Source organism: Rhizobium sp. 2YAF20, from assembly GCF_052114685.1.
Taxonomy (GTDB): domain Bacteria; phylum Pseudomonadota; class Alphaproteobacteria; order Rhizobiales; family Rhizobiaceae; genus Rhizobium.
The window spans coordinates 169,303-226,452 of record NZ_JBFRFF010000006.1 but is presented as its reverse complement, the minus strand read 5'-3'; the positions used below and the strand labels follow the sequence as shown (position 1 = coordinate 226,452).

Sequence of the window (57,150 nt, the reverse complement as noted above, 5' to 3'; positions counted from 1 at the left end):
GTCGGTACTGACCTATGTCGGCTAGACCGGATGTCGTCGCGCCGTCCAGCGTCGCTGTTTCGGAGCAGCGGCGAAAAGGCTTGCGTGTCGCGCTCGCCGTATCGATCGGCTTGCCCGTCGCCGTTTTCTCAGGCGCCATTGTGCCGTTTCTCGGGCCGCTTTTTGCCGCTCAGTTCCTGCTCGGCAGTTCCGGTCCGATGCCGCTCGGCAAGACAGTCGGGATGGCCGCGCTGATCCTTGTCAGCGGCGTGTTCATGATGGTCCTCACCAACACGTTCGGCGACAGGCATGCCACCTTCCTCATGCTTCTGGCGCTGATCTACTTTTGCTGCTTCGTCGTCCAGTCGCGTGGCAAGGGTGGCCCCGCGGTTTTCCTCGTCCTGGTCGTGGCAATCATGGTGCCGCTGCTCGGTATCCTCAACCGCGATCTGGCGAACTCGATCCTGTCGATCCTGGTCACGGGTGTCCTCAGCGGTACGCTTCTAATGTGGCTTGCCTACGCGGTCATTCCCGAGCCGCCGGCGATGGGCATCGACGCTCAACCGCCAGCGACGCAGGTTCCATCCTATTTGCGTGCCTTGGCCAACACGGCAATATTGCTTGCCGCGGTGACGATCTGCCTGACGAACGACAAGCTGGCGTCCGCCATTGTCATCCCTATCACCGTGGCATCGCTTCTAGGCCAGCTCGACGTTGCGGCAAGCGCACGAGCGGCGGCCGGGCTGGTGATCGTCAACCTGTTCGGAGGGGTTCTCGCTTCCGTCGCCTATGCGCTCCTCACCCTTCGCCCCAGCCTGTTCTCGATGTTTCTCATTCTTCTTGTCGTCAGTCTTTTGCTAGGCGGTCGTGCCGCCGCCCGCTCAAAAGACGCCGGCATGTTTGCGGGCGCACTGACGATCTTCCTGATTCTGTTCGGGCTTGGCGTTTCGCCCCTGCCCGGGAGTGCGGCTGAATCATTCTCGACCAGGATCGTCTATGTCGCCTTAGCCCTGATCTACGCGTTGCTTGCTGCAAGCCTGCTGTGGCCACACGCAAAGGCGCCGGTGCGCCTCTGAGGCTCGAACCACAAACTCCCTCTCAAAAGGGAATATCGTCGTCGAGATCGCGCGAGAAGTTTCCGCCGCCGCTGGCGCCACTGCCACCGCGGCTTGGACCCGACGAAGCGGGCTGGCCGTAGTCGTCGCCATATCCGCCACCGCCGCCGCCAAAATCATTGCCGCCGCGCGAAGCGCCGCGTCCACCCTCGCTTGCACCACCACCTTCGCCACGACCGTCGAGCATGGTGAGCGTCGAATTGAAGCCCTGCAGCACGATCTCGGTCGAATACTTTTCGACGCCGTTCTGGTCCTGCCACTTGCGGGTCTGCAATTGGCCTTCGATATAGACCTTGGCGCCCTTCTTCAGATACTGCTCGGCAACCTTGCAGAGGCCTTCGTTGAAGATCACGACGCGGTGCCACTCGGTCTTTTCCTTGCGCTCGCCGGAGGTACGATCGCGCCAGGTCTCGGATGTCGCTATATTGAGGTTGGCGATCGGACGACCGTCCTGGGTGCGGCGGATTTCCGGGTCCGCCCCGAGATTTCCGATCAGAATTACCTTGTTCACACTACCAGCCATACCAACCACCCTATGTCCGCCCCATCGAGCGGCTTTTCAATTCAATGTCTCACCTTAACGCATGAACACTTGCCGTTGGGCTTTAAGCGCGGTTCATCCACAAGGATTTTGTTCTTTCTTTGTTCTAGTTTATCCCTATGATCCTGTCAACCGAATCGAAAACCTCTCGCCTTCTGGCGTTTCAGTCTCGACTCGCCGGTGCGCATCACTAAATAAGAGCTGACACAAGGGACCCAGCTGAACAATGAGTGAACTCAAGACCATCTCCATCCGCGGTGCGCGCGAGCACAATCTCAAGGGCATCGACCTTGATCTTCCGCGCAACAAGCTGATCGTGATGACCGGCCTTTCCGGCTCCGGAAAATCCTCGCTTGCCTTCGACACGATCTATGCCGAGGGCCAGCGACGTTATGTCGAGAGCCTGTCGGCCTATGCCCGGCAGTTCCTGGAGATGATGCAGAAGCCTGATGTCGACCAGATCGACGGGCTGTCGCCGGCAATTTCGATTGAGCAGAAGACGACATCGCGCAACCCGCGTTCGACGGTCGGCACCGTAACCGAAATCCATGACTACATGCGCCTGCTCTTTGCGCGCGTCGGTGTTCCCTATTCGCCGGCGACGGGCCTGCCGATCGAGAGCCAGACAGTCAGCCAGATGGTCGATCGCGTTCTCGATTACGAGGAGGGCACCCGGCTCTATATTCTTGCGCCGCTCGTGCGCGGACGGAAGGGCGAATACAAGAAGGAACTGGCGGAGCTCATGAAAAAGGGCTTCCAGCGCGTCAAGGTCGACGGGCAGTTCTACGAGATTGCCGAGGTGCCGGCGCTCGACAAGAAATACAAGCACGACATCGATGTGGTGGTCGACCGCATCGTCGTGCGCGCCGATGTCGCGGCCCGTCTAGCCGATAGCTTTGAGACCAGCCTTCGCCTGGCTGACGGACTTGCGGTGGCGGAATTCGCAGACAAGCCGCTGCCACCCGAAGAGACCTCCGCCGGTGGTTCGGCCAACAAATCCCTGAACGAGACGCATGAGCGCGTGCTCTTCTCGGAGAAGTTCGCCTGCCCGGTTTCGGGCTTCACCATTCCCGAGATCGAGCCAAGGCTGTTCTCGTTCAACAATCCGTCGGGCGCCTGCCCTTCCTGCGACGGGCTTGGATCGCTGCAGAAGATCGACCCCGACCTCATTGTCCCGGAACACGAGCGGACCTTGCGCGACGGCGCGATTGCGCCCTGGGCAAAGTCGACGTCCCCCTACTATAACCAGACGCTGGAAGCGCTCGGCAAGCATTACGGCTTCAAGCTCGGCGCCCGCTGGAACGACCTGCCGGAGGAAGCCAAGACCGTTATCCTGCATGGCACCGAGGACAAGATCGAGTTCCACTATGCCGACGGTGCACGGTCCTATACCACTCACAAGAACTTCGAGGGCATTGTTCCCAACCTCGAGCGCCGTTGGAAGGAAACGGATTCGGCTTGGGCGCGCGAGGAGATCGAGCGCTATATGTCGGCAGCGCCTTGCCCAGCTTGCAACGGCTATCGCCTGAAGCCGGAGGCGCTTGCGGTCAAGATCGACACGCTGCACATCGGCCAGGTATCGGAAATGTCGATCCGTGTTGCCCGCGATTGGTTCGAGACCCTGCCTGCGTCCTTTACGTCGAAGCAGAACGAGATCGCGGTTCGCATCTTGAAGGAGATCCGGGACCGCTTGCGTTTCCTCAACGACGTCGGGCTCGAATATCTCAGCCTCTCGCGCAATTCCGGCACGCTTTCCGGCGGCGAAAGCCAGCGCATCCGTTTGGCATCGCAAATCGGTTCGGGCCTGACCGGCGTTCTCTATGTGCTGGACGAACCATCGATCGGCCTGCACCAACGCGACAACGCCCGGCTTCTGGAAACGCTGAAGCATCTGCGCGACATCGGTAATACGGTCATCGTTGTCGAGCATGACGAGGATGCAATCATGTCCGCCGACGATGTGGTCGATATTGGCCCGGCAGCAGGCGTCCACGGTGGCCACATCGTGGCGCATGGCACGCCGCAGGAGATCATGGCGAACCCGAAGTCGCTGACAGGAAAATATCTATCCGGCGAACTGGGCGTTCCGGTGCCTTCCGAGCGGCGCAAGCCAAAGAAGGGCAAGGAAATCAGGATCGTCGGCGCCCGCGGCAACAATCTGAAGAATGTGACCGCCTCCATCCCCCTTGGCGTTTTCACTGCGGTGACAGGGGTTTCTGGCGGCGGCAAATCGACCTTCCTTGTCGAGACGCTTTATAAATCCGCCGCACGCCGCGTCATGGGCGCGCGCGAAAATCCGGCGGATCATGATCGCATCGATGGCTTCGAGCATATCGACAAGGTGATCGACATCGATCAGTCGCCGATCGGCCGCACCCCGCGCTCCAATCCGGCAACCTATACTGGCGCGTTCACGCCGATCCGCGACTGGTTTTCGGGGCTGCCGGAGGCAAAAGCGCGGGGCTATCAGCCCGGCCGCTTCTCGTTCAACGTCAAGGGCGGCCGCTGCGAAGCCTGCCAGGGCGACGGCGTCATCAAGATCGAGATGCATTTTCTGCCCGACGTCTACGTCACCTGCGACGTCTGCCACGGCAAGCGGTACAACAGGGAAACGCTCGACGTTACGTTCAAGACAAAGTCGATCGCCGATGTGCTCGACATGACGGTTGAAGAAGGCGTCGATTTCTTCGCCGCCGTTCCGGCAGTGCGTGACAAGCTGCAATCGCTGAAGGACGTCGGTCTTGGATATATCAAGGTCGGGCAACAGGCCAATACGCTTTCGGGTGGCGAGGCGCAGCGCGTCAAGCTAGCCAAAGAACTGTCGAAACGCTCGACCGGCCGAACACTCTATATCCTCGACGAACCGACCACCGGACTGCACTTCCACGACGTGGCCAAGCTCTTGGAGATGCTGCACGAGCTGGTCAATCAAGGAAACTCTGTGGTCGTCATCGAACATAATCTCGAGGTCATCAAGACCGCCGACTGGGTTCTCGATTTCGGTCCGGAGGGCGGCGATGGCGGCGGTGAGATTGTTGCCTCCGGCACGCCCGAGGCGATCGTTAGGGAAAAGCGGTCCTATACCGGCCAGTTCCTGAAGGAGCTGTTGGAACGGCGTCCGGTAAAGAGAGAAGTTGCAGCGGCGGAGTGATGTGGCCCCACGGCTTATTTTTTGATCGCGGAGTGCCAACTGCGGGATGGCACGGTCATCACGGGAACTAATGTCGATGGAGGATGCATGACCAGAACCGGGACTATCCGAACAGGCATTGGCGGCTGGACGTTCGAGCCTTGGCGGGGGACTTTTTTTCCTGACGACCTCAAACAGAAGGACGAGCTCCATTTTGCTAGCCGTCAGCTGAAGGTGATCGAGGTCAACGGCACCTATTACAGCACACAGAAGCCAGCGACTTTTGCCAAATGGAGTTCAGACGTTCCCGATGGTTTCGTTTTTTCGCTGAAGGCGACGCGTTTCGTCACCAACCGTCGCGTTCTTGCCGAAGCCGGTGAATCGATGGAGCGCTTCCTGGCCTCAGGTATCAGCGAACTCGGGGATCATCTCGGTCCGCTCCTCTGGCAGTTCGCGCCGACCAAGAAATTCGACCCGGAGGATTTCGAGGCTTTCCTGAAATTGCTGCCGGAAAAGCAGGATGGGCTGCCGTTGCGCCACGTCGTCGAAGTCAGGCATGACAGCTTCAAGGTGCCGGAATTCGTGTCCTTGCTGGCAAAATACAAGGTAGCCCCGGTTTGCGCCGAGCATCACGACTATCCGATGATCGCCGACGTGACCGCCGACTTCGTCTATGCGCGCCTGCAGAAAGGCTCTGACGAAATCAAGACCTGCTATCCTCCTAAGGAACTGCAGGCCTGGGCAAGGCGGTTGGAGACCTGGTCAGAGGGCGGCGTTCCCGATGATCTGCCGCTGATCGACGCCGATCGGAAAGTGAGCGTTCAGCCACGCGACGTCTTCGCTTTCATGATCCATGAGGGCAAGGTCAATGCTCCCCAAGGTGCGATTGCCCTACAAGGTAAGCTGGGCAAGTAGCCGTCGTCGTCCGTCCGGAGCAGGACGACCTGCTAAAGCAGAATGACGATCTATAGCGGGACGACATCGGCGACGAGGTCCTCCGCCGTCAGACCTTTTCCGGCCCGCTTCCCCGTTTCGCCGTGCAACCAGACGCCGGCCGCGGCTGCTTCGAAAGTTGGTATGCCCTGGGCCAGCAGGCCGCCGATAATGCCGGCAAGCACGTCGCCTGATCCGGCCGTTGCAAGCCACGGCGGTGCGTTCGCGTTGATCAGCGCGCGTCCATCCGGCGCGGCAATGACGCTGTCTGCACCCTTGTAGATCACGGCGGCGTTGGCACGCATGGCAGCAGCCTGCGCCTTCTGAACTTTCGTCAGCTCGCGGTCTGCTGCAATGTCAGGAAAAAGACGGCCGAACTCTCCTTCATGTGGCGTCAGCACCAGCCGTGCAGGCCCATCCCTAAAAGCGTCGAAAAGCTCGGCGGGATCGTCGCGAAAGGAGGTTATGCCATCGGCGTCGAGCACAAGGTGGCGATCGGCCAGCGCCAGCACGAATTTGCGCGCCCTTTTGCCAGCCCCGAAGCCTGGGCCCAGAACAAAGGCCGTCAGCCGTTTGTCCTCGAGCCAGCTTCTTAAATCCTTCTCTGTCTGAACTTGCCGCAGCATGATGGCAGTCAGCACGCCGGCATTCACGGACATCGCATTTTCAGGAGAGCCGATGGTAACCAGCCCTGCGCCGGCCTTCAAGCCTGCCATTGCCGCCATGCGGGCGGCACCCGTTGCGGTCGCGCCACCTGAGAAGACAACGAGATGGCCGCGCTTGTACTTATGCGTCTCGATCCGCGAGGCGGGTATGGCCGCCTGCCATTGGGCCGGCACGTTTTCCGCGACAAGCCCGGTCGCGTGCCCAAGAACGATCCGTTCCGGTATGCCGATGTCGAACACCTCGAGCTCGCCGCAAAGCTCTCGTCCCGGCATCAGTAGATGTCCCGGCTTGCGCGTCATGAAGGTGACTGTATGCCTTGCGCGAAAGGCGGCCCCGCGTGGATTGCCGCTAAGGCCGTCGAGGCCAGACGGCAGGTCTATCGCAATCACGGGGGTGCCCGCCTCGTTCACGCGATCGATGAGCGCGACGACGGGTGCCGCAACTGCACGCGACAGGCCCGCGCCGAAGATGGCGTCTATGACGACGTCGCCGGCTCTGGGGGCATAGTTTTCAATATCGTCACCGCCGAGCGGACAGGCAACAAATGCAACCTTTGCATCTCCCTTCAGCGCCTGCGGGTCGCCGAAGTTGAAGACAACGACCTGCGCGCCGCTCCCTTGCAATGCTCTTGCCGTGACATAGCCGTCACCACCATTATTGCCCGGCCCACAGAGGACGACATAGCGCAACGCTTCGGGAAAATGCTTCAGCGCCGTAGCGGCCACCGCCTGTCCTGCCCGCTCCATCAGGCCATAAGAAGAAATGCCTGACGCCGCGGCAGCGCGATCCACGGCGGCCATTTCGGTTGGGGTAAGAAGAAGCTCGGAAACGGGGCAATTCATGATAGAAGTCATTCAATGCGAAAGGTGAATGGAAAACAACTGGTTTCCGACAATAGATTATGTCCATTATGAGTGCATATGCTCAATATTTAACCATCATGAAACTGCATTCAAGATATTGCACTAGCGAAGAAATTCGCGGTTTCTGCCTTTTTTTGATTTGATGGGGCGGATTTCAGATAAAACTGCTACCAATTTTCGGCAAAAGGCCCATGAATACGGGTGAAATTGGCGGATTCGTTGAAAAACGGGCGTCCGATTGGAATCAACTGGCACGGTACGTGCATCATGAAGGCCAAGCGGGTTATTTCCCGCTTTAACGGGAGAAGCGGAGAGACATTTTCTCATGAAAAAGATCGAAGCGATCATTAAGCCATTCAAGCTTGACGAAGTGAAGGAAGCCCTTCAAGAAGTTGGGCTGCAGGGTATCACTGTCACGGAAGCAAAGGGCTTCGGTCGTCAAAAAGGCCATACGGAACTGTACCGTGGGGCCGAATATGTCGTCGACTTCCTTCCGAAGGTGAAGGTAGAGGTTGTATTGGCGGACGAGAATGCAGAAGCCGTCATCGACGCCATCCGCAAGGCCGCGCAGACCGGACGTATCGGCGACGGAAAGATTTTCGTTTCCAACATCGAAGAGGTCATTCGCATCCGGACCGGTGAAACAGGCATAGACGCTATCTAACCCGCCTCGCCGTCCGGCGAAGCTTCATATCGTCATCTCATTCAAGGAAGCATTTTATGACGACCGCAAACGAAATTCTCAAACAGATCAAGGATAACGACGTCAAGTTCGTCGACCTGCGATTTACAGATCCGAAGGGCAAACTCCAGCACGTCACGATGGACGTCACCTGTGTCGATGAAGACATGTTTGCCGACGGCGTCATGTTCGATGGTTCCTCCATCGGCGGCTGGAAGGCAATCAACGAGTCCGACATGGTGTTGATGCCGGACACCGACACGGTTCACATGGACCCGTTCTTCGCCCAGTCGACGATGGTCATCATCTGCGACATCCTGGACCCGATATCCGGCGAATCCTATAACCGTGACCCCCGCGGCACCGCCAAGAAGGCTGAAGCCTATCTCAAGGCATCTGGTATCGGCGATCAGATCTTCGTTGGACCTGAACCGGAATTCTTCGTTTTCGACGATGTGAAGTACAAGGCCGACCCCTACAACACAGGCTTCAAGCTGGATTCCAGCGAGCTGCCGTCGAACGATGATACGGACTATGAGACCGGCAACCTCGGCCACCGTCCGCGCGTCAAGGGCGGCTACTTCCCGGTTCCTCCGGTTGACAGCTGCCAGGACATGCGCTCCGAAATGCTGACTGTCCTGGGCGAGATGGGCGTCGTCGTTGAAAAGCACCACCACGAGGTTGCCGCGGCCCAGCATGAGCTCGGCGTCAAGTTCGATACGTTGGTGCGCAACGCCGACAAGATCCAGATCTACAAATACGTCGTACATCAGGTCGCCAACGCCTACGGCAAAACGGCAACCTTCATGCCGAAGCCGATCTTCGGCGACAACGGCTCGGGCATGCACGTCCACCAGTCGATCTGGAAGGGCGGCAAGCCTACCTTCGCCGGCGACGAATATGCAGGCCTGTCTGAAAGCTGCCTTTACTACATCGGCGGCATCATCAAGCATGCCAAGGCGATTAACGCCTTCACCAACCCTTCGACCAATTCCTACAAGCGTCTTGTGCCCGGCTACGAAGCGCCGGTTCTGCTCGCTTATTCCGCGCGCAACCGTTCCGCTTCATGCCGTATTCCATTCGGCTCCAATCCGAAAGCAAAGCGCGTCGAAGTCCGGTTCCCTGACCCGACCGCTAATCCCTATCTCGGCTTTGCAGCGATGCTGATGGCCGGCCTCGACGGGATCAAGAACAAGATTCATCCCGGCAAGCCGATGGACAAGGATCTTTATGATCTGCCGCCGAAGGAACTGAAGAAAATCCCGACCGTCTGCGGCTCGCTGCGCGAAGCGCTGGAAAGCCTCGACAAGGACCGCAAGTTCCTGACGGCCGGCGGCGTGTTCGACGACGACCAGATCGATGCTTTCATCGAACTGAAGATGGTTGAGGTCATGCGCTATGACATGACCCCGCATCCTGTCGAGTACGACATGTACTATTCGGCTTGATTACTGAGATTGAAAAGCCCCGGTTCGCCGGGCCTTTTCTCTGCCGGCGTGGCGGCCGGCGAAGGCAGCAAGTGTGACAACTGTTTGAAGGAAACAAGGCAAAAACCTTGATTTTTGCAAACAATATCACCACATCATTGCTTGAAAGGAAGTCGCGCCATGAAACAAAGCAAAGCAAAATTCAATATCGGCGAAGTGGTTCGGCACCGTGTATTCCCGTTTCGCGGAGTAATCTTCGATGTAGACCCGGAATTCGCAAATACGGACGAGTGGTGGAATTCTATTCCGTCCGAGGTTCGCCCCAGCAAGGAGCAACCGTTCTATCATCTCCTCGCCGAGAACGAAGAAACCGAATATGTTGCCTACGTATCGGAGCAGAATCTCGTCAGTGACGAAAGTGGTGTTCCGCTGCGCAATCCGCAAGTTTACCAGATCTTCGATCGCGAGCCGACAGGCCAGTTCAGACCCAAGATGAGCTTCGCCCACTAACGCGTCTCGCCATGAATTCGTAATCGTCAGGGAAGTTGCGTTGCAGCTTCCCTTTTTTGTTGCCGATCTTTTGTCGCTTTCGTTCCAATGCAAAAAGCCCAGCAAGGGGCTGGGCTTTTTGTCGAAGATGTAGTCTCGCGATTATTGCTGCTTGGCTGCCTTCTGGGCGTCTTCAAGCTTCTTGCGGGCTTCCTCGGCCTTCTTCTGCATGCTGTCCTGAAGGCTCTTCTGGCTTTCGGCAAGCTTCGACTGCGAGATCGGGTCGCCGTCGTAGGAAGCGCCGAAACCATCGAGCGAAATCTTGATCGGGCTCGGCGTGCGACGGAAATTGATCGAGGTGAAGGTCACGTCGGTGCCCTTCTTAAGGGCGGTGATCATCGCGTCTGTCAGCGGAACTTCGGCCATGCAACGATCCGGCAGGCAGACGGCGTAATCAAGCTTCTGGCCCTTGCCACCGTCAATCTGCATGGTGATGCCTGGGGCGATCAGGCGGGCGGTCGGGACCGAAACCTGCATGGCCTTGCGAGCCTGCTTGCCATCGATCGAGATGAGGCCAATCGCGGTAACGATCTGGCCGTTGTTTGCCATGATCACATTCTGAACGATGCAGACATCGTTGTCTTCCTGCTTGCTGCAGGTCTTGTACCAGCCAAGACGCGGGGTGCCAGATGCGTCGGCACCAGCGGCGGGTGCTGCTGCTGCCGGATCGGCGGCCTGTTGAGCGAACGAAGCTGCTGGGGCTGCTGCGCCGATGATGAGAGCCAGAGCAGACAGACCTGCCCTCATTTTGTTGTCAGTCTTGAACATCATAGCGTATCCGCCTCCTGAATTCCGATGCGGAGCAGCTTCCTGCCGCCCCATGCCAGTCGGGTCAAACCGCCGTCCACCTGTCTAAAGATTAAGGCGATTGCATGACCCGAAACTCCGGACCACCTGTTACATTGCACTGCGTCCGATATCCAGCCTTTCTTTGGCCTTTTAATGAACGGCAACAAGAAAATCGCCGGCCTCGTGTCGAATCCGGCACTGCCATGATAATGTTTTGGCGAATCACATACCTTGCCGGAAAGGATGCCATGCAAGCGCTCCGGGTCGCCCTTTTTCTCAACCTTCTCTTGCTTTGCAGCCAAGCCTCGGCAGAGCCGCTATACGGGATCGCAATGCATGGAGATCCCGCCCTCCCCGCAGATTACAAGGCCTTTCCCTACGTCAATCCCAACGTCAAGAAGGGCGGGAATATAACCTATGGCGTGGTCGGAACGTTCGACAACCTCAATCCCTTCATCCTGAAAAGCATGCGCACGACGGCGCGCGGCATGTGGGATCCTGAATATGGCAATCTCGTCTATGAGACGCTGATGCAGCGCTCGCGGGACGAGCCTTTCACGATGTATGGGCTGCTCGCGCAGACCGTGGAGTGGGACGAAAACCGCACATTCATCCAGTTCAACCTCAATCCCGCCGCCACATGGGCGGACGGTCAGCCGGTAACGGCGGATGACGTCATTTTCAGTTTCGAATTGCTGCGCGACAAGGGCCGCGTTCCTTTTGCAAACCGCCTGAATTCGATCGCGAAGCTGGAAAAGGTTGGCGAGCGCAGCGTGCGGTTCACCTTCAACGACAAGGCGGACCGCGAGACGCCGATGATCCTCGCGAGTTCGACGCCCATCCTGCCGAAACACGCGATTGATCCGAGTACATTCGACCAGACATCGTTGTCGCCTCCGCTTGGCTCCGGCCCCTACAAGGTGAAATCAGTCAATCCGGGTGAGAGCATCGTCTTCGAGCGCGATCCGAACTACTGGGGCAAGAATATCCCCTCCAAGGTCGGCACCGACAATTATGATCTGATCACTGTCGACTATTTCCTGCAGGAAACGACGTTGTTCGAATCCTTCAAGAAGGGCGATATCGATATTTACTCGGACGGCAGTCCCGGGCATTGGGCGGATGCCTACAATTTTTCGGCGGTTGCGTCAGGTGCGGTCGTGAAGGACGTTTTCAGGCCTAAACTGCCAAGCGGAATGCTTGGCTTCGTATTTAATACGAGGCGGGCGATTTTTGCCAACGTCAAGGTGCGCGAAGGCCTGTCGCTCGCGTTCGATTTCGAGTGGGTCAACAAGAACCTGTCATCCAGCGCCTATGCCAGGACGGAAAGCTATTGGCAGAATTCCGATCTGTCCTCCTTCGGAGTGCCGGCCGACGCGCGCGAGCGCGAACTGCTGGGCCCGATCATTAAGCGTATAGATCCTGATGTCCTTGATGGAACCTACAGGCTGCCGGTAACGGACGGCTCCGGACGCGATCGGAATGTTCTGCGCAAGGCGGTCGATCTCCTGAAAGCAGGCGGCTATGCAATCAAGGACGGCAAGATGGTCGATGCGTCGGGCCGCCAGCTTTCGTTCGAGATCATGACGCAGAGCATCGACCAGGAACGTCTGGCGATCGCCTATCGACGGACGCTGGAACTGCTCGGGGTCGCTGTAGCGATCCGTACGGTCGACGATTCACAATACCAGCGCCGGACCATCAGCTTCGACTACGACATGATCATGAAGTCGTTCACCTCGTCACTTTCCCCCGGCATCGAGCAGGTCGGCCGCTGGGGTTCGATCGCGCGCGACCACGAGGGTAGCGAGAACTACGCTGGTATCGCAGATCCCGATGTCGACACGCTCATCGCCCAAATGCTGTCGGCAAAGACTGCTGAAGATTTTCGTGATGCCGTTCGCTCGTTCGATCGCATGCTCATTTCCGGCCACTATGTCGTGCCGCTCTACCATATAGACCAGCAATGGGTGGCGCGACGCAAGCGCATAGGCCACCCGGATGTTCTCCCGCTCTATGGCTATCAATTGCCCGCCTGGTGGGACGCTTCCGCGCAGTAAGGGCGATGGTTCCCTTTTGGTAACTGGTTGAAGCTTCTCACCGAAGCGCCTAGATGAATTTCCAAGACGCCTCAAAATGGAAGGATGAAGCCATGGAACACATAACGATCGACGTCGTGTCGGATGTCGTCTGCCCGTGGTGCTATCTCGGAAAGGCGCGGCTTGAGCTGGCGATCGCCGAAGTGCAAGACGAGGTCGGTGTCGATATCAACTGGCGGCCGTACCGTCTCAATCCCGACTATCCGCCAGAGGGCGTCGACCAGAAGGCGGCGCTTGCGGCAAAGCTCGGCGGCGAGGAGCGCGTTGCCAGCGCCCATAAAATGCTGACCGACCTCGGCCGCGAAGTCGGCATCGCCTTCAATTTCGATGCGATCAAGATCGGTCCGAATACGCTCGACGCCCATCGCCTGATTCACTGGGCAGTGACCGAGGATCGGGAAAAACAGAACCGGATCGTCGATGCCCTGTTCAAGGCCAATTTCGAGGAAGGCAAGAACGTCGGCGACCATTCAGTGTTGCTGGATATTGCTGAAAAGGCCGGGCTTGACCGGACCGTGATCGCAGCACTTCTGGCCTCGGACGCGGACGGCGATCTGATCGTCGCCGAGATCGAGGCGGCCCAGAAGATGGGCGTCACTGGCGTGCCGTTCTTCATCTTCGATCAGCAATACGCCGTCAGCGGCGCGCAAGCGCCTGATGTAATCGCAAGCGCGCTTCGCGACATCGCGAAGATCAAAGCAGAAGCGCGACTGGCTATGAACTGATCGCTCGCTGCGACGGCTATTTCGCGAGCTCAGCCAACTGGGTAATGATGACGGCGGCGCCGGAAAGCCTCTTTTCCGGCGTCGGCAGATCGCGTGTCAGGAAGACGCTGTGATCCGGCCTGATCTTTGCCATCGATCCCTGCTTGGCGATGAAGCCGACCAGCGCCGCTGGATTGGGGAATTCCCTGTTGCGGAACTGGACCACGACACCCTTTGGACCCGCGTCGAGCTTTTCGACGTTGCTGACGCGGCAGAGCGATTTGATGTAGACGATCTTCAACAGATGCTGGACCTCGATCGGCATCGGACCGAAGCGGTCGATCATCTCGGCACCGAAGCCATCGATGTCCTTGAGCTCCGTGATTTCGCCGAGACGGCGGTAGAGTGCCATGCGCAGGTGCAGATCCGGTACATAATCGTCGGGGATCATCACGGGCGTGCCCACCGAGATCTGCGGTGACCAGCCTGTGTCGCGGATCTCGTCGACGCCCTTGACCTCGGCAACAGCCTCCTCGAGCATCTGCTGGTAAAGCTCGAAGCCGACTTCCTTGATATGGCCCGATTGCTCGTCGCCGAGAAGATTGCCGGCGCCGCGAATGTCGAGGTCGTGGCTTGCAAGCTGGAAGCCTGCGCCGAGCGTGTCGAGCGACTGCAGCACTTTCAGCCGCCGCTCAGCGGTCGTGGTCAGAACCTTGTTGACCGGCAGCGTGAACAGCGCGAAAGCACGGACCTTCGAGCGCCCGACACGACCGCGAAGCTGATAGAGCTGGGCGAGACCGAACATATCCGCCCGGTGGACGATCAGCGTATTGGCTGTCGGCACGTCCAGGCCCGATTCAACGATGGTGGTCGACAGCAGGACATCGTAACGACCTTCATAGAAGGCATTCATGATGTCCTCGAGCTCACCGGCCGGCATCTGGCCATGAGCGATCGCGACCTTGAGTTCGGGCACGTCGGACTGCAGGAAAGCCTGGATGTCGGCAATGTCGGCCAGCCGCGGGCAGACATAGAAGCTCTGGCCGCCGCGATAGTGCTCGCGCATCAGCGTTTCACGGATCACCAGCGAATCGAACGGCGAGATGAAGGTGCGAACCGCCATGCGGTCGACCGGCGGCGTGGTGATCAGCGACAGTTCGCGGACGCCGGTCATGGCCAACTGCAATGTCCTCGGAATAGGCGTTGCCGACAGGGTCAGCACGTGGACGTCGCTCTTTAGTTCCTTCAGCCGTTCCTTGTGCTTGACGCCGAAGTGCTGCTCCTCGTCGATCACCAGTAGTCCGAGATTGGCGAACTTGATGCCAGCCCCTAGCAGCGCATGCGTCCCGACTACGATGTCGGTCTTGCCTTCCGCCACTTCCTTCTTAGTCAGTGCCAGTTCCTTCGATCCGACGAGCCGCGAGGCCTGCTGTATCCTTATCGGCAGGCCGCGGAACCGCTCAGAAAATGTCTTGAAATGCTGCCTCGCAAGCAGCGTCGTCGGCACCACGATCGCTACTTGTGCACCGTTCATCGCCGCAACGAAGGCTGCGCGCAGCGCCACTTCCGTCTTGCCGAAGCCGACGTCGCCGCAGACGAGCCGATCCATCGGCCGGCCGGCAGCCAGATCGTCGCGTACAGCATCGATCGCGTTCATCTGGTCTTCGGTCTCGTCATAGGGGAATCGAGCGGCGAACTCGTCATAGATGCCGTCCGGGGCAATCAGGGCCGGCGCCTGGCGCGTCAGGCGTTCGGCGGCAACGCGAATCAGGCCATCGGCCATATCCAGCAGCCGCTTCTTGAGCTTGGCCTTGCGCATCTGCCAGGCGCCGCCGCCGAGCCTGTCGAGCTGCACTTCGGTATTTTCCCCGCCGAAACGGGACAGAAGATCGATGTTTTCGACCGGTAGGAAGAGCTTGGCGTCGTCGGCATATTGCAGCTCGAGGCAGGCATGCGGGGCGCCAGCGGCCTCGATTGTCCTAAGGCCTACGAAACGGCCGATACCGTGTTCGGCATGGACGACGATGGAGCCTTCGTCGAGGCCGGCGACCTCGGAGATGAAGTCCGCTGCCCGCTTGCGGCGCTTCGAACGGCGCACCATCCGGTCGCCGAGGATGTCCTGCTCGCCGATAACGGCAAGGTTGCCGGTCTCGAAGCCGGCTTCGAGGCTGAGAACCGCTGCGGCCGCCTCGCCCTTCGCCAGAGCATCAAGATCCTTCAGGGCTTCGATGGTCTTGATGCGCGCGAGCCCGTGTTCGGCAAGCACCTGTAGCAGCCGGTCGAGCGAACCTTCCGTCCAGGCCGTAATGAGCACCTTGCCACCGGCGGCGCGGCGGTCGGCGATGTGCTTGACAACGGCGTCGAAGACGTTGACGCGCTCGGCTTCGGCGTTTTCCGAGGCCGAGCGCGCCCAGCGCTGGCCCTGGCGCGCCTCCACGTTGACAACCCGCCTCGCCTCGCCCTCGATCTCGTTGAACGGCGACATGCGGATCGCGTTGAACGCGTCGAGCGTCTGGGCAAAGACTTTTCCGCTCAGATAGAGCTGACCTGGTGCAACCGGCTTATAGGGCGTGCCCTGCGCCATCGCCCCTTTCCGCGGCTCGCCGGAATGCTGCCGGGCCTCGTAATAGTCGCTGACGAGTTTCGAGCGCTCCTCGGCCGCTTCGCGCACCGTGTGGTCGGTGACAAAACGGAAGCCATTGAGATAATCGAAGACGGTTTCGAGCTTTTCGTAGAAAAGCGGTAGCCAGTGTTCCATCCCCGGGTAGCGCCGCCCTTCCGATACCGCGAGATAGAGCGCGTCATCACGCGTTGCGGCACCGAAGGACGAAAGATAGTTCTTTCGAAAACGGCTGATCGTGTCCGGCGTCAGCGTGACTTCGCTCATCGGATTGAGATCGAGCGAGCGGACCTGACCCGTCGTTCGCTGGCTCGCCGGATCGAAGCTGCGGATCGATTCAAGGGTATCGCCGAAAAAATCGAGGCGGACGGGCTCTTCCGATCCGGGAACGAAGACGTCGAGGATGCCACCCCGGACAGCGTATTCGCCGACCTCGCGCACCGTGGCGACTCGATCGAAGCCGTTGCGTTCCAATCGGCCGGCGATGTCGTCCATCCGCACCTGGTTGCCGGGTTTGGCGGAGAAGGCAAGGCTCTCGATGACGTCCTGCGGCGCGACTTTCTGGAGCATCGCATTGACAGTCACGAGGACGATCGCCGCATGCGGCCTCTTGCGATGGGCGATCAATCCGCCGAGTGCCGCAAGACGGCGCGCAGAGGTATCGGAACTCGGCGAGACACGGTCGTATGGCAGGCAGTCCCAGGCGGGCAGTGTCAGCACCGGGATTTCAGGCGCGATGAAGCCGAGCATCTGTTCGATATCGGCCATCCGCTGGCCATCGGACAGGACATAGGCCACTGGCTCGCCGTTTCGCGCCAGTTCGGCTATCAGGAAGGGATCGAGCCCGGCGGGCACATTGCCGATCGTCAACGGCTCGGATGCCGCTGCGAGCTTCTTCACGTCAAGACCTGGAATCATCCTGCGTTTCCAAATGTCTTGGCAGTCATTTCATCAAAATCTGGCTTGTAGGAGGCGATGCGTGAAAACAGAGGGGTCATCAAGTGCTCTGGGACTGGCAAGGTACCCAAGATCCACCGCTGAAGGTCGTTGTCTTCTTGGTCCATAATGAGCTCGAACTCGTCGAGTTCGGCATCTGTCAGCGTCGGAAGTTGAGCATCCGCGAATTGACCGAATACGAGGTCCATTTCGCGAAGCCCGCGATGCCAGCAACGGAACAGAATTCGCCTGCGGCGCGGATCTAGATCGGCACTGCTCAGTGTCACTCCGGTCATCGGATAAACCTTCCTGTTGATGCGTCTCTATAGAGCATCGGTCGGAAAGGTGGGAACCGGTTTTTCTGAAAAAAGTGGCGTGCATGGATTTTTCCAGGGGGTGGCTTGCATATCGACCGATCGACGGTGCCATTCGGCCTTGCCAAGTCGGGCCTGGCCGTCGCATTTTATCGCCATCATGCGCCCCGCCATCCTCGATCCGCTTTTTGCATCCGTTTCATCCCTGCCGGGCGTCGGGCCGAAGGTCGCCGACTTGCTCGTGAAACTGCTCGATCGCGAGACGATCGACGATTGCCGGGTCGTCGACCTCCTGTTCCACACGCCCTGCTCCCTGATCGACCGGCGCAAACAGCCCGGGATCGCGCGGGCACCCGCTGGCGTGATCGTCACCATCACCGGTCGGGTCGATCGACATCAGGCGCCGCCTCCGCGCAGCAACGCACCCTACCGCGTTTTCCTTCATGACGAGACCGGCGAACTTGCGTTGGTATTTTTCCGCGGCAAGGCGCAGTGGCTGGAGAAGCAGCTCCCGCTCGACGAGACGGTGACCGTCAGCGGCAAGGTCGACTGGTTCAACGGCCGGCCCTCGATGGTGCATCCCGACTATATCGTCCGAGAGAGCGACGGCGAGACGCTACCGCTTGTCGAGCCCGTCTATCCCCTGACCGCGGGGCTAACGCAGCGGGTGGTACGCAAGGCGATCCTTGCCGCCCTTGCCCGCATGCCGGAGTTGCCTGAATGGATCGACCCCGTGCTCGTGCCGAAACAGGGCTTTGCGACGATCGCAGACAGTTTTCGCGCACTGCACGATCCATGCGACGTCACCGATATCGACCCGCAGGCGCCGGCCCGTCGAAGGCTTGCCTATGACGAATTCCTTGCCGGCCAGCTCTCTCTTTCTCTCGTGCGCCAACGGTTGCGTAAGGTGGCCGGAAAGCCCGTCCATCCTACAGGAGAAATCAGCCACAAGATCAGGCAATCGCTGCCATTTTCCCTGACGAACAGCCAGACGGAAGCCATCGCCGATATCCTGAAGGACATGGCCGGCACTGAGCGCATGCTGCGACTGCTGCAAGGTGACGTCGGCTCCGGCAAGACGCTGGTGGCGCTGATGTCGATTGCAGCGGTGATCGAAGGCAGCGGCCAGGCGGTGCTGATGGCACCCACCGAAATCCTGGCACGGCAGCACCATGCGACGATCTCGAAATTCGCGGCCGCTGCCGGCCTGTCCATCGAGGTACTGACCGGCCGCACGAAGGGGCGCGAGCGCGACGCGGTACTCGAGCGTATCGCCTCTGGCGAAGCGCAGATCGTCATTGGCACGCACGCGCTTTTCCAGGACAGCGTTTCCTATGCCAATCTCATGCTTGCCGTCGTCGACGAGCAGCATCGCTTCGGCGTCCACCAACGTCTGCGCCTGACGGCCAAGGGCATCTCTCCTCATATGCTCGTTATGACGGCGACGCCTATCCCGCGAACCCTGGTGCTGGCTGCTTTCGGCGACATGGATGTGTCGAAGCTCACTGAGAAGCCAGCGGGGCGCAAGCCGATCCAGACCATCACGATTCCGAGCGAGCGAACGAGCGATGTCGTCGCCCGGCTTCGAAGCGCCCTTGCCGATGGCAAGAAGGCATATTGGATATGCCCTCTGGTCGAGGAGTCCGATGAATCCGATCTGATGTCGGCCGAAGGGCGCTACGAGAGCTTGGGCAAGGCGCTCGGACAAGGCATCGGGCTGATCCACGGACGGATGAGCGGACCGGAGAAAGATGCCGCGATGTTGGCGTTCAAGAACGGCGAGTTACGGCTGCTGGTGGCGACGACCGTGGTCGAGGTTGGTGTCGATGTGCCGGATGCAACGATCATGGTGATCGAACATGCCGAGCGCTTCGGGCTGGCGCAACTGCACCAGCTTCGCGGCCGGGTCGGGCGCGGCGACGAGGCTTCGACCTGCATTCTCCTCTACAAGGGCCCGCTTGGCGAAACCGGGCATGCGCGTCTGTCGATCATGCGCGACACCGAGGACGGCTTTCGCATAGCTGAGGAGGACCTGAAGCTGCGTGGCGAAGGCGAACTGCTCGGCACGCGCCAATCTGGAACGCCGGGTTTTCGCATCGCAAGCCTGGAGGCGCATGCGGACCTTCTGGAAATCGCCCGCAAGGATGCGGCCAATCTGATGGAGCGAGACCCTGATTTGACGGGCGAACGTGGCATGGCGGTTCGCACCCTGCTCTATCTATTCCGGCGTGATGAGGCGATCCGCTTTCTTCGCGCCGGGTAGTGCCGCCCTTTTCAGCGTTGGTGCCGCCAGGGCTCCGGCAATCAGCTTTTCCTTGTACTCCGGCGCCACCAGACCGCCCGAAATCAAAAGCTTGGCACCGTCCTCCGGGCTCATGTCGAGGAGAACAATCTTTTCGCGCGGGACGAAGACGAGGAAGCCGGCGGTCGGGACCGGTGTCGGCGGCAGGAAGACGCTGACCATATCCTTGCCCATCGCGTTGAACTTCGACGCAATCTCACCCTTGGCATCGGTGGCGACGAAGACGAGCGACCAGAGGCCGGAGCTCGGATATTCGATCAATCCGACCTGCTTGAAAGAGGTGCTCTGCTCGTTGAGCACCGTTTCGAAAATCTGCTTCAGGCTCTTGTAGATCGTGCGGACCAGCGGCACGCGACGCACCACGGACTCTCCGAATCGAACGATGCTCTGGCCAATGAGGTTCTTGCCGAGAAAGCCGATGATTGTGATGAAGATCATCGCTATGATCAGCCCCGTCCCGGGAACCGCAAAGTTCAGGTAGCTTTCCGGATCGTATCGCGCCGGAATATAGGGCTCGACCCAGCTGTCCGCCCAATGAACCACTGACCATGTGAGCCACAGCGTGATGGCGATCGGCGCGCAGATGATCAGGCCGGTCAGGAAGTTGTTTCTGATCCGCGCCGCTACTGACAGTCGTAGAGAAAGTCTCTTGGGAATTTCGGTCATTCGCCGTTCGTGAACTCCGTTCAACCTGCCGCCGCTTCCGGCAAATCCCCCATAGCCAGACCCTTGGAAATTGCCAGAAATCACTGCACCGCACAACCCGCCACAGCGTGTGGCGATGGTTGGCGGCGCTCAATTTTCGATGATGGTGGCAGCCCCCGAACGAGAGCTGATCCAATCACTCCACCGTGACCGATTTTGCCAGGTTGCGCGGCTGATCGACGTCGGTGCCCATGAAGACGGCGGTGTGATAGGCAAGCAGCTGGATGGGCAGCGAAAAGATCATCGGCGCGATGATTTCGTCGACATTCGGCAACACGATCGTTGCCATTGTCGGCAAGGTCGAGGCGGCCGCTCCCGCCTCGTCGGTGATGAAGATGATGTGGCCGCCGCGCGCTGCGACCTCCTGCATATTCGAGATGGTCTTGTCGAAAAAGCGGTCATAGGGTGCGATGACGATGACAGGCATATTCTCGTCGATGAGCGCGATCGGGCCGTGCTTCAGCTCGCCGGCGGCGTAGCCTTCCGCGTGGATGTAGGAAATCTCCTTTAGCTTCAGCGCGCCTTCCATGGCCAGCGGATAGCTTGTCCCACGACCGAGATAGAGTACATCGCTGAATTTCGAGATTTCACGAGCCAGGCCTTCGACCTGCGGCTGGATAAGGTTCAGCACCCTGCTCATGATACGCGGCATTTCGGCCAGATGGCGAACCAGCTCGTTTTCCTCTTCGGCGCTGACGAAGCCGCGAGCGCGGCCGGCACCGACCGCAAGCGACGCGAGCACGGCCAATTGGCAGGTAAAGGCTTTCGTCGAGGCGACGCCGATCTCAGGGCCTGCCATGATCGGGAAGATCGCATCGGATTCGCGTGCGATGGTCGACTCCCTGACATTGACGACAGCGCCGATCTTCAGTCCATTTTCGCGGCAGTAGCGCAGCGAGGCAAGCGTGTCGGCAGTCTCGCCCGATTGCGAGATGAACAGCGCTGCCTGGCTCGGCGACAGCGGCATCTCGCGGTAGCGGAACTCGGATGCGACATCGATCTCAACCGGCAGACGGGCGTAGCGCTCGAACCAGTATTTGCCGATGAGGCCCGCCAGATATGCGGTGCCGCATGCAGACATTGCCAGTGACGAGATCGACGAAAAGTCGATTGCCGAGGCATTGGGGTTGACCCGGTTGCTGGCGAAATCAACGTAGTGGCTGAGCGCATGGGAGATCACCTCCGGCTGCTCGTAGATTTCCTTCTCCATGAAGTGGCGATGGTTGCCCTTGTCGACAACGAACACTGTCGCCTGGGAGATTTGGCTTGCCCGATGCACCGGCTTGCCGGAGAAATCGATGATCGACGCGCCGTCTCGCGTCACGATCGCGCAGTCGCCGTCGATCAGATAGGTGATCTCGTTGGTGAAGGGAGACAGCGCGATGGCGTCGGAGCCGAGAAACATCTCGCCACGCCCATGGCCGATAGCGAGCGGCGGCCCCGAACGCGCTGCCATCAGGGTATTCGGGTCGTCCTGAAACATCACCACCAGTGCATAGGCACCGGTGACGCGATTGAGCATTTTCAGCATGGCGGCCCGCGCGTCCATGCCAGAGCGAATATGCTTGGCCAGCAGCTGCGCTACGACTTCGGTATCGGTCTGCGTCGTAAAGACGGCACCTTCCGCCTTCAGTTCTTCGCGGAGCTCCGAGAAATTCTCGATAATGCCGTTATGGACGACGGCGACACCGTCGACGAAGTGCGGATGGGCGTTGGTTTCGTTGGGAATGCCGTGGGTCGCCCAGCGCGTATGAGCGATGCCGGTCAAACCGGAAAGCGGCTCGCCGTCCAGCCGCCTTTCAAGATTGAAGAGCTTGCCCTCGGCGCGCCGGCGCTCGAGGACGCCCTCATGAATAGTCGCAACGCCGGCGGAATCATAACCTCGATATTCGAGCCGCTTCAACGCATCGACGAGACGCGATGCCACCGGGTTCACTCCGACAATCCCCACGATACCACACATACAACACTCTCCATCCGGCCCCGACGTTCGGGCAAGTCCTAATGATTCTATCAGTTTTCACAATTGCGACGATGGTCACTTTCGGTTTCTGATCGTTACGCGATCATAGCCTTTAGGCTTAGGTCAGCCCTTTTTTGGCCGCCTTCAACGCCAAGGAGCGCTCCCGAATGACCTTCGCCCCGTCAGGCTTCACTTCCTGGCGCGCCCGACCGAAAGCCAGTGCGCCTGCCGGCACATCATCGGTGATGACGCTGCCGGAGGCGATATAGGCACCATCGCCGACAGTGACCGGTGCTACAAGCGACGAATTCGAGCCGATGAATGCTCCTTTGCCGATATGGGTCTCGTGCTTGTTGACGCCGTCGTAATTGCAGGTAATCGAACCCGCGCCGATGTTGGCGTCCGCTCCAATCGTAGCATCGCCGATATAGGTCAGATGGCTGACCTTGGCGCCCTCACCGATCCTGGCGTTCTTGACTTCGCAGAAATTGCCGATCTTCGAGCCCTGCGCCAGATCGGCGCCGGGCCTTAGACGCGCGAATGGGCCGACGGTGGCACCTGCGCTCACATGGGCGCCTTCGATATGGGAAAATGCATGAATCACGGCGCCGCTTTCGATGACGGCACCTGGGCCGAAGACAACGTTCGGCTCGATCAGCGTGTCCGGGCCGATAACCGTATCGTAGCCAAGGAAGACAGTCTCCGGAGCGATCATGCTGACGCCCGACACCATCAACTCATGCCGGCGACGCTGCTGCCAGAGACGCTCGATAACGGCGAGCTCGGCGCGGTTGTTGCAGCCGGTCAACTCCTCTTCCGGCGCATCCACAGCGACGGCACGTCCGCCGAGCGAGCGGGCGATCTCGACGAGATCCGTCAAATAGTATTCGCCCTTGGCATTGTCGTTGCCGATATGGCCTAGAAGCTCCAGAGCCTTGCGCCCGTTGATCGCCATCAGACCGCTATTGCACCAGGTGACTGCCCGCTCCGCGTCGGTGGCGTCCTTCTCCTCGCGAATGGCGATGAGTTCACCGTCTTTGACAAGCAGCCGGCCGTAGCCCGTCGGCCGGTCGGTGTGAAAACCGATGACGACGACATCGGCACCGTCGGCAAGGCCCTTACGGGCGGCGCGCAGGGGGCCGTCAGTGATGAGCGGTACGTCGCCGTAGGCGACGAGGATGTCGTCATAGCCAACCGCGATCGCGTCCCGCGCCGCAAGCACGGCGTGGCCGGTGCCGAGGCGCTCTTTCTGCAGGAAGGATTCCACCTTGATGCCGGCGATGCTTGCGGCTGCCGCGACTTCTTCCGCATTGCGCCCGACGACCAGGGCTGCCGTCGAGATATCCGTCCTCGAGATGGCTTCGACGACATGCGCGATCATCGGGCGGCCGGCGATCGGATGCAGCACTTTCGACATCGACGATTTCATGCGTGTGCTATCCCCGGCAGCGAGGATGATGGCAAGGCAGGTACGGGTCATGTCGAAGCTCCGAAGAATCCGGTCATTTGCAGCCAAGCTGTCTGTTCTGCCGTCTCATAGCAGCTAGTCGCAGCCGGAACCAAGATGAAAATCGGGCGGATCACTTACGCGAGGCGGTGGCGGGGGTTCCCAGAATACGATCCCTGCCCTCAAGGATGACGGCTTCCATCGCCAGGCGAGCTGCCGGCCCGTCACCTGAAATAATGGCCTCGACGATACGCATATGCGTGAGCGAGAGGTCGCCGAACCCTGAGGGCGGCGCGCTCATGCGGAACATGCCGACAAGGGCGGCCTCGATCAGGCTTCCCAGGGTGCGCATGAAGGGATTGTGCGACGCTTCGGCGACGGCAAGGTGAAACCTGAGATCGGCCACCGCAAGGCTATCCGTGGTATGATCTGACGAGGCCATATCTACAGCCAGCAAACGTAGCGCCTCGATCTCGTCGGCGCTGGCGCGCTCGGCCACAAGGCTGGCTGCAAAGGGTTCGAACGCCAGACGGATATCGTAGAGATGGAGCAGGAACTCCCGGTCGACGCCGCTTTCGAAGTGCCAGGTCAGCACTTCGCTGTCGAACATGTTCCAGCGGTTTTTCTCCGTCACCTTGGTGCCGACACGAGCCCTTGGAACGACGAGGCCCTTGGCCGCCAGCGTCTTCATGCTTTCGCGAAGCACGGTCCTCGATACTTTGAAACGCTGAAGCAATTCTGCATCGCCCGGAAGAATGCTGCCGATCGGGAAACTACCCGAAACAATGCCCTTGCCGAGATCGTCTACAACCTGCGCATGACTGGTCCTGGTCTTGCCACCGGCCCTTTGTGTCTCAAGCAATCTGTTGCGCAAGCGTTTGATCCTCCCTCAGGCATATTTTCGGTCGGCGCGGGAGAAAAACAGCAGGCCCTTCTGCATCAGGATGAACGCGAAAAGCAGAAGTCCAATCAAAATCTTCGTCCACCAGCTGGAGAGCGAGCCGTCGAAAGTGATGTAAGTCTGTATCAGGCCCTGGATGAGAATACCGATGAGAGTTCCCCCTACGAACCCTGCACCGCCGGTCAACAATGTACCGCCGATAACCACCGCTGCGATGGCATCAAGCTCGACGCCGACCGCCGCCAGTGAATATCCGGCCGAGGTATAAAGCGAAAAAACGATTCCGGATAGGCCAGCCAGGAAACCGGAGAGCGCATATATCTGGATGGTCGTGCGCGCTACCGGCACGCCCATCAGTTCCGCCGTCTGGACGCCGCCGCCAAGCGCATAGACGTTGGCTCCAAAGCGCGTGCGCTGGGCAAGAACGATCCCGACCGCAAAGACCAGCAGCATCACGCAGCCGATCAGCGTAAGGCGGCCTCCGCCGGGCATCTTGTAGTAAAGCCCGGTCAGCTGCCCATAGAAGGCGTGGTCGATCGGAATGCTGTCGATCGACATGACGAACGCCATGCCGCGCGCCAGAAACATGCCGGCCAACGTCACGATGAAGGGCGGCATTTTCAGATAGTGAATGATTGCCCCCATCGCGGCACCGAAGCCGGTTGTGATGATCAGGACGAGGACGAAGGCCGCAAGCGGATGGATCGAGGTCTTCTGCAGAATTACCGCCAGGAAGACGCCGGTAAATGCAATCACCGAGCCGATCGACAGGTCAATGCCGCCCGAGATGATGACGAAAGTCATTCCGACAGCGGCTATGCCGAGGAAAGCGTTATCGGTTAGAAGGTTGCCCGCGACCCGGGTCGACAGGATGCTCGGATATTGAAGGGCGCAGCCCGCATAGGCGGCGATGAAGATGAGGATGGTCGCAATGAGCGGCAGGTATTTCGAATTCACTTGGCGCGCTCCTCTTGAATGCTCGGCCGAGCTTCAGCTTTGCGGCTGAGAAACACCGCGGCGGACTGCAACGCCGGCGACTGGATGACGAGAATGATGATGACGATCACCGCCTTGATCACCAGATTGAATTCCGGTGGAAAGCCCGAGAGCAGAATACCCGTATTGACGGACTGAATGATCATCGCCCCGATCAGCGAGCCGAGGATGCTGAAGCGACCACCAAGCAGGGAGTTGCCGCCGACCACCACGGCAAGAATAGCATCCAGCTCGAGCCAGAGCCCCGCATTGTTGGCATCCGCTCCCTTGATGTCGGCCGCAACGATAATGCCGGCGATCGAGGCACACAGGCCGCTTAGAACGTAAACCGCAATCAGAAGCACCGGAGTCTGTATTCCCGCAAGCGTGCTGGCGCGGCGATTAATGCCGATCGCCTCGACAAGCATGCCGAGCGCCGTACGTCGCACGAGCAGCATGATCGCGAGCCCAGCGAGGATCCAGATGACGACCGGCATCGGCAGCCAGGCAAGCGACCCGCTGCCGAAGAAAGTCAGGCCGTCATTGTTGAAAGTCAGGATCACGCCCTCGGTGATCAGCTGGGCTATGCCTCGACCAGCCACCATCAGAACGAGCGTCGCGATAATTGGCTGGATATCGAGAATTGCGACGAGGATACCGTTCCAGAGGCCGCATGACAGACCGGTGCCGAGCGCAAGTACAAGCGTGTAGGCCACCGAATTGCCCGAGACGATCGAGGATGCCGCAACCGCGCCGCAGATCGCGATGACCGCGCCAACCGAGAGATCGATGCCCTTGGTGGCTATCACCAGCGTCATGCCGATGGCGAGCAGCGCGACCGGGGCGCCGCGATTGAGCACATCGATTAGGCTTCCGTACAGACGCCCGTTCTGAATTTCCAGATGAAAAAACTGCGGGAACATAATGAAATTCAACAGAAGAATCGCGGCAAGCGCGATCAGCTGAGGTGTGAGGCGCAAAAGCAATGCTTTCAAGGAGGAGTTCATGCGCGCTCCCCTTGGCCATGAGCAGCAATCGCATCAACAATGTGGGCTGCGGAGACATGCTCGCCAGCGAGTTCGGCAATATGCTCCCGGTCCCGCAACACGATGACACGCGAACTATAGGCCACCAGCTCTTCCAACTCTGAGGAAATAACCACCAGCGACATGCCCTGAAGGCACAAATTCTCGATGAGATGGATAATTTCTGCGTGAGCGCCGACGTCGATGCCTCGCGTCGGTTCGTCGAGGATGAGGAAGCTTGGATTGGTCGCCAGCCAACGTGCGAGGATGACCTTCTGCTGGTTGCCGCCCGACAGAAGCCGGATCGGTTTCTCGCGGTCGGTCGTGCGGATATCGAGCGCCTGGATATAGTGATCGGCGAGCGAATTCTGTTCGCTGCGGGAGAGACGCCGCGCCCATCCGCGACGGGCCTGGAGCGCCATGATGATGTTCTCGCGGATTGAAAGATCGCCGATGATGCCGTCCGTCTTCCTGTCTTCCGGACAAAAGCCGAAACCGTTCTTGATGGCGGCGCGAGGACCCGGCAACGCAATTGCCTTGTCGTCGATCGTCGCCTCGCCGCTATCGGCACGCTCGACGCCAAACATGACTTCGGCCGTTTCCGTGCGCCCCGAGCCGAGCAGGCCAGCGATCCCGACCACTTCGCCGATACGAACCTCGAGGTCGAACGGCTTGATCTTTCCGCGTTTCCCGAAATTGGAGAAGCGGTATTTGACAGCTCCCCTCGTGATCGTTGCCTGTTTCGCAGCTGCCTCCGCATGGGCGAGTTCGCGGCCAAGCATCATTCCGATCAATGTCTGGCGATCCAGCCCGGCCGTCTCTCGCGTACCGACCAGTCGGCCGTTGCGCAGAACTGTTATGCGATCACTGATCTCGTATACCTGTTCCAGGAAGTGCGTAATGAAAACAATCCCTAGCCCACGATCCTTCAGGTTACGGATGATACCGAAAAGCATCGCTACTTCCTGGGTGTCGAGGCTGGCTGTCGGCTCGTCGAGGATCAGAACTTTTCCAGAGAGATCGACCGCACGCGCGATTGCAATGACCTGCTGTATAGCAACGGAATATCGGTCGAGCTGGGCGGTCACATCGATGTCGATGCCGTAGGGCGCAAGCAGATCGCGCGCCTGACGGTTCATGGCTCGATTGCTGACCAGGCCCAGCCGTCGAGGCTGACGACCGAGATAGAGATTTTCCGCGACGCTTAGATTGGGGAGGAGATTGACCTCCTGGTAAACGGTGCCAATGCCAAGTCTCTGCGCCGCCAGCGTATCGTGCGGATCGATTTCCGCGCCATGGAGGGTGAGACTCCCGGCGTCACGATGGTATGCGCCGGTCATGCATTTGATCAGCGTCGATTTGCCGGCGCCGTTTTCGCCGAGAAGCGCGTGCACCTCGCCTTGGCGCAGCGTGAAGTCGACCCGGTCCAGCGCGACCGAACCGGGGAAATATTTGCAGAAACCCGTCGCTGCGAGGATGTTCGCGAAATCGTGAGCCATGAAACGATAGTTTTCCTGATATTTACCTAGGCATGCCGAAGCGCTGGACATGACGTCCGATTTGCCGCGTCGGCCGTTCCGCACCGGTCCATGATGAACCGGTGCGGTTCGAGGTTCAATATCAGTAGCCGAGGCCCTTCTTGGCTTCATAGACCTTCTGCGGATCGTCAGCCTGTGTATAGAGCTTGGATTCGGTCTGGATCCACTTCGGCGGCATCTTCTTGTCCTTGAGGTAGGCATCCAGGACATCAAAGGCGGGGCCTGCCATGTTCGGCGTCAACTCGACGGTGGCGTTGGCTTCGCCCGCAGCCATTGCCTTGAACAGGTCCGGAACAGAATCGATCGAGACGGTCAGGATATCCTTGCCGGGCTTCAGGCCCGCTTCCTTGATCGCCTGGATGGCGCCAACGGCCATGTCGTCGTTATGTGCGTAGAGCGCGCAGATGTCCTTGCCGCCATTCTCGGCCTTCAGGAAGCTCTCCATGACTTCCTTGCCCTTGGTCCGGGTAAAGTCGCCCGTCTGGCTGCGAATGATCTTCAGATTGTCGTGACCCTTGATCGCATCTTCGAAGCCCTGCTTGCGGGCGATGGCCGGCGAAGAGCCCGTGGTGCCCTGGAGCTCCACGATATTGCATTTCTTCGTGCCTACGGTCTTCACCAGCCAATCGCCGGCGACTTTGCCCTCATGCACCTGGTCGGAGGTCACTGCAGTCAGATAGAGGTCGTCGGGAGCCTTGATCGTACGGTCCAGAAGGATGACCGGGATATTGGCTTCCTTGGCTTCCTTCAGGACATCATCCCAGCCAGTTTCGACGACCGGGGCAACCAGGATCGCATTGACACCCTGGGCGATGAAGGAGCGGATCGCCTTGATCTGATTTTCCTGCTTCTGCTGCGCGTCGGCGAACTTCAGATCGATGCCGCGCTTTTCAGCCTGTTGCTTCGTCAGCGTTGTCTCAGCCGCACGCCAGCCGGACTCGGAGCCGATCTGCGAGAAGCCTACGACCAGCTGGGCAGCCGATGCCGAAGTGAACATGCAGGCGGCCAGAATAGTTGCACTCAAGAGTGCTGTCTTCAATTTCATGATTTCCTCCCAATGGGCCGCCTCCAAGCGGCCATATTTAAAAAATCATATAGTAATACTTTTGTAAACAAGAAACCTGTGATGCACCGCACCAAAAAAGGGCGCCCCACCGGGACGCCCTCGTCAATCAAGCAAACAGGAAGCGACCACTCACTTCGGGAGCTTGTCGTCAACGCCTTCAACGTAGAAGTTCATGCCGAGGATCACTCCGTCGTCGGCCTTCTCGCCGGCTTTCAACCAGGGCGTTCCGTCCTGCTTGTTGACCGGGCCGGTGAAGGGGGCGAGTTCGCCTGACTTGATCTTGGCTTCGGTGTCTTGAGCCAGCTTTTTCACGTCATCCGGCATGTTGGTGTAGGGCGCCATCGTCAAAATGCCATCCTTGATGCCGTCGAAGCTCTGTGCCGGCTTCCATGTGCCATCGAGAAGCGCATGGACGCGCTTGATGTAGTAAGCACCCCAGGTGTCTTCGATCGAGGTGAGCTGGGCGGTCGGGCCGGCCTTGATCATGTCGGAAGACTGGCCGAATGCCTTGATGCCACGCTGCTGGGCGACCTGCATCGGCGCCGTCGTGTCGGTGTGCTGGGCCAGCATGTCGACGCCCTGGTCGATCAGGGCCTTGGCCGCATCGGCTTCCTTGCCGGGGTCGAACCAGGTGTTGACCCAGATGACCTTCATCTTGAAGTTCGGGTTAACTGACTTGGCACCGAGCTCGAAAGCATTGATGCCCATCACAACTTCAGGGATCGGGAAGGTTGCGATATAGCCGGCGGTGCCGGTCTTCGACATCTTGCCTGCGATCACGCCGCTGATGTAGCGGCCTTCATAGAAGCGCGAATTGTAGGTTCCCAGATTGTCACCGGTCTTGAAGCCCGTTGCGTGCTCGAACTTGACCTTTGGAAACTTCTTGGCCACGGCGACCGTCGCGTCCATGTAGCCGAACGACGTCGTGAAGACCAGCGAGCAGCCGGAGCGTGCCATGCGCTCAATCGCGCGCTCGGCGTCCGGGCCCTCCGCGACATTTTCAAGGAATGGTGTTTCGATCTTGTCACCAAATTCCTTCTGAAGCTGCTCGCGGCCCTTTTCGTGAGCCTCCGTCCAGCCACCATCGGTGCGGGAACCAACGTAGATGAAGCAGACCTTGGTCTTCGAGGCAGCTTCCGCAGCGGAGCCGAAACCGACGATCAAGGCAGCCGTGGCAGCGAGTGAAATGGCTAGTTTTTTCATGGAGATTCCCTTTAGTTGAGGTTTTCGATAGCCCGTTTTTGGTGTTCTGTCATCGGTCCGGCACGAATGATTTGCCGAGCGATGCCGGCGTATTGATCAATGTCATACGCCTATTATGAGAGATGATGATAAGCACGATAATGGTCGCCGCATAGGGAAGCATCGACAGGAACTGTGATGGAATGCCGACGCCAAAGGCCTGGGCATGCAATTGCAGGATTGTCACCGCGCCGAAGAGGTAACCGCCGGCAAGAATTCTCCATGGCCGCCAGGAGGAGAAGACCACCAAAGCCAGAGCGATCCAGCCGCGACCGCCGGACATGCTCTCGGTCCATTGCGGCGTATAGATCAGCGAAAGCTGCGCCCCGGCCAGGCCAGCGCAGGCACCGCCAAACATGACAGCGAGATAGCGCGTGCGGATGACACCGACGCCGAGTGCATGGGCGGAATCATGATTGTCACCGATTGCGCGTATCTTCAGGCCCGCCCGACTGCGGAACAGGAACCAATTGACCGCTATCACCAGGACGATCGATAGGTAGAAGACGATGTCCTGCTTAAACAGCGCGGTCCCGACATAGGGTATTTGCGACAGCATGGGGATTTCGATCGGCAACAGCCGTATGCCGGGAACGCCGACATAGGCCTCGCCGATCATGCCCGACGCTCCAAGCCCGATGATCGTCAGGGCCAGGCCCGTCGCCACCTGGTTGGCAACAAGCGTTAGCGTCAGAAATGCGAAAAGCAACGAGAAGACGGCGCCGCCGGCAATGCCAGCCGCCAGGCCGACATAGGCCGAGCCGCTGACCTGGGCCGCGACAAAGGCGCCGACCGAGCCGATGATCATCATTCCCTCGACGCCCAGATTGAGCACGCCGGCGCGCTCGGTGACCAATTCACCGAGCGCGGCGATGACCAGAGGCGTCGATGCGGTGATGATCGTCAGAATGACGGCTTCGAAAAAGCTCATGATGCCGCCTCGACGTGGGTTCGCGAACGCGCCCAGACAATACGGATCTTGTAGTAGATCAGCGTGTCGCAGGAGAGCACGAAAAAGAGAAGCAGTCCTTGGAAAACGCGCGTGACCTTGTCGGAAATGCCGATAGACAGCTGCGCCGCCTCTCCACCGATATAGGTGAGCGCCAGTACGAGCCCCGACGCGATGATGCCGAGAGGGTTCAGCCGGCCGAGGAAGGCGACGATAATCGCCGTAAAGCCATAACTCGGCGAAATATCGGGCTGCAGATGGCCGATGGAACCGGATACTTCGGAGATGCCGCCAAGACCGGCAAGTGCACCCGAAAGCAGGAAGCCGAACCAGACCATCTTCTTGGCCGAAAAGCCGGCAAACCGCCCTGCCCGGTCCGATTGCCCCAGCACGACGACCTCGAAGCCCTTCAGCGTATAGCGCATCATGAACCACATTAGTACCGCGACGATGATCGCGAAGACGAAGCCCCAATGCGCGGTAATGACATCGTCCCATATCGCCGGCAGAACCTGATCCGGTGAAAAGTCGCGCGTGCCATAGAAACCGTGGCCATCCGGATTTCGCCACGGCCCACGCGTCAGCCAATCGAGGAAGAGCTGGGCGATATAGGTCAGCATCAGGCTCGTCAGGATTTCGTTGGTATTGAAATGGGTCTTTAAGAGCGCCGGGATACTGGCGTAAAGCGCTCCGCCGAGGGCTCCAAGGACGAGCATTAGCGGCAGAACGAGGGGCGACTGCCAGTCGTAGAAATAAACGGGGATCGCCGAACCAAGGATGGCGCCGATGCTATACTGACCTTCCGCCCCGATATTCCAGTTGTTTGAGCGATAGCAAACGGCCAGGCCCACGCCAATCAGGATCAGCGGCGCCGCCTTCTTTGCCAGTTCGTTCAGCGACCACGGATCGAGAAGCGGTTCTACCAGCAACGCGTCAAGCGATCCCAACGGGTCCTTGCCGAGCAACAGGAACATGATGGCGCCCGCAATCAACGTCAGCAACAGTGCCAAAAGCGGTGACAGCAAACCATACAATTGAGAAAGCTGAGGACGCTTTTCGAGTTCAATGCGCATGAGCAGGCTCCGGCTCCGTTCTTGCGCCATGCGTGCCGCCCATGAGCAAGCCGATCTTTTCGCGCGTCATTGCATCAGCCGGATAGGATGCAGACAGTCGCCCTTCCGAGATGACGGCGATGTCGGTCGCAACCTCGAAGATTTCGTCGAGATCCTGGCTGATGACGAGCACCGCCGAGCCGCTGCGAGCAAGGTCAACCAGCGCCTGGCGGATGCGGCTTGCAGCGCCGGCATCTACGCCCCAGGTCGGCTGATTGACCACCAGCACAGCCGGCTGCCGGTCGAGCTCGCGACCGACAATGAATTTCTGCAAATTTCCGCCGGACAGCGATCCTGCCGACGGGTCCTCGCCGCTCTTTCTCACATCCATCGCCTCGCAAATCCGCTTTGTCGCCTGCCGGATGGCACCGCGGCGAATGACGTGTAGAAAGCCGCCACCGAGAAACGCCCTGCTATCCGACTGGCTGCGGGCTAGCATCAGGTTTTCCGACAGCTTCAGGCTGGTGACGGCAGCGTGGCCATGGCGCTCTTCCGGCACGAAGCCGGCGCCAAGCAGCCGGCGCGCATCAATGCCATCTGTGCCGACCGCCTTTCCTCGGATGGAAATCAGATCATCGGCAGTAAGCGGATATTCGCCCGATATTGCGTCGAACAGCTCGCCCTGCCCATTGCCGGCAACACCGGCGATCGCCAGTATCTCGCCGGCACGGACGCGAAGCGACACGTCCTTGAGCGGCATGGCGAAGGGTGTCCGCGCTGCAACCGAAAGGCCGGCGACTTCCAGCTGGACATCGCCCTTAGCGCCGAGCCCCTCATGGACGACGCTTGCAACATCGCTGCCAACCATCATCCGCGCCAGCGAACCCGTCGTTTCCTTGCTTGGATCGCAGGCGCCGGTGACGCGCCCGTGCCGGAGTACGGTGGCGCGGTCGCAGATGCGCTGCACTTCTTCCAGGCGATGACTGATATAGAGGACCGAACGGCCCTCGGCTCGCAGCTTGAACAAGGTCTCGAAAAGCCGGTCTGCTTCCTGCGGCGTCAACACTGAGGTCGGTTCATCGAGAATGATAAGCTTCGGGTTTTGCAGCAGCGCCCGAACAATCTCGATGCGCTGGCGCTCGCCGACAGACAAGTCCGCGACATGGGCATTCGGGTCGAGCGGAAGGCCATAGGCGTGCGACAGTGCCGCCGCTTCCTCCGAGATCTTACCGATCGAAACGCTATCGTCCAGTGAAAGCGCAATGTTCTCCGCAACGGTCAGGGCCTCAAACAGCGAGAAATGCTGGAACACCATGCCGATGCCTAGCTTGCGGGCTCCACTGGGCGAACCGACAGCGACCCTATGACCCTGCCAGACGATCTCGCCGCCAGTCGGCTCCAGAACGCCGAACAGCATCTTCACCAGTGTCGACTTGCCTGCGCCGTTTTCACCGAGCAGCGCATGAATTTCGCCAGGTCTTATCTCAAGATCGATTTCGTTGCAGGCAGCAAAGCTACCAAAGAGCTTCGTCAGCCTGCGGACCGACAATAACGCACCGGCTGCCGGTACATCGGATGACGACACGTTCCCCTCATTTCTCCCTGCTGCCCTGTCTCTTTGATATCTTTAAGGAATCAGCAGTCTCGTTCCACTCTTTTGTTGTTTTCCCAACCCGAATAGTACGGATTGATAATTGTGGATATTGATACCGACTTTGCTGCTTTGCACAACAGCAAATTATTTCGTCGCCTCATCGCTTGCTTCCGGCCTAACCGCTATGCCGACCAAGCGCTGGAAAGAACTGCAGCACGGCGCCGATGACATAGAGATAGATGCCACTGGCCACAAAGAGGTACAGCGCCCAACCGGGCATGACGAAATTCATCAGCAGTGAATAAATACCGAGTGCGGACCACAACAAGAATACCCCGAGATTGAGCGGCCGGAACCGTTTCACCCTGACCGGATGCAGAAAATTGATCGGCAGGAAGGTGAGCACCACCGAGATGCCGACGACAATCAACGCGGTCGGTCCGCTCGCCTGAATGACGAAGAGCGTGAAGACGATCATGTTCCAGACGACGGGGAAGCCGGAAAAGAAATACTCCTCGGTCTTCATGCCGGTATCGGCATAATAGATGGCGCTGGAGACGACGATCATTCCAGCTGCGGCAAACGACCAGGGCTCTCCGATCATCCCGCTCTGATAGAGCGCGAAGGCCGGAAGCAGGACGTAAGTCACGTAGTCGATGATGTTGTCGAGCGTATCACCCGACCAGTTGGGTAACACCTCCTTGACGCGGACCTTGCGGGCAATCGGCCCGTCTATCCCATCAACGAGAAGTGCAAGGCCAAGCCACCAGAACATATCCACAAAGCGATGTTCAGCCGCAGCGACCACGCCAAGGAAGGCGAGAAACGAACCCGAAGCGGTCAATATATGCACGGAAAAGGCGCGGATTTCCGCATATGGCACGCGCCTATATTTGAAGATTTTCATGCGTCCCCGTGTCGCCACCCTTTGTGCCTCCCACCCCGGCAGGCAATTGTTTTCTTTTAATATGCACCCTTTGTCGGGCGCTGCCAGCGCAAAAGCACAAATTCTCCGGCACGGTAATCCCTGTTTCCGTCATTTTCATCGTCTGTGCTGTTTCATCCCATGGATTTCAACAGGCGAAGCGACTAGTTTCGAGAGAGACGAGAACAGGATAGTGGCATGAAACAGGTGGATGTGACCGTCGTCGGCGGTGGGCTGGCGGGCATGATCGCAGCGGTCGCGATAGCGCGAGCCGGTCGCCATGTCGCACTTGTGGCACCTTCGTGGTCAAAGCCGGACGGCCGAACCACGGCGCTGATGGACCAATCCATTCGTTTTCTCGAGCGTCTAGCCATCTGGGACAGGATATCCCCAAACGCATCTGCCCTGTCGACCATGCAGATCATCGATGGCACAAAGCGGCTGCTGCGTGCCCCGACCGTCGCCTTCCGCGCCGCGGAAATCGGCCTTGAGGCGTTCGGCTACAACATGCCGAATACCATACTGATCGCAGCGCTGAATGATGCCACGCACAGCGAGGGAAACATCACCCGGATCGATGCGGTAGCGACCGCTGTCGATATCAGCGACCGCGGCGTGAGCATAGCACTGGACAATGGCGAGACGATCGAATCGACGTTCGTCGTGGGGTCGGACGGGCGCCATTCCATGGTGCGCGAAAGCGCCGGGATCGGCGTCAAGACCTGGTCCTACCCACAATCGGCAATGGTGCTGAACTTTGCACATGCCCTGGCGCATCAGAACGTCTCAACGGAATTTCATACGGAGAGCGGACCATTCACGCAGGTTCCCCTGCCCGGAAATCGCTCCAGCCTTGTCTGGGTGCAGAAGCTGGATGAGGCAACAGCGAACGCTGCAAAATCGCTTGAGGAGCTTAGCCGGCTCGTTGAGGATCGGATGCAATCCATGCTTGGAAAAGTGACCGTCGAAGAGGGCGTTCAGGTCTGGCAGCTCTCCGGCATGACGGCCCGGCGCTTCGGCAAAGGCCGCGCGGCGCTGATTGGCGAAGCCGCTCACGTGTTTCCGCCGATCGGAGCCCAGGGCCTGAACCTTAGCCTTCGCGACATCATCAGCCTGGCCGACATCCTTGGCGACCGTCCGCAGCAACCGATCGAAGCCTCCGCCGGCGATAGGTTTGATCGCAAGCGCCGCATCGATATCCTCAGTCGCACCGCCAGCGTCGACCTGCTCAACCGATCGCTGTTGTCCGATTTCCTGCCGGTGCAGATGCTGCGGGCGGCCGGATTGCACGTCCTTTCCGCACTTCCACCGTTGCGCAACATCGTCATGCGAGAAGGCATCGAACCAGGCCGCGGCTTCAAGATCAGGCCGTCGATCTTCACCGAAAAGCTGCGCCGGTAGCTCCCGTTCACCTAGCCGATCCGCATCAGGATCGGAAAGCTCTGCTGAAACCAGATTGCCACATCGCTGACGAAGCCGAACATGAAGGCAAGGCCGGTTGCGACGAGGAACGCGCCCATGACTTTTTCGACCATGCCGAGATGCCTGCGGAACCGGCCGAGAAATCGCATGAAGGCGCCGGAAAAGCCGGCGGCGATCCAGAATGGCACGGCAAGTCCCAGCGAATAGACGGCAAGCAACCCTGCGCCTGCCCCGACCGTCTCTCGCGTAGCGGCAACGGCGAGGATCGCGCCGAGAACAGGGCCGATGCAGGGGGTCCAGCCGAACGCGAAGGCAAGGCCCATGACATAGGCGCCGGTCAGCGTCGCCGGCTTGCCGCCGCCTCGAAAACGAGCCTCGCGGGAGAGTATGCCAAGCCGAAAGACACCGAGAAAATTCAAGCCCATGGCGATGATGATGAGGCCGCCGATTTTGGCCAGAAGATCGAGATGCTGGCGAAGAAGTAGGCCGATCGACGACGCGCCGGCTCCGAGCGCGACAAAGACCGTGGCAAAGCCGAGCGTGAAGAACACCGCCGAAAACAACACCCCGCCGCGGATGTTTGGCCCCGTTGTCGCTACCGCCTCGCCGCCACGGAATTGCTCGACTGAAATTCCAGCCATGTAGCAGAGATAGGGCGGCACAAGCGGCAATACGCAAGGCGAAAGGAAGGAGAGCGCGCCCGCCAGCAAGGCACTCAGGAACGAGATATCGGCAATGGACACGAAGAACTCCGGCTAAAGCAATGACCTGTCTTCCTATCTTCAGGGTGGCTAGAACGCCAATCACCTTTTTGCGCGGCAATCACCTTTTCGCAGGACGGTCATTCCTGGAAATGGCCAAGAAATCCTGATGGCGACCACATTTCGGCGATTTTCTGGGTTGACCCGAATGGGGTGTCTGCATATGTTCCGCGCACTTCCAGCCGGGGTGCATTTCACCCGCGCACGAGGGAGCGCGTAGCTCAGCCGGTAGAGCAACTGACTTTTAATCAGTAGGTCTCGGGTTCGAACCCCGACGCGCTCACCACAAGCTTTGTCGTTTCAGCCAGTTGCCGATGATAAAGTCCCGCCTGCACTGCGTTGGCAAGACGGCTGCAGACAACTTCCATATCCCACACTACCGCGGGTCCGGCCTCACCGCTGAAACCCAGGTCAATTCCGCCAGGGTCTCAGCTTGGAACCCCAACACGATCTCGCTTCACAAAAAGGAGGTTTTCCAATGACCGACGCCCGATGCAGTTGCGGCGCTCTCACATTGACGCTTCTGGGACCATCAAAGTTGGTTGTCGCCTGTCATTGCCTGGCCTGCCAACGGAGAACGGGTGCGCCATTTGGCGTAGGTGCCTTTTATCCGGTCGACGCCGTCGCAATTTCTGGAACTGCGAAAGAGTTTGCCCGCGATGCAGCGAGCGGTGGGAAGGTCCACACGTATTTTTGTCCAAACTGCGGTTCAACGGTCTATTGGATCGCCGACAACTTGCCCTTACTGATTGGCGTGGCGGTCGGCGCGCTGACGGACCCCAAATACCCTGCCCCGGTCAGATCGGTTTTCGAGCAGTCGAAACATGATTGGGTTCAAATCGATGGTGCAGTCGAACACTTCCAGCAAAGCAGTGTGACAAAAAAATCCAATTAAAACACCACGTCAATTCCACTTGAAATGGCGCCGTTCTGTGTCATGATATTGCTATTGAATTTGTCTCCAGCGTTGACCACGGATGTACTGGCAGCGGTGTTTGAGGCAGATCGAGGAAGGTCGGAACGGTAGCGTCCCGGCCTTTTTCTTTGCGGTGCGGCGAACACTGGGGAGTGAGGGAAATCCTCGCAGGTTGAGGTCAGCGGCGCAGGCGATCCACGCCGCCGATTATCTCCTGTCGGCTTATACCTTGCCGCCCTTCTTCTTGCATTCACTGCGGAACTTGGAGCGTTCCTTTCCATGGAGCCCCTTCGCGTCAGCCTGCGCCGAACATTCTTTCGACACGGCTGACTGCGCGGGCGCCATTGCCTTTGGCTTGGCCATGGCCCCGGTGGTCGATTTCGTGGTCGCCATCGGTTTCGTCGTGGCCATCGGTGTTGTCGTAGCCGCAGGGGCGGTCGTGGCCGCAGGTGCGGTCGCTGTTTGCGCCATTGCACTCGCACTGACGAGAGCGGCAATGGCCGAAGCCGTGAACATAGCAACAAATCGCATGATTATTTCCTCCGCTAGATGGTTGGATGCGTGATATCCGACTAACAGTGGGAGCTTGAACCGTTCTCGGAATGAAAGCAATCATTCGCTAATATGTGCTGCGCGCTCGCATCGACTGGCTGTGGTGCTCTACCGCCGTCATGCCTACACATGCCGAATAGAACATGGTGCTATCGACCGGAGGGCGCACCAAACCTCGCCCTCCTTTCCACTCTGGCGAGACTATTTGGCCATGTGCCAAACGCCGCCAACGCCGTCGCCATTCATGTCACCGGCTTTCCTATCGCCGGCAAACGTATATAGCGGCTTGCCTTCGTAGGCCCACATTTCCTTGCCGTCGGCAGCCTTGACCACAGTCCAGCTACCTTCCGCCTTCGCCTTGGCAGCGGCATGGAAAGCCGGCCATTTCTTCAGGCAACTCGTATCGCAATTCGATTTGTCCTTGTCGTCCTTGTCGAACGTATAGAGCGTCATGCCCTTCTGGGTGGCCATGGCCTTGCCCATCTTGGTGTCGACCATTTTTGCCGGTTCAGCGGCAGCAGCGGTCAAGGCTGTCGCTGCCAACAAGCCGATCGTCATAAACAGCTTTCTCATGATTTCTCTCCTATTCCGGGGTTGCCGGCGGGATGCCGGCCGTGCCCGATAGCAGCTATGAAAACGCCTCGGCGGACAAGCGGTTCCATCGGATGCCGAACAATCGAACAGGGTCGGGAGCGATGCCGTCACCACCTGGCGGGTCTCGCATTTATCGATGCTACGGTGAGGCCAAGGAACCTATCAAGAGGTCTTCACGACCAATCAACCGGACCGGCGGCATTGGAACGCGATGATGGAAGCCGCTCATCCTCTTTCGCTATGGTTGAGGTTAACATTTTCTTAATTATTCAAAAAAGCGCAATCTTTTCAAAGGCAGCAAATGTCAAGCCGCGAGAATTATGCGGCTACGTATGCAACGCATGGGTGGGATTAATCCCCATTTTATCATGACATGAAACAAGAATGGTAATAATATGCGCCTCCAAACGGATTGTAGAAATCCTGGGGGGAACGGGACGTGTCTATCACTTCAGCAATGAAGCGCCGTACCGGACGAAATGCTCCGACTGTGATTGTTGTCGAGCCTCATACGCTTGCCCGTACGGCCATCGTAAGACTTCTGGAGCACGAGCTCCTTGGTTGGAATTTCATCGACATGATCTCAATCGAGAGTCTCGATAGAGCTCTTGGCATGGACGTACGGTTGATTACGATTGATCTGGCCGGCAGGAATGTGAAAAGCCTCAGCCTGCTCGACGATCTCTCGGCGATCAAGGAGCGGTTTCCGGAAGCACCTATCGCTCTGCTTTCAAACACCGAGGATGTCTTGATGGCATCCCAGGCGCTCAACATAGGCATTCGAGGTTTCTTCACGACCTCACTCCCCATCGAAATCGCCCTTGCCGGCTTGCGGCTCGTGCTCGCTGGAGGGATATTCTGCCCTCACCCAATGGATGCACTCGGCATCCGGCAAATCAAGCCCGTAAGAAGCGAAGACGAGAGCCAGAAGATCATCACTGCCCGCACGAATTACTTGTCGATCGCCGACTTCACCCCTCGCGAGGCGGATGTGCTCGCGGAGCTGCAGTGCGGCTGCTCAAACAAGGTCATAGCGGGGAAGCTCAATTTGTCGGGGCATACGGTGAAAATGCATCTGCAGCACATCATGCGCAAATTGCAGGTTCAAAACCGCACTGAAGTGGTCGCTCGGTTGGGCTATAATCCGTCAAATGGCAATGGGCATGATATCAGCGCCCAGTAGGCTAAGTGCTCCGCCGGCTAAGCACGGCCGTTCGACGTTTTCTCAAGCATCTCGCTAAGCGTTGCCGCTGCAAGCATGGCTGCGGCCAGGAGCTTCTTCAGCTTCTGGTTCTCCTGCTCGAGAGCCCTGAGCCTTTTGACTTCGAAGCCGACATTGCTGAATTGCATGGATTGCCACCGGTAGAACGTCGGCTCGCTGATCCCATGTCGATGGCAGACATCGGCCACCGTCACGCCACCCTGATGTTCCTTCAGAATGCCGGTGATTTCCTCATCGTTGAATTTTCGTTTGCCCATCACCGCGTTCCCTAGACGAATTCAAACCTGAAGTTTGAGCACAGCAGGAAGGAATAAAGCGTCAAACCATAGTTGCGTCGCGCACCGGGCATCGGCTCCCGTTTTGCTTTTGCCGCGCGCCCATCCACTAAGACGGACAATGATGCGTGGCAAATACCTTAATCCGATGGCGTGCCCGAACCGCACAGTTCGGAAACGCCGCTCTAGTCCTCGCGGAACGCTCTGTGGAAACTGTCGAATAGAGGTCTGACCGCGTAGAACGCAACGCTGCTCTCGCCTGTCTCGATCAGTGTCTGTGCCGGCATGCCGGGGAGCAGCTGGACATCGCTCATTTTTGCCAAGCGCTCATCCGTCACCCGGATCGTTGCCTCATAATAGGATTGGCCGGTTTGCTTGTCGACCAACCGATCGGCTGAGACGTATTCCACCGTGCCCTTGAGAAGCGGGACCCGGCGTTGATTGTACGGGAGGAGATGAACCTGCGCCGCAAGCCCCGAATGAACGAGATGAATGTCTTCGGGCCGGACATGCGCAGTGACGATCAGGCGGCCTGCGCTGGGCACCAGATCGACCAGCGGCTCGCCTGCGCCAATCACGCCGCCGAGCGTATGAATGTGAAGGTCCATGATGACGCCGGCTTCCGGGGCGCGGATCTCGGTCCTGGAAAGCTGGTCGTCGATCGCCGCCAACCGCTCGCGCAGCTGCAGGATCTGGCCCTCCGCGTCGCGCAGGCCCTCCGCCACTTCGTTCAGGCGATCGCTTTGAAGCTTCACAAGGGAGGCCTGGGTTTCGTTGATGACCTGGTAGGCGCGGGAAATCTGTGCTTCAACTTCCCCGTATTGCCCGTCGAGATCGGCCTTTTCGCGACCGAGATCTTGAAGCCTGGTCTTTCTTTCCGCGCCTTTCGCAGCCAATGCAGTCGAGGACTCGAGCTGCTGGCGGGAGATCTCGGCCCTGGCAGCCAATGCCGCCTTCTGTGCGCCCAGCCCGATGATTTCCTGCTGAACCTGCGCCATTCTCTCGTGTGAGATTTCAATATTGGACTGCATGACCTGGCGACGGGTTTCGAATATCCTGTGTTGTCCGATCAGAATGGCTCTCACCGACGAACTGGTATGTATCAGCGCCTGGATATCCGCAGGATAGGTGATCTCATCAGCACCCTCCTGCTCGGCCACCATACGCGCATGCCGTCCCTCAAGGTCCCAGAGCTGGCCCTGCAAACTGTCGCGTTCCGAGCGTGACTTGGTGTCGTCGAGTTCGATCAGAATCTGCCCCGAAGTTACGGCGTCACCATTCTTGACAAGGATCCGCCGGACAATCCCTCCCTCGAGATGCTGGATGGTCTTGCGCCCGAATTCCGGCTCGACCAGGCCCGATGCTACCGCCGCGCTCTTCAACGGCGCAAATATCGACCAGATGCCGAAACCGCCGATGAAGACGCACATCAGGAGGTTGCCTGTCCGCGCGACCCCGCGAAGCCTCGGCATCGGTGAGGCCGCAGCCAATCCCGAGCGAACCGTTTCGTCCACCGGCCAATAGGTCAGGAATCGCCTGGCTGCGTCCGACCTTTGAGCAAACCACTGCTTCACACCGGCGGAGCTGCCGAGTTTGACCGGGAGGGTAGTGAGAGGAACAAGGCTCATGGCGTGGTCTTTGCCTCCTATGTTCCCGTTGGCGACGGTGCTTGAAGAAAAGTCTCGTAGATCCGCTCGCTGTCTCCAAAGGCAGCGACAGTGCCGTTTCGCATGATGGCGATCTTGTTCGTAACAGGTAGAACGCCCATCCGATGCGTAATGATGACGACCATCATCTGCCTGGATTTCATGCGTTCGATTGCCCTGAACAACATGCATTCGCCGTCATAGTCGAGGCTCGAATTCGGGTCGTCCAGCACCACCAGGGCCGGGCTTCCATAGGCCGCCCTTGCAAGACCAAGCTGCTGGCGCTGGGCGCGAAGCAGCAGGCCGCCGCCCTCGCCTATATCGGTCTCGTAGCCCTGCGGCAGCCGCATGATCGTCTCGTGCAACCCGACGAGTTTCGCCGCTTCGATTGCCTTGCCGGGGTCCGCGCCATCTAGCCTTCCGATGACATCCTTGATGGCTCCCCCGAAGAGTTCGATATCCTGCGGCAGATAGCCGACGTGGCGCGTGCCTCCACAGAGACGCAACGCGGATATATCTACGCCGCCAAGGAGCGCGCAGCCGCTTGTCGCCTGCATCACTCCAGCGATGATCCGGCCGAGCGTCGACTTGCCCGAGCCCGATGGGCCGATGAGCGCTACGCAATCGCCCGGAGCCAGCCGCAGCGAGACGCCTTTCAATATCTGGCGATCCGCCAGGGGCAATGTGTAGCCGACATTGTCGAGAATGAGACCGCTCCGCTCCGGCACCGGCACCATCCTCGCCTCATCTTGCGAGGCGACGGCGATCAACATGTCATTGAGGCGATTGAAGGCCTTGCGTGTATAGGCAAATGAACGCCAGGCGCCTATGGCGCCTTCGACCGGCGCAAGCCCGCGACCGATCAACAAGCTGGCGACGAAGATGATTCCGGGGCTGCTATTATCCTCCAGCACCAGCCACGTGGCTGCTCCCATCATCAAGATCTGCGTCAGTGTTCGGACGGATTTGGAGAATCCTAGAATGATCTCCGTCCGATGCATTGCGATATCCTGCGCCTTCCTTGCCACTTCCGCTTCGCGGTAGACAATCTGCGCGGCACCGTCCTGCATGCCCATAGCACGGATCACCTGGATATATTTCAGCGCCATTCCAAAGCGCAGGTAGCTCCTAGAAAGGGCAAAATTTGCATGCGCCAGCGGTTGGCGTGTCGCCAGCTCCGTCAGGAGCGCGAGCAATAGCAACGCGACCGCGCTCAGAAGACCGATAACCCCGAGCAACGGGTGGACCATAAAGAGCAGGAGTAGGAATGCCGGCGCCCAGGGAACGTCGAATAGGAGGGAGCTTGCCGGCGAGTCCAGAAATTGCCTGAGTGTTGCAAGGTCCCTATAGCACTCGGCAGCCGCGCCCTTGTCGGTGCTTGCCGCATATTCGAACGACGCAGTCAGCACGACTGGCCGCAACCGATGATCCAGCCAGCTGCCAATGCGGGAAAGGGCCGCCCTGCGGACGATATCCAACATTGAGCCAACGACCACTGCCACGGCAACGATGAGCGTCAGCATCAACAGCGTGTCGGCACTGCGGCTCGACAGGACGCGGTCATAGATCTGCAGGAGATAGATTGACGGGGCGAGAAGAAAGAGATTGTAGCCGCAGCTATAAAGAAAGACCAAGCCGAAGGCTCCGGAGCAAGCCCTGAGGGCCGCGACCAAATGCGTCGGCGGGAGCGGGGATTGTGTGAGACTTGTTGTCATTATCAAATCTCGGTGCTCGCGATAGCGATATGGGAAATGCTTGATCAAACCATGCAAGATTTGAAGATCGCCGGCGGGTACCGGCGATCTTCGGAGCCTGAACTCAGGAGCCTATGTGGCTGAGATCGATATGGCCGAAGTCGACCGAGAAATGGTCGAGGGCATTTGAGATATTCGTGGTCGTGGGATCCGTGTGGACCACAGCCGCTGAGATGTCGCCGCCCTGTGCGAGGTTGCCACTGCCGCCATTGCCGCCGACGCCGGCAAGAATGGTTGCATGCTGATCGGCAACGAGCTGGGTGTATTGGGTGGCCGTCGTAGCCGCTGCAACGGCTGCGGTGTCACCGCCGCTTGACGAGCCCAGGCTACCGTTGGATGTGGCGTCTCCACCAGCGCCGCCAGCGCCCGTATTCGTCACGGATGCCAGGAAGCCATTTGCCTGAGAGAAGCCACCAGCTCCACCGCCCCCAGCGTCCCAACTGGCCAATTGCGAAAGGTGATCACCGTTGTGGATTTCGGTCGATGCGCCTTCAACAGCTTGCGTGTCGGCAACATATGCAACCGGATTGTAGTGGATATCTCCGTAGCTGTAGCCATCCCCGCCATTGCCGGCATTGGCGTCGCCCGCTGCCGGATTGCTGAGATGGATCGTGTCAGATATTTGCGGAATAGGCATTGCGTTACTCCCCTACCTAGTTCAGTCCGTGTTCCTCCGACGGCCCGGTACCCAGCATCTCATCAGCCAGGCAAAATAACCGCCCTGGAAGAGTGCTCGTGAACCAGCCCATGAGATAGCTAGATATTCGGGGGACGCTCCTTTGGGCGGGGTATGCATGGGGGTGTGGATGTCGTCCTTTGCAGTGCGCGAGAGTGTATCAGCACGGCGTTGCAGGAGCACGATCGGCAAACTCCATCGGCCAGCCGACCGCTCGATGAGGATGGATGACGGTCGCCCCTGCGCGCGTTCCCAGGGCCGCCCGGTCCAGGACCATGCAATTTTTGGAAGGAAGATCTTGGAGGGGCCGCCCTATGTGTGCAGGGAATGAAGGATGTCGTCGACCAGCGCGGAGTGAGCGCCCGAGACATTTCCATCACCGCCAAGACCGCCGAGCCCAGCCATCTGCAGCGTATGTTGATCGGTCAGCACATGGTCGATCTGCACAGCATCGGCCGTGCCGCCGGCGGGAACGGCAATGTTGATGGGGTGATAATATCCAAGATTGACATCCACCAGGGCCCCGTTCGAATAGCCGTCTCCCCCACCGCCACCGGCGTGGTTCCCTGTGAAGATCGTATCCGAAGACATGTTGAAGCCGCCGCCGTTGCCGCCGATGCCGGCGATCTGCACCCCGCCCTGATCGAAGATGGCGTTGTTCGTCTGATGGGCTTCCGCGGAGCCGCCAGCAGCACCTATGGCGATATTGATGGGCGAGAAGATGGCAACGTTTACATCGACCATGCTGCCGATGAAATGGCCGTCGCCGCCGTGTCCGGCGTAGTTGTCGCCAGTAAAGGTGATCGCGGTTCCAGGACTTGCAGCTCCGCCGCCGCCCGCAACGTTGTGATCGCCACCCGAGCCGCCGATGCCGCCCATCTGGGTTCCACCTTGCAGGAATGCCGCGTTGTTCGTCTGATCCGCATGGGCAATCGAGCCTGGACCAGCAGCAACGGCCGTGTTCACCGGGGCAAACACGCCGACATCGGTACTGACGATACCGCCAATGAAAAAGCCATTACCGCCAACTCCGGCGTGATTGCCGCCGCTGCCGCCGCCCATGGCAAGATTTCCGGCCCCGCCGTTGCCGCCGATACCAGCCATTTCGGTCGCATGCTGGTTGATCAGGGCGTCGTTGCCCTGATGGGCATCGGCCTCCGAATACGGGCCAGCCATTGCAGCGTTAGAGGGCATGAAGACAGCTGTGGGTGTGCTGCTGATGAGGCCGTAGGCTACTCCGTCTCCACCGCTGCCGGCTGAATTGTAGCCCGCATCAGGCACGACATCCAAGGGAAGCCAGGTCGGCACCAATGCCAGATGGCCGGCAGCCGAACCGGAGAGGAGGTTCTGATTGACGCTCGCAGAAGGCGCGTCTTCCGATAAAGGACGAGTTTCCGTCATCTCCCTCGCTCCATTTCAGGTCTCAGCATCAAGCCCCGCAAACCTACGGAGAATCGAGCCAGAATTGATCGCCCATTGTGAAGCGAGATCGACAAAATGAAGAGCCTGCAATTCGTCTACGCCCATTTGTACGGCAGGATAGCCATTTGGCTGTCATGGCTCTCGTGCGATCTGCAGCAATCTCGGGCCGGGCCGTATGCCGGCGTTGCGTCGAAGTGGAGCAGAAAATCTCACTTCCTCTGGACATCTCCGGCGCAGACTGGAGTAACAGGACCTTGTTCCCAGGCGTCCTTTTGGCACTGGCAACTGTGCCGACACATACACATATAGAAATGAAGCTTTCACCCCTAGAACAGCAGCCAAGACGGTACTAGGCTCAATGTTTTTAAGAGCGATTATGTCACCCCAGATTTTACCGATTTACCTTATCAACATTGATCGTGCGAGCGAGAGGCTGGCAGAGATAAGGCGGCAGAGTGCCGAATTTTCAATAGAAATCAATCGCGTCGAAGGTATCGACGGATCTCTCCTTACCCACGAGCAATGGGTTGATATCGATGAGCGGCTATTCCTCAGGCGTCATGGCAGGCACATTCTGCCTGGCGAATACGGATGCTATCGCAGTCATGTGCTGGCGCTTGAACGCATGCTTGCCGATGGTGTGGACGCAGCGGTCATCATCGAAGACGATGTGCTCATGGACAGGGAGTTCCTGGCTCGGGCGGCGGCAGCGAAAGAGGCTGCGCCCGATGCTGACGTGATAAAATTGGTAAACCATCGTTGGAAAGGTTTCAGAGCGCTTGCTCAAAGCACGGAAGGTGACGTTCTTGGCCGCTGTTTTTTTGGCCCGCAAGGATCTACGGCCTGCTATCTGGTCACGCGCAGCGGCGCACAAAAAATGATAGCGAAACTGCGGATCATGTCTTTGCCCTGGGACGTCGCCGTTGAGCGCGGCTGGGACATCGACATGTCAATCTATAGCACACGTGCGGATTTGGTCGGCTTTACCCACCTGCGGCAAAAAACGATGATCGGAACTCGAAAGACTTATCTTGCCGCCAAATTACCGATCTGGCGCAGGATGCCGGCCCATCTGTTCAGAGTGATCGATTTCTTTCGAAGGCTGGCCTATGTGCTCATTCGGCCACCCCTCGCAAGGACCTCTGCAATGAAAGTCCCAGAGAGAAGTCTGACCACTTCCTGACACTATCGTTCGGGCATGAACAGAAATCCTCCTGCTGCCAAACTGTACGGTCCGTGCTAATGATGGCGTCAGAGCGGCAGGTTTCGCATGGCGTTCATCAGAGAAGCAGCGCGCGCAGTGCCGGATCGCTTTGAAGGAACGGTTGGATGAGGATCATCATGTTCATCATTGTCATCTGCATGGTCGGCGCCGTGTTGAGCCTTGCATTTGTCGGCGGATCTGCAAAGTCGCAGATAGGCAAGGGTGGCAAGCTGCAGGCGTCGCTGACCTATATGGGCCCCCATTGAGCGCCGTGCCGCACTGCCTTCAGGAGCGACCCGCTTCTCTTTGAAGCCTGAGTTCGCGCAGGCGAGTTGTCTTTGTGTCGCGGGCTAGCGTCTCGTCGCGTATCATTTTCAGGGCGGCGGCAGAGACAGCGGCTTCCCTTTCACGCCGTTCCTCCAGTGAATTCTTCGGACGGGGCTTGTCTTGGTCGTTCATATTTTCGCTCCTATTCAGGGAAAGATAGGGCCGATCCGGCGAACGACAAGCAGCTGAAAATAATGAGGATCTGGACTTCGCAGTTCCGCGTTACCTCGCCCGGAGCACTCTGCGCGACGAGGCAGTTGACGGGCCAAGATTATTGCGACCTCACCCCACCCGCTATGACGCTTTTCCACAATAAGCGCATAAAGGGTTCGAATTTGTCGGGCGCGATGATACGAGAAGTAGGACCTGGGAGGCGACCAGCTCGCAATCCCGTTGCTTGGCAACCGGGCATGGATGGGGCAATGGGTCTGACGAGCCAGTCATCGTTCGTATACAAACAACCTATGGGGTAGTCAACCTATCCTGGCAGTCATAAACATTTAACCTTAAAATAAATGATTAATTTTCCGCCACATCTGCAGATCCGGTTCGTTCAATCTCTCGTGCGCCAAGTTGTTCTCAGGCCATAAATGGCTCATCCGGGGGTAGTGCGGTACCAATTCCAGATCAATCTTGACGGCGCCTTGTTGATAAAATGCTCAATAGGCAGGCCTCGAAATGGATCGAGTCCCATTGCGAGGCATCGACGCCTTGCTGCGAACACTCGCTATACTTGCGCCAGATTTCAAAGCGGCGGCTATATGACGTTTACTTGTTCGACCAACACAATCCTCCCGCCCTGCGCAGATTGACAAGCATGGACGAAGTTCGAAGAGTGCGATCCGACATGGTGAAATGCCATGCCGTCTTTTCCAGTCCCTATTGCGGCATTCGCTGCCGAACGGAAAGCGAATATCCCAAATGCCATCTCTTCGACTTGTTGCTGACGATCTGACCGGTGCACTGGATTCTGCCGCCGAGTTCGTTGGGCTATGCGGACCAATCCCTGTCAAATGGAACGGGTTATCCGACGACACCGGCACATCTCTTGCCATCGACAGCGGAACCAGGGAACGCTCTGCCTCGGAAGGAGCGGCCAGCGCTTCGGCACTTGGTCCTTTTCTCAATGGTGCGGATATCGCCTTCAAGAAGGTCGATAGTCTGTTGCGCGGACCCTGGGCCGCCGAACTTGCCGCATGTTTTGCACTCGGCCATTGGCGCCACTGCGTCATGGCCCCGGCATTTCCGCATCATGGCAGGCATACTCTGAATGGACGGCAATGGGCGCGTTCCGAAGACGGCTCCTGGCGCGACGTCGGTGGCGGCGATCTGGCGACCCACCTGCGCGCCCAGGGACGATTTGCAACATCCGGCAGAATTACCGACGGCCTACAGGACGGAGTAACGATTTTCGATGCGGCGACGGAAATCGATCTGATGCAAATTGCGTCACTGGCCTCCCAGGCGCGGGGTCCCATTCTGTGGTGCGGCGCCGGCGGTTTGGCAAGGGCGCTGGCGCGCGGCCATCACTTCACACCTCGGCGCGCGCTGGAAAAACCCATCCTGGGGTTCTTCGGCTCCGATCAAGCCGCCATGCGAGCGCAGCTCGAAGCTTGCCGACCGCATTGGATGACGGTTGGCGGCGAAAGCGACGTTGTTGCATTCGCTCATCGACTGGCGGGCAACGGTGTTGCGATGGTCGATGTCGAATTGCCTACCGATTTGCGAAGACAGGAAGCTGCAGCGCGTATAGCCTCAGCTTTCGATGATATTGTCGGCGGCGTGCGGAAACCCGGGACATTGATCGTTGCCGGTGGGGAAACGCTCCGCTCCGTATGCATGTCCCTCGGCGCAACTTCATTGGACGTCATCGGAGAAATCGAACCGGGCGTACCGCGTTCCGTCATGCGCGGCGGCCTGTGGGACGGTCTCGCGGTTGTTTCGAAATCGGGCGCGTTCGGCGAGCGGCATCTCTGGCGCGACCTGTTGATAGAAAACGGCCTTATGAAAGCGGAACTGGATTGATGAAGCGTCATCTGGCGATCACGATGGGCGATCCTGCCGGTATTGGGCCCGAGATCATCTTGAAGGCTGTCTATCGGCTAAGGTCCAGGATCGAATGTGGGGATCTGCGGCTCGTCATCATTGGCAGCGGCCCGTCCTTGGCTCTTGCCGATCAGCAACTCTGTTTCGACCTGTCGATCCCAGTGGTCGATATGGATGGAGCATGGCCAAACCTTTGCTTCATGCAGGCCGACCGGGAAGGAGAACCCATCGCGCCGGGCATTGTCTCGGCCGATGCTGGACGCATGGCTTTCAAGGCGATCGAGAAAGGCGTGCGCCTCGCGCTCGACGGAAAGATTGGCGGTATCGTGACCGCACCGTTGAACAAGGAGGCCTTGAACAAGGCAGGGTTTCATAATGCCGGCCATACGGAACTGCTCGCCCATCTGACCGGAGCAAAAAGCTCTGTCATGATGCTTGCCCACGGACCCATGCGCGTCAGCCACGTCACGACGCATGTCGCGCTGGAACAGGTTCCAAACCGGCTGACGCCGCAGCGGCTCCGCCTGGTGATTGATCTTACGGAGCAGGCGCTCCGCAGGCTCGGTATAGCGCGCCCGAAGATCGCCGTCGCCGCCCTCAATCCGCATGCCGGCGAAGGTGGCTTGTTTGGTCGTCAGGACATCGACATCTCGGCGCCGACCATAGCGGCGGCGGTATCGGATGGTCTTGATATCGTCGGCCCGGTCCCGGGAGATACCGTGTTTGTAAAGCTCAGGGCCGGGCAATATGACGCCGCCATCGCCATGTATCACGACCAGGGGCACATTCCCGTCAAACTGCTTGGTTTCGAGGTCGACTCCTCCACCGGCGAGTGGACGGCGCTCTCCGGCGTGAATATCACTCTCGGACTGCCGATCATCCGCACATCGGTCGATCACGGCACGGCCTTCGACATAGCCGGCAAGGGCATAGCCAGTGAACAAAGCCTGATCGAGGCGATCGAATTTGCCGAGCGGCTATCAGGTGCCGCCTCATGACATCAGCTGCAAATGCATTTCGATAAAGGAAATAGCCGCCTATGGAACCGAGACCATTTTAGGACCCTGGCAATCTCGGTGGCAAGCTGATCCTGGGTGTAGTGCCTTCCAAGGCGCGGGCAGATGCGCAAAGTCACGTTCGTTACGCCGTCTCTGTAGACGGTGCAGCGGAACGCACCCAGGAGCAAGGGTGATGTCGAACTGCACGGTAAGACTAAGCCGAAGAGATAACACTAGGACAATTGACGACGAGCGCGCTTTCTTGAAGATATGCGATGCGCGCGCAGAGACCGTCGACACCGAGCCTGAACCCAAAGAGCATATCGTCGACGGTCTCACCAACTCCCTTTTGCCCGATTCGCCTTCGTAATCGCCAGCAATTCGGGTGGATCGACGCTCCGTCATTGTGAAAACAGACCACCACGCCAGTTATACCCAACGATATTGCGTCAATCGAGAGCTTCACCTTACGTGAGACGAGTAGCTCATCTTGCATTTTATCGATTTTTATACAACTTTCCAAGTCTAGACAAAGGAATACTATCCGCATATTTGCCGGTGATATTCGACTTCGACGCTAATATCTTTGAAAAGGTGTGGACGAGAAAGCTGGCAGCATGCGGAATCCGGAACTCGATGAATGGTGCAAATCGCAGGAACGTTTCTTGCTCCAGCACATTGAGTGCCTTCGCCAGGGGCGCATTCGCGTCCACGCTGTCGAGAACAACCGGTTTATCGATACTACAGATGAGGTTACCGCCCATTTCAAGCAACAACTCGCCGATTTGAGAGCCTGCACGCGCGATCGAAAGTAGCGTTGGAGACTCCTCTCTCCGCCATCGACGGTGATATCGAGCAGCGCGCAATTCTTTTCCGTACAATGGAACTTTGGGACGGATATGTGTATTATGGCACAGTCTCTGGGACGAATGGGGAGTACTTTTAATGCAGGACGCTCAAGTGGGCTGGATCGCGGCCATCATCATCGGCGGTCTCGCCGGCTGGCTCGCTGAAATGTTTATGCGCAGCAACACTGGCATATTCATGAACATCATTCTCGGCATCGTTGGCGCGATTGTCGCCAACTTCATTCTTGGGGCACTGCATCTCAGCCTTGGTACCGGCTGGACCGCCTATCTGATTGCGGGCTTTATTGGCGCCTGCATTCTGATTGCACTCGGACGGTTGATCCGCAGATAGCTTGTCTGAAATATCAACGCCAATCGAAGGCCGACAAGTTCGACGACTTAGCCGGCCTTCTTTCTATTTAGAGTTTCGGCAATTCCGGGCGGCTGGCGAGCGCCTTTTCGATGACAGCGGCGACCTTGATGCGCGTTTCGCCGGTAAGCGGAAGACGCGGGCCGCGGACCCGATCGTTCGAGCCGATGGCATAGACTTCCGCAAGCTTGATGTTCTGCACCAGGAACGTCGAGACATCGAGGTCGAGCAACGGCCGGAACCAGCGGTAGATCGCCCGCGCCTCTTCCAGACGACCGGCCAGGACCAGCTTATAGATCGCAACCGTCTCCTTCGGGAAGGCAACCACCAGTCCGGCCACCCATCCATGCGCACCCATCACAAGGCTTTCGAAGGCGAGGTTGTCAACGCCCGTGAAAACATCGAAACGATCGCCGAAGGCGTTGAAGACGTCGGTGATGCGGCGGATGTCGTCGGTCGATTCCTTCATCGCCACAACGAGATCGTTCTTCGCCAGTTCCTCGAACATCGCGATGGTAACATCGACGCCATAGGCGATCGGGTTGTTGTAGACCATAATCGGCAATCCGCCGGCAGCAGCGACGGCCTGAACATGGGTCAGGGTCTCTCGCGGATCGGACTTGTACGGCACTCCGGGCAGGACCATGAAGCCATCCGCTCCGGCCTTCGCGGCTGCCTTGGCGGCCGCAGCACCCCGCCTGGTCGAGCTTTCGCAGATGGTCATCAGCACGGGGCGGACGCCCGCGACCGAGCGCGCCAGTTTCAGGATTTCGATTTTCTCGTCCGCCTCAAGCGTCATGTTCTCGCCGAGGGAACCGCATACGATCATGCCGTCGACGCCGGCATCGATCTGGAGACCAAAGCACCGCTCCATTTCGGCAAAGTCGAGGTCGCCGCTTTCAGTGAACTTCGTCGTAACAGCCGGGAAAACACCACGCCACATATCACCGCTCCTTTTATCTGATATATCACAGCACCTTGCCATCGCGAATGCGACATGTCAATATCTGATATATCAGAGCTCATCAGAATCGCCAAAATGCACAATTCGCAAAGCCACCTCGCCTATCTCGCCCTGGAACATTTGATTGTGACGCTGGCGCTAAAGCCAGGCGCACTGGTCACGGAGAAACAGCTGATAGAGCTCGCCGGTCACGGGCGTACGCCGGTTCGCGAGGCCATCCAGAAGCTCGCCTGGCAGGGCCTGATTGCCGTTCGTCCTCGTGTCGGCCTGCAGATTGCAGAGATTGGCCCTGAGGATCATGCCCATGTCATGCAGGTGCGCCGCGAGCTCGAGCCCCTCGCCGCCGCATTGGCGGCAGAGCATGCGAGCGCGGAGCAACGGGCGGCGTTGATCGAATGCGCGCGCCTGATGTCGGAATGCGCTATATCGGGCGACCTCTCGCGTTTCTTTATCGCCGACAAGACTTTCGACGAGGTCCTCGAAGAGGCTTGTCCCAACGCGTTCATCACCGCAGCGCTTGGTCCCGTGCAGACACATTCGCGCAGGCTCTGGTTTTCGACAGCCTCACCGGACAGGATGGACCGATCGATCTCGTTGCATGTTCGCGTCATCCGCGCGATCCATCAGGGAAAGCCAGAAGAGGCCGCGCCCGCAATGGCAGCGCTGATCGACTATCTCAGCGCGTGAAAAAGGCGGCTCCAAGGATGGGGCCGCCTCCTTAAACTAAACCAGCAAACAGATCAGCCGACGAAGGCGCGCTCGATGACGAATTCGCCTGGCTTGTTGTTGGAGCCTTCGTTGAGGCCGGCCCTTTCAAGCAGTTCCTTGGTTTCCTTGAGCATGGCCGACGAACCGCAGATCATGCCGCGGTCGATGGCGGGATCGAGCACTGGAACGCCGAGATCAGTGTAGAGCTTGCCGGAGGACATCAGGTCTGTGATGCGACCACGATAGTCGTAGTGTTCGCGGGTGACAGTCGGGTAGTGCCGAAGCTTGCTGCCGACAATCTCGTGCAGCAACTCGTCGTGCTGGATCTCGTGGACGAGATCGAAGCCATATTTCAGTTCGGCAACTTCGCGGCAGGTGTGGGTCAGAATGACCTCGTCGAACTTCTCGTAGGTTTCCGGATCACGGATGAGGCTCGCAAAGGGCGCCACGCCGGTTCCGGTCGAGAACATATAGAGCCGTTTTCCGGGAGTCAGCGCATCGAGCACCAGCGTTCCCGTCGGCTTCTTGCGCATCAAAACCTGGTCGCCTGGCTTGATTGCCTGCAGATGCGAGGTCAGCGGTCCGTCCGGCACCTTGATGGAGAAGAACTCCAGTTCGTCGGCCCAGGCGGGGCTTGCGATCGAATAGGCGCGGTAGATCGGCTTGCCCTCGACCATCAGCCCGATCATCGCGAATTCGCCGGAGCGGAAGCGGAAGCCCTGTGGCCGCGTCATGGTGAAGCGGAACAGCCGATCCGTGTAGTGGGTGACACTCAACACCGTCTCGGCAAAAACGCCAGCCGGGATGATGGAGGCAAACTCTTCGGTCTTTGCGGGGGCGTTCATGCTGTCTTTGATCCCGTCGTCGTCTGGGGCCTATTGTGCTGGAAGGCAGATATTATATTTCCGTGGGTATTTAAAGGCATTCCGTTCCACGCCAAGGGTGGTTCCAGGAAATATGCGTTTCCAGCTCAAGTTTGCATTCTAGATCGTGCGTATCGGCGACGTGCCGATATATTTGCCACCGCGCTCCTACCTTGGATCAGGCCGTCCTGGTCGATAGCCGGCGCCAGCTATAGCTCGGACCGGCTTCGGCGTGGCGCGCGGTCGGCTGATAGTGGTGCGAAATGCCGGGCAGCCGGTTTTCCGCCAGCCGCTTCAGCGCCGTCTCGTTGGTGACCGAGAAACTATCGATGCCACACCGCAGCATCAAGGGAATCTGGTCGATCAACACGTCGCCGACCGCACGCAACTCGTTGGCGTAGCCGAGACGCTGGCGAAGTAGCGACGCATGGCTGAAAGCGCGGCCGTCGTTAAAGGCCGGAAAGGCAACAGCGACGATTTCGAGGCGAGAAAGATAGGGCTCAAGCCTGGTGACATCGTCTGCGGGCTTTATCAGCACGCCGAGCCCGACATCGTTGCTTTCCTCAGCCTTGGCAATCATAGCATCGAGATCAAGCAGCGGCTTTTGCTGCTCGGTCGGCTTCACCTCTTCGGTCTCAACGATCCAGGGATCGTTCTCGACAAAACCGGTCTCTCTCCAGATCTTCGTCATCGTCATTTCCCCGTTATGCCGCTTCTGCCGCTGCCGAGCCATAGAGCGCATCCTTGAAAGGCTGCGGACCGACGCGACGATAGGCTTCGAGGAAGATTTCGGAGGGATTGAGGCGCAGATCGAGATAGGTGTTGACGATCGTTTCGATGGCGTCCGTTACCTTTGATGGTTCGAAACCGCGACCGATGATCTCGCCGATCGACGTATGCTCGTCGCCCGAGCCGCCAAGCGTGATCTGATAAAGCTCAGCGCCCTTCTTTTCGACACCCAGCAGGCCGATATGGCCGACGTGGTGATGGCCGCAAGCATTGATGCAGCCGGAGATCTTGATCTTGAGCTCGCCGATCTCCGCCTGGCGCTCGGCATTGCCAAACCGGCTCGAGATTTCCTGGGCAAGCGGAATGGAGCGCGCATTTGCAAGCGCGCAATAGTCGAGCCCAGGACAGGCAATGATATCGGTGATCAGGCCGGCATTCGCAGTCTGAAGGCCACCGGCGACCAGGCCGCGATAGACTGCTTCGAGGTCCGCCAGCGCCACATGCGGCAGGATGAGATTCTGCTCGTGGCTGACCCGGATTTCGTCGAAGGCATATTCCTCGGCGACGTCGGCGATGATGTCCATCTGCGCGTCCGACGCGTCGCCCGGAATACCGCCGATCGGCTTCAGCGAAATCGTCACCATGCCGTAGTCGGGGTTCTTGTGGGGCTTGACGTTCTGCTGGACCCATAGCGCAAACTGCGGATCGGCCTTCTTCCAGCGCGCCAGATTTTCCCAGCCCTCCGGACGCTCCGGCATGGCCGGCAAAGCGAAATAGGTCGAGATCGCTTGGACGTCGGCATCCGGCAACCTCAGTTCGGTATCCCGAAGCTGATTGAACTCCACCTCCACCTGACGCGCTAGTTCTTCGGCACCGGTCTCGTGGACAAGGATCTTGATGCGCGCCTTGTACTTGTTGTCGCGGCGGCCATGGAGATTGTACACGCGCATGATGGCAGTGGTGTAGGACAGCAAGTCTTCTTCCGGCAGGAAGTCGCGAATGAGCTTGGCGATCATCGGGGTACGACCCTGCCCGCCACCGACGTAGACGGCAAAACCGGTCTCGCCCTTGTCGTTCTTTTTCAGGTGCAGGCCAATATCGTGCACCTGGATCGCAGCGCGGTCGCGCTCGGCACCGGTAACGGCGATCTTGAACTTGCGCGGCAAGAACGAGAATTCCGGGTGGACCGATGACCACTGGCGCAGGATCTCGGCATAGGGCCTCGGGTCGGCAACTTCATCCGCTGCTGCGCCGGCGAAATGGTCAGCGGTGACGTTGCGAATGCAATTGCCCGAGGTCTGGATCGCATGCATCTCGACAGAGGCGAGTTCGTCGAGTACCGCGGGCATATCCGAGAGCTTCGGCCAATTGAACTGCAGGTTCTGGCGCGTGGTGAAATGGCCGTAGCCGCGGTCGTAGGTACGGGCGATATGGGCGAGCATGCGCAGCTGCCGCGAACTCAACGTGCCGTAGGGAATGGCGATGCGCAGCATATAAGCGTGCAGCTGCAGATAGACTCCGTTCATCAGGCGCAGCGGCTTGAAGGCATCTTCCGAAAGTTCGCCCGAAAGGCGGCGCTCGACCTGATCGCGAAACTGCGCGACGCGCTCGGCGACAAAGGCGTGGTCAAATTCGTCGTAGCGATACATCGTCTTCCTCAGGCATCAATAAATTTCGGATCGGCGACCGGATAGCCGGGCGCGTATTCCATGGTCGGGCCTTCGGCGCGGATGCGCTCGCGAAGCCGCAGCGGCCATAGAACTCCGTCGGTTTCATGTACTTCGATGATCGTGACGTCAACGACCTTGTTGTCGGCGTAGGA

At 58.9% G+C, this 57,150-nt stretch carries 52 protein-coding genes and 1 tRNA gene (2 of these 53 cut by a window edge); 20 read left to right on the top strand and 33 right to left on the bottom strand.

All coding sequences use genetic code 11. From position 1 onward, the window contains the following. Together AB4Z52_RS11650 and AB4Z52_RS11645 are read left to right on the top strand one after the other, a co-directional pair. Positions 1-25: the 3' end of an HlyD family secretion protein gene (locus tag AB4Z52_RS11650; protein ID WP_442218067.1), read on the top strand. The gene continues 1,079 nt to the left of window position 1, outside the view; 25 of the gene's 1,104 nt are visible here — the last part of the coding sequence; the start codon falls outside the window, past its left edge; the stop codon is at positions 23-25. Continuing rightward, positions 15-1,055, top strand: a complete 1,041-nt coding sequence (locus tag AB4Z52_RS11645) for a DUF2955 domain-containing protein (protein WP_442218066.1) — start codon at positions 15-17, stop codon at positions 1,053-1,055. The genes AB4Z52_RS11650 and AB4Z52_RS11645 overlap by 11 nt, the downstream gene beginning before the upstream one ends. Positions 1,056-1,077: 22 nt before the next feature. Here the strand turns inward: AB4Z52_RS11645 and AB4Z52_RS11640 are convergent, their stop codons facing one another. Continuing rightward, positions 1,078-1,617, bottom strand: a complete 540-nt coding sequence (locus AB4Z52_RS11640) for a single-stranded DNA-binding protein (RefSeq protein WP_442218065.1) — start codon at positions 1,615-1,617, stop codon at positions 1,078-1,080. A gap of 244 nt (positions 1,618-1,861) precedes the next feature. On the opposite strand from AB4Z52_RS11640, the gene uvrA reads away from it, so the two are divergent. Then, positions 1,862-4,786 (top strand): excinuclease ABC subunit UvrA, encoded by a 2,925-nt coding sequence (uvrA, locus tag AB4Z52_RS11635; protein ID WP_442218064.1) that lies wholly within the window; start codon positions 1,862-1,864, stop codon positions 4,784-4,786. An 87-nt stretch (positions 4,787-4,873) separates the two neighbouring features. Beyond that, complete coding sequence (locus AB4Z52_RS11630) at positions 4,874-5,680, top strand: DUF72 domain-containing protein (RefSeq protein WP_442218063.1); 807 nt, start codon at positions 4,874-4,876, stop codon at positions 5,678-5,680. Between the two features lie 50 nt (positions 5,681-5,730). On the opposite strand, the gene AB4Z52_RS11625 is transcribed toward AB4Z52_RS11630, so the two are convergent. Then, positions 5,731-7,206, bottom strand: a complete 1,476-nt coding sequence (locus AB4Z52_RS11625) for an NAD(P)H-hydrate dehydratase (RefSeq protein WP_442218062.1) — start codon at positions 7,204-7,206, stop codon at positions 5,731-5,733. A gap of 346 nt (positions 7,207-7,552) precedes the next feature. Here AB4Z52_RS11625 and AB4Z52_RS11620 point away from each other — a divergent pair, with 346 nt between their 5' ends. From AB4Z52_RS11620 to hspQ, 3 genes are all read left to right on the top strand, one after another. Then, a complete protein-coding gene (locus AB4Z52_RS11620) occupies positions 7,553-7,891 on the top strand; it encodes a P-II family nitrogen regulator (protein WP_003579240.1) in 339 nt (112 codons plus the stop codon). A 56-nt stretch (positions 7,892-7,947) separates the two neighbouring features. Continuing rightward, positions 7,948-9,357 (top strand): type I glutamate--ammonia ligase, encoded by a 1,410-nt coding sequence (gene glnA / locus AB4Z52_RS11615; protein WP_442218061.1) that lies wholly within the window; start codon positions 7,948-7,950, stop codon positions 9,355-9,357. A gap of 159 nt (positions 9,358-9,516) precedes the next feature. Further along, positions 9,517-9,846, top strand: a complete 330-nt coding sequence (gene hspQ, locus AB4Z52_RS11610; protein ID WP_442218060.1) for a heat shock protein HspQ — start codon at positions 9,517-9,519, stop codon at positions 9,844-9,846. A 141-nt stretch (positions 9,847-9,987) separates the two neighbouring features. On the opposite strand, the gene AB4Z52_RS11605 is transcribed toward hspQ, so the two are convergent. After that, positions 9,988-10,656 (bottom strand): invasion associated locus B family protein, encoded by a 669-nt coding sequence (locus AB4Z52_RS11605; protein WP_442218059.1) that lies wholly within the window; start codon positions 10,654-10,656, stop codon positions 9,988-9,990. Positions 10,657-10,922: 266 nt separating this feature from the next. Between AB4Z52_RS11605 and AB4Z52_RS11600 the strand changes: the two genes are divergently transcribed. Both AB4Z52_RS11600 and AB4Z52_RS11595 read left to right on the top strand, forming a co-directional pair. Next, positions 10,923-12,734: an extracellular solute-binding protein gene (locus AB4Z52_RS11600; RefSeq protein WP_442218058.1), complete on the top strand. Its 1,812-nt coding sequence runs from the start codon at positions 10,923-10,925 to the stop codon at positions 12,732-12,734. 92 nt (positions 12,735-12,826) lie between these two features. After that, positions 12,827-13,498 carry a DsbA family oxidoreductase gene (locus AB4Z52_RS11595; RefSeq protein WP_442218057.1) on the top strand — a complete coding sequence of 224 codons (672 nt, stop codon included), beginning with the start codon at positions 12,827-12,829 and terminating at the stop codon, positions 13,496-13,498. 16 nt (positions 13,499-13,514) lie between these two features. Here the strand turns inward: AB4Z52_RS11595 and mfd are convergent, their stop codons facing one another. Together mfd and AB4Z52_RS11585 are read right to left on the bottom strand one after the other, a co-directional pair. Beyond that, positions 13,515-17,015, bottom strand: coding sequence for a transcription-repair coupling factor (gene mfd / locus AB4Z52_RS11590; RefSeq protein WP_442218056.1), 3,501 nt, complete (start codon positions 17,013-17,015; stop codon positions 13,515-13,517). Continuing rightward, positions 17,012-17,329, bottom strand: coding sequence for an FAD assembly factor SdhE (locus tag AB4Z52_RS11585; protein ID WP_442218055.1), 318 nt, complete (start codon positions 17,327-17,329; stop codon positions 17,012-17,014). The genes mfd and AB4Z52_RS11585 overlap by 4 nt, the downstream gene beginning before the upstream one ends. Positions 17,330-17,507: 178 nt before the next feature. On the opposite strand from AB4Z52_RS11585, the gene recG reads away from it, so the two are divergent. Further along, positions 17,508-19,610 (top strand): ATP-dependent DNA helicase RecG, encoded by a 2,103-nt coding sequence (recG, locus tag AB4Z52_RS11580; RefSeq protein WP_442218090.1) that lies wholly within the window; start codon positions 17,508-17,510, stop codon positions 19,608-19,610. On the opposite strand, the gene AB4Z52_RS11575 is transcribed toward recG, so the two are convergent. From AB4Z52_RS11575 to pcsA, 13 genes are all read right to left on the bottom strand, one after another. Next, on the bottom strand, positions 19,566-20,315 hold the full coding sequence (locus AB4Z52_RS11575; RefSeq protein WP_442218054.1) for a DUF502 domain-containing protein: 750 nt from the start codon (positions 20,313-20,315) through the stop codon (positions 19,566-19,568). The two genes, recG and AB4Z52_RS11575, sit on opposite strands and share 45 nt — an antisense overlap. 175 nt (positions 20,316-20,490) lie before the next feature. Next, complete coding sequence (glmS, locus tag AB4Z52_RS11570; RefSeq protein ID WP_442218053.1) at positions 20,491-22,317, bottom strand: glutamine--fructose-6-phosphate transaminase (isomerizing); 1,827 nt, start codon at positions 22,315-22,317, stop codon at positions 20,491-20,493. 118 nt (positions 22,318-22,435) lie between these two features. Then, positions 22,436-23,797, bottom strand: coding sequence for a bifunctional UDP-N-acetylglucosamine diphosphorylase/glucosamine-1-phosphate N-acetyltransferase GlmU (gene glmU, locus AB4Z52_RS11565; protein WP_442218052.1), 1,362 nt, complete (start codon positions 23,795-23,797; stop codon positions 22,436-22,438). A 100-nt stretch (positions 23,798-23,897) separates the two neighbouring features. Then, positions 23,898-24,638 (bottom strand): FadR/GntR family transcriptional regulator, encoded by a 741-nt coding sequence (locus AB4Z52_RS11560; protein ID WP_442218051.1) that lies wholly within the window; start codon positions 24,636-24,638, stop codon positions 23,898-23,900. Between the two features lie 15 nt (positions 24,639-24,653). Continuing rightward, the gene (gene yjfF / locus AB4Z52_RS11555) at positions 24,654-25,622 is read right to left on the bottom strand and encodes a galactofuranose ABC transporter, permease protein YjfF (RefSeq protein WP_442218050.1); all 969 of its coding nucleotides are present in this window, start codon (positions 25,620-25,622) and stop codon (positions 24,654-24,656) included. Continuing rightward, positions 25,619-26,647 (bottom strand): ABC transporter permease, encoded by a 1,029-nt coding sequence (locus tag AB4Z52_RS11550; RefSeq protein WP_442218049.1) that lies wholly within the window; start codon positions 26,645-26,647, stop codon positions 25,619-25,621. The genes yjfF and AB4Z52_RS11550 overlap by 4 nt, the downstream gene beginning before the upstream one ends. Beyond that, positions 26,644-28,164, bottom strand: coding sequence for a galactofuranose ABC transporter, ATP-binding protein YtfR (gene ytfR / locus AB4Z52_RS11545; RefSeq protein WP_442218048.1), 1,521 nt, complete (start codon positions 28,162-28,164; stop codon positions 26,644-26,646). The genes AB4Z52_RS11550 and ytfR overlap by 4 nt, the downstream gene beginning before the upstream one ends. A gap of 121 nt (positions 28,165-28,285) precedes the next feature. Continuing rightward, positions 28,286-29,248 carry a galactofuranose ABC transporter, galactofuranose-binding protein YtfQ gene (ytfQ, locus tag AB4Z52_RS11540; RefSeq protein WP_442218047.1) on the bottom strand — a complete coding sequence of 321 codons (963 nt, stop codon included), beginning with the start codon at positions 29,246-29,248 and terminating at the stop codon, positions 28,286-28,288. A gap of 150 nt (positions 29,249-29,398) precedes the next feature. Further along, entirely contained in the window at positions 29,399-30,472 is a 1,074-nt protein-coding gene (locus AB4Z52_RS11535) for a BMP family ABC transporter substrate-binding protein (protein WP_442218046.1), read from the bottom strand. Between the two features lie 49 nt (positions 30,473-30,521). After that, positions 30,522-31,442 (bottom strand): ABC transporter permease, encoded by a 921-nt coding sequence (locus AB4Z52_RS11530; RefSeq protein WP_442218045.1) that lies wholly within the window; start codon positions 31,440-31,442, stop codon positions 30,522-30,524. Beyond that, on the bottom strand, positions 31,439-32,533 hold the full coding sequence (locus AB4Z52_RS11525; protein WP_442218044.1) for an ABC transporter permease: 1,095 nt from the start codon (positions 32,531-32,533) through the stop codon (positions 31,439-31,441). The genes AB4Z52_RS11530 and AB4Z52_RS11525 overlap by 4 nt, the downstream gene beginning before the upstream one ends. After that, the gene (locus AB4Z52_RS11520; protein ID WP_442218043.1) at positions 32,523-34,097 is read right to left on the bottom strand and encodes an ABC transporter ATP-binding protein; all 1,575 of its coding nucleotides are present in this window, start codon (positions 34,095-34,097) and stop codon (positions 32,523-32,525) included. The genes AB4Z52_RS11525 and AB4Z52_RS11520 overlap by 11 nt, the downstream gene beginning before the upstream one ends. A 184-nt stretch (positions 34,098-34,281) precedes the next feature. Continuing rightward, positions 34,282-35,013: a phosphatidylcholine synthase gene (gene pcsA / locus AB4Z52_RS11515; protein ID WP_442218042.1), complete on the bottom strand. Its 732-nt coding sequence runs from the start codon at positions 35,011-35,013 to the stop codon at positions 34,282-34,284. A 216-nt stretch (positions 35,014-35,229) separates the two neighbouring features. On the opposite strand from pcsA, the gene AB4Z52_RS11510 reads away from it, so the two are divergent. Continuing rightward, positions 35,230-36,432, top strand: coding sequence for a UbiH/UbiF family hydroxylase (locus AB4Z52_RS11510; RefSeq protein ID WP_442218041.1), 1,203 nt, complete (start codon positions 35,230-35,232; stop codon positions 36,430-36,432). Between the two features lie 11 nt (positions 36,433-36,443). On the opposite strand, the gene AB4Z52_RS11505 is transcribed toward AB4Z52_RS11510, so the two are convergent. After that, positions 36,444-37,196: a cytochrome c biogenesis CcdA family protein gene (locus AB4Z52_RS11505; RefSeq protein WP_442218040.1), complete on the bottom strand. Its 753-nt coding sequence runs from the start codon at positions 37,194-37,196 to the stop codon at positions 36,444-36,446. A 228-nt stretch (positions 37,197-37,424) separates the two neighbouring features. Here AB4Z52_RS11505 and AB4Z52_RS11500 point away from each other — a divergent pair. Both AB4Z52_RS11500 and AB4Z52_RS11495 read left to right on the top strand, forming a co-directional pair. Then, positions 37,425-37,500: transfer RNA gene (locus AB4Z52_RS11500), tRNA-Lys, on the top strand. A 192-nt stretch (positions 37,501-37,692) separates the two neighbouring features. After that, entirely contained in the window at positions 37,693-38,109 is a 417-nt protein-coding gene (locus tag AB4Z52_RS11495) for a GFA family protein (RefSeq protein WP_442218039.1), read from the top strand. 243 nt (positions 38,110-38,352) lie between these two features. Here AB4Z52_RS11495 and AB4Z52_RS11490 read toward each other — a convergent pair whose 3' ends face one another. Both AB4Z52_RS11490 and AB4Z52_RS11485 read right to left on the bottom strand, forming a co-directional pair. Then, positions 38,353-38,661 (bottom strand): PsiF family protein, encoded by a 309-nt coding sequence (locus AB4Z52_RS11490; protein ID WP_442218038.1) that lies wholly within the window; start codon positions 38,659-38,661, stop codon positions 38,353-38,355. Positions 38,662-38,883: 222 nt separating this feature from the next. Beyond that, positions 38,884-39,255, bottom strand: coding sequence for a COG4315 family predicted lipoprotein (locus AB4Z52_RS11485; RefSeq protein WP_442218037.1), 372 nt, complete (start codon positions 39,253-39,255; stop codon positions 38,884-38,886). A gap of 478 nt (positions 39,256-39,733) precedes the next feature. Between AB4Z52_RS11485 and AB4Z52_RS11480 the strand changes: the two genes are divergently transcribed. Beyond that, positions 39,734-40,459 (top strand): LuxR C-terminal-related transcriptional regulator, encoded by a 726-nt coding sequence (locus tag AB4Z52_RS11480; protein WP_442218089.1) that lies wholly within the window; start codon positions 39,734-39,736, stop codon positions 40,457-40,459. Positions 40,460-40,476: 17 nt separating this feature from the next. Here AB4Z52_RS11480 and AB4Z52_RS11475 read toward each other — a convergent pair whose 3' ends face one another. The 5 genes from AB4Z52_RS11475 to AB4Z52_RS11455 all read right to left on the bottom strand — a co-directional run bounded on the left by AB4Z52_RS11475 (position 40,477) and on the right by AB4Z52_RS11455 (position 46,250). Then, entirely contained in the window at positions 40,477-40,755 is a 279-nt protein-coding gene (locus tag AB4Z52_RS11475; RefSeq protein ID WP_442218036.1) for a transposase, read from the bottom strand. Positions 40,756-40,958: 203 nt separating this feature from the next. Beyond that, positions 40,959-42,401, bottom strand: a complete 1,443-nt coding sequence (locus AB4Z52_RS11470; protein WP_442218035.1) for an HlyD family type I secretion periplasmic adaptor subunit — start codon at positions 42,399-42,401, stop codon at positions 40,959-40,961. Between the two features lie 17 nt (positions 42,402-42,418). After that, a complete protein-coding gene (locus AB4Z52_RS11465) occupies positions 42,419-44,134 on the bottom strand; it encodes a type I secretion system permease/ATPase (protein WP_442218034.1) in 1,716 nt (571 codons plus the stop codon). A 103-nt stretch (positions 44,135-44,237) separates the two neighbouring features. Continuing rightward, entirely contained in the window at positions 44,238-44,810 is a 573-nt protein-coding gene (locus AB4Z52_RS11460) for a PE-PGRS family protein (protein WP_442218033.1), read from the bottom strand. A gap of 351 nt (positions 44,811-45,161) precedes the next feature. Further along, positions 45,162-46,250, bottom strand: coding sequence for a hypothetical protein (locus tag AB4Z52_RS11455; RefSeq protein ID WP_442218032.1), 1,089 nt, complete (start codon positions 46,248-46,250; stop codon positions 45,162-45,164). Between the two features lie 397 nt (positions 46,251-46,647). Between AB4Z52_RS11455 and AB4Z52_RS11450 the strand changes: the two genes are divergently transcribed. Both AB4Z52_RS11450 and AB4Z52_RS11445 read left to right on the top strand, forming a co-directional pair. Beyond that, a complete protein-coding gene (locus AB4Z52_RS11450; protein ID WP_442218031.1) occupies positions 46,648-47,454 on the top strand; it encodes a glycosyltransferase family 25 protein in 807 nt (268 codons plus the stop codon). Between the two features lie 146 nt (positions 47,455-47,600). Further along, positions 47,601-47,741 carry a hypothetical protein gene (locus tag AB4Z52_RS11445; RefSeq protein WP_442218030.1) on the top strand — a complete coding sequence of 47 codons (141 nt, stop codon included), beginning with the start codon at positions 47,601-47,603 and terminating at the stop codon, positions 47,739-47,741. A 19-nt stretch (positions 47,742-47,760) separates the two neighbouring features. On the opposite strand, the gene AB4Z52_RS11440 is transcribed toward AB4Z52_RS11445, so the two are convergent. Then, positions 47,761-47,934: a hypothetical protein gene (locus tag AB4Z52_RS11440; RefSeq protein WP_442218029.1), complete on the bottom strand. Its 174-nt coding sequence runs from the start codon at positions 47,932-47,934 to the stop codon at positions 47,761-47,763. 789 nt (positions 47,935-48,723) lie between these two features. Here AB4Z52_RS11440 and AB4Z52_RS11435 point away from each other — a divergent pair. Both AB4Z52_RS11435 and pdxA read left to right on the top strand, forming a co-directional pair. After that, complete coding sequence (locus AB4Z52_RS11435; protein ID WP_442218028.1) at positions 48,724-49,827, top strand: four-carbon acid sugar kinase family protein; 1,104 nt, start codon at positions 48,724-48,726, stop codon at positions 49,825-49,827. Next, positions 49,827-50,846 carry a 4-hydroxythreonine-4-phosphate dehydrogenase PdxA gene (gene pdxA, locus AB4Z52_RS11430; RefSeq protein WP_442218027.1) on the top strand — a complete coding sequence of 340 codons (1,020 nt, stop codon included), beginning with the start codon at positions 49,827-49,829 and terminating at the stop codon, positions 50,844-50,846. Before AB4Z52_RS11435 ends, pdxA begins: the two co-directional genes overlap by 1 nt. 497 nt (positions 50,847-51,343) lie before the next feature. Here the strand turns inward: pdxA and AB4Z52_RS11425 are convergent, their stop codons facing one another. Next, positions 51,344-51,712, bottom strand: a complete 369-nt coding sequence (locus AB4Z52_RS11425; protein WP_442218026.1) for a hypothetical protein — start codon at positions 51,710-51,712, stop codon at positions 51,344-51,346. 79 nt (positions 51,713-51,791) lie between these two features. Between AB4Z52_RS11425 and AB4Z52_RS11420 the strand changes: the two genes are divergently transcribed. Then, a complete protein-coding gene (locus tag AB4Z52_RS11420; protein WP_442218025.1) occupies positions 51,792-52,046 on the top strand; it encodes a GlsB/YeaQ/YmgE family stress response membrane protein in 255 nt (84 codons plus the stop codon). Positions 52,047-52,113: 67 nt separating this feature from the next. On the opposite strand, the gene AB4Z52_RS11415 is transcribed toward AB4Z52_RS11420, so the two are convergent. Continuing rightward, complete coding sequence (locus AB4Z52_RS11415; protein ID WP_442218024.1) at positions 52,114-53,007, bottom strand: dihydrodipicolinate synthase family protein; 894 nt, start codon at positions 53,005-53,007, stop codon at positions 52,114-52,116. 96 nt (positions 53,008-53,103) lie between these two features. On the opposite strand from AB4Z52_RS11415, the gene AB4Z52_RS11410 reads away from it, so the two are divergent. Continuing rightward, complete coding sequence (locus AB4Z52_RS11410; protein WP_442218023.1) at positions 53,104-53,715, top strand: GntR family transcriptional regulator; 612 nt, start codon at positions 53,104-53,106, stop codon at positions 53,713-53,715. 53 nt (positions 53,716-53,768) lie between these two features. On the opposite strand, the gene AB4Z52_RS11405 is transcribed toward AB4Z52_RS11410, so the two are convergent. From AB4Z52_RS11405 to AB4Z52_RS11390, 4 genes are all read right to left on the bottom strand, one after another. Continuing rightward, positions 53,769-54,581, bottom strand: a complete 813-nt coding sequence (locus AB4Z52_RS11405; protein ID WP_442218022.1) for a ferredoxin--NADP reductase — start codon at positions 54,579-54,581, stop codon at positions 53,769-53,771. 196 nt (positions 54,582-54,777) lie between these two features. Further along, the gene (locus AB4Z52_RS11400; RefSeq protein ID WP_442218021.1) at positions 54,778-55,290 is read right to left on the bottom strand and encodes a DUF934 domain-containing protein; all 513 of its coding nucleotides are present in this window, start codon (positions 55,288-55,290) and stop codon (positions 54,778-54,780) included. A gap of 13 nt (positions 55,291-55,303) precedes the next feature. Continuing rightward, complete coding sequence (locus tag AB4Z52_RS11395; protein WP_442218020.1) at positions 55,304-56,977, bottom strand: nitrite/sulfite reductase; 1,674 nt, start codon at positions 56,975-56,977, stop codon at positions 55,304-55,306. A gap of 8 nt (positions 56,978-56,985) precedes the next feature. Then, on the bottom strand, positions 56,986-57,150 hold the 3' portion of the coding sequence (locus AB4Z52_RS11390) for a DUF2849 domain-containing protein (RefSeq protein ID WP_442218019.1). The gene runs 150 nt beyond the window's last position; 165 of the gene's 315 nt are visible here — the last part of the coding sequence; its start codon lies beyond the right edge, outside the window; the stop codon is at positions 56,986-56,988.

Coding starts and splice junctions, on each gene's coding strand:
- AB4Z52_RS11445 (WP_442218030.1), top strand. CDS start 47,601: ATGAGGATCATCATGTTCATCATTGTCATCTGCATGGTCGGCGCCGTG.
- AB4Z52_RS11455 (WP_442218032.1), bottom strand. CDS start 46,250: ATGACGGAAACTCGTCCTTTATCGGAAGACGCGCCTTCTGCGAGCGTC.
- AB4Z52_RS11400 (WP_442218021.1), bottom strand. CDS start 55,290: ATGACGAAGATCTGGAGAGAGACCGGTTTTGTCGAGAACGATCCCTGG.
- uvrA (WP_442218064.1), top strand. CDS start 1,862: ATGAGTGAACTCAAGACCATCTCCATCCGCGGTGCGCGCGAGCACAAT.
- AB4Z52_RS11525 (WP_442218044.1), bottom strand. CDS start 32,533: ATGCGCATTGAACTCGAAAAGCGTCCTCAGCTTTCTCAATTGTATGGT.
- recG (WP_442218090.1), top strand. CDS start 17,508: ATGCGCCCCGCCATCCTCGATCCGCTTTTTGCATCCGTTTCATCCCTG.
- AB4Z52_RS11550 (WP_442218049.1), bottom strand. CDS start 26,647: ATGAACTCCTCCTTGAAAGCATTGCTTTTGCGCCTCACACCTCAGCTG.
- glnA (WP_442218061.1), top strand. CDS start 7,948: ATGACGACCGCAAACGAAATTCTCAAACAGATCAAGGATAACGACGTC.
- mfd (WP_442218056.1), bottom strand. CDS start 17,015: ATGATTCCAGGTCTTGACGTGAAGAAGCTCGCAGCGGCATCCGAGCCG.
- ytfR (WP_442218048.1), bottom strand. CDS start 28,164: ATGGCTCACGATTTCGCGAACATCCTCGCAGCGACGGGTTTCTGCAAA.
- glmU (WP_442218052.1), bottom strand. CDS start 23,797: ATGACCCGTACCTGCCTTGCCATCATCCTCGCTGCCGGGGATAGCACA.
- AB4Z52_RS11450 (WP_442218031.1), top strand. CDS start 46,648: ATGTCACCCCAGATTTTACCGATTTACCTTATCAACATTGATCGTGCG.
- AB4Z52_RS11435 (WP_442218028.1), top strand. CDS start 48,724: ATGCCATCTCTTCGACTTGTTGCTGACGATCTGACCGGTGCACTGGAT.
- AB4Z52_RS11575 (WP_442218054.1), bottom strand. CDS start 20,315: ATGACCGAAATTCCCAAGAGACTTTCTCTACGACTGTCAGTAGCGGCG.
- AB4Z52_RS11410 (WP_442218023.1), top strand. CDS start 53,104: ATGCACAATTCGCAAAGCCACCTCGCCTATCTCGCCCTGGAACATTTG.
- AB4Z52_RS11625 (WP_442218062.1), bottom strand. CDS start 7,206: ATGAATTGCCCCGTTTCCGAGCTTCTTCTTACCCCAACCGAAATGGCC.
- AB4Z52_RS11585 (WP_442218055.1), bottom strand. CDS start 17,329: ATGACCGGAGTGACACTGAGCAGTGCCGATCTAGATCCGCGCCGCAGG.
- AB4Z52_RS11530 (WP_442218045.1), bottom strand. CDS start 31,442: ATGAGCTTTTTCGAAGCCGTCATTCTGACGATCATCACCGCATCGACG.
- AB4Z52_RS11645 (WP_442218066.1), top strand. CDS start 15: ATGTCGGCTAGACCGGATGTCGTCGCGCCGTCCAGCGTCGCTGTTTCG.
- AB4Z52_RS11595 (WP_442218057.1), top strand. CDS start 12,827: ATGGAACACATAACGATCGACGTCGTGTCGGATGTCGTCTGCCCGTGG.
- AB4Z52_RS11620 (WP_003579240.1), top strand. CDS start 7,553: ATGAAAAAGATCGAAGCGATCATTAAGCCATTCAAGCTTGACGAAGTG.
- AB4Z52_RS11640 (WP_442218065.1), bottom strand. CDS start 1,617: ATGGCTGGTAGTGTGAACAAGGTAATTCTGATCGGAAATCTCGGGGCG.
- AB4Z52_RS11415 (WP_442218024.1), bottom strand. CDS start 53,007: ATGTGGCGTGGTGTTTTCCCGGCTGTTACGACGAAGTTCACTGAAAGC.
- AB4Z52_RS11460 (WP_442218033.1), bottom strand. CDS start 44,810: ATGCCTATTCCGCAAATATCTGACACGATCCATCTCAGCAATCCGGCA.
- AB4Z52_RS11480 (WP_442218089.1), top strand. CDS start 39,734: ATGAAGCGCCGTACCGGACGAAATGCTCCGACTGTGATTGTTGTCGAG.
- hspQ (WP_442218060.1), top strand. CDS start 9,517: ATGAAACAAAGCAAAGCAAAATTCAATATCGGCGAAGTGGTTCGGCAC.
- AB4Z52_RS11630 (WP_442218063.1), top strand. CDS start 4,874: ATGACCAGAACCGGGACTATCCGAACAGGCATTGGCGGCTGGACGTTC.
- AB4Z52_RS11495 (WP_442218039.1), top strand. CDS start 37,693: ATGACCGACGCCCGATGCAGTTGCGGCGCTCTCACATTGACGCTTCTG.
- AB4Z52_RS11535 (WP_442218046.1), bottom strand. CDS start 30,472: ATGAAAAAACTAGCCATTTCACTCGCTGCCACGGCTGCCTTGATCGTC.
- AB4Z52_RS11405 (WP_442218022.1), bottom strand. CDS start 54,581: ATGAACGCCCCCGCAAAGACCGAAGAGTTTGCCTCCATCATCCCGGCT.
- AB4Z52_RS11395 (WP_442218020.1), bottom strand. CDS start 56,977: ATGTATCGCTACGACGAATTTGACCACGCCTTTGTCGCCGAGCGCGTC.
- AB4Z52_RS11440 (WP_442218029.1), bottom strand. CDS start 47,934: ATGAACGACCAAGACAAGCCCCGTCCGAAGAATTCACTGGAGGAACGG.
- pcsA (WP_442218042.1), bottom strand. CDS start 35,013: ATGAAAATCTTCAAATATAGGCGCGTGCCATATGCGGAAATCCGCGCC.
- AB4Z52_RS11420 (WP_442218025.1), top strand. CDS start 51,792: ATGCAGGACGCTCAAGTGGGCTGGATCGCGGCCATCATCATCGGCGGT.
- AB4Z52_RS11475 (WP_442218036.1), bottom strand. CDS start 40,755: ATGGGCAAACGAAAATTCAACGATGAGGAAATCACCGGCATTCTGAAG.
- AB4Z52_RS11465 (WP_442218034.1), bottom strand. CDS start 44,134: ATGACAACAAGTCTCACACAATCCCCGCTCCCGCCGACGCATTTGGTC.
- AB4Z52_RS11510 (WP_442218041.1), top strand. CDS start 35,230: ATGAAACAGGTGGATGTGACCGTCGTCGGCGGTGGGCTGGCGGGCATG.
- ytfQ (WP_442218047.1), bottom strand. CDS start 29,248: ATGAAATTGAAGACAGCACTCTTGAGTGCAACTATTCTGGCCGCCTGC.
- pdxA (WP_442218027.1), top strand. CDS start 49,827: ATGAAGCGTCATCTGGCGATCACGATGGGCGATCCTGCCGGTATTGGG.
- AB4Z52_RS11605 (WP_442218059.1), bottom strand. CDS start 10,656: ATGATGTTCAAGACTGACAACAAAATGAGGGCAGGTCTGTCTGCTCTG.
- AB4Z52_RS11470 (WP_442218035.1), bottom strand. CDS start 42,401: ATGAGCCTTGTTCCTCTCACTACCCTCCCGGTCAAACTCGGCAGCTCC.
- AB4Z52_RS11490 (WP_442218038.1), bottom strand. CDS start 38,661: ATGCGATTTGTTGCTATGTTCACGGCTTCGGCCATTGCCGCTCTCGTC.
- AB4Z52_RS11600 (WP_442218058.1), top strand. CDS start 10,923: ATGCAAGCGCTCCGGGTCGCCCTTTTTCTCAACCTTCTCTTGCTTTGC.
- glmS (WP_442218053.1), bottom strand. CDS start 22,317: ATGTGTGGTATCGTGGGGATTGTCGGAGTGAACCCGGTGGCATCGCGT.
- AB4Z52_RS11485 (WP_442218037.1), bottom strand. CDS start 39,255: ATGAGAAAGCTGTTTATGACGATCGGCTTGTTGGCAGCGACAGCCTTG.